The organism is Photobacterium proteolyticum (assembly GCF_001939735.1).
GTDB classification, from domain to species: domain Bacteria; phylum Pseudomonadota; class Gammaproteobacteria; order Enterobacterales; family Vibrionaceae; genus Photobacterium; species Photobacterium proteolyticum.
Window position 1 is genome coordinate 115,344 of record NZ_MJIL01000087.1, and the last position, 57,671, is coordinate 173,014.

At 51.3% G+C, this 57,671-nt stretch carries 49 protein-coding genes (2 of these 49 cut by a window edge); 13 read left to right on the forward strand and 36 right to left on the reverse strand.

The genetic code is table 11. The annotated features are described in order from the left end of the window. The 11 genes from uhpC to BIT28_RS18730 form a co-directional block, all read right to left on the reverse strand. Positions 1–1,295, reverse strand: the 5' portion of a protein-coding gene (uhpC, locus tag BIT28_RS18680; RefSeq protein WP_075766453.1) for an MFS transporter family glucose-6-phosphate receptor UhpC. The gene continues 52 nt to the left of window position 1, outside the view; the window shows 1,295 of its 1,347 coding nt (coding positions 1–1,295); it begins with the start codon at positions 1,293–1,295; the stop codon falls past the left edge of the window. Positions 1,296–1,344: 49 nt separating this feature from the next. Continuing rightward, positions 1,345–2,856, reverse strand: a complete 1,512-nt coding sequence (uhpB, locus tag BIT28_RS18685; RefSeq protein ID WP_075766454.1) for a signal transduction histidine-protein kinase/phosphatase UhpB — start codon at positions 2,854–2,856, stop codon at positions 1,345–1,347. Next, positions 2,856–3,464: a response regulator transcription factor UhpA gene (gene uhpA, locus BIT28_RS18690; RefSeq protein ID WP_075766455.1), complete on the reverse strand. Its 609-nt coding sequence runs from the start codon at positions 3,462–3,464 to the stop codon at positions 2,856–2,858. Before uhpA ends, uhpB begins: the two co-directional genes overlap by 1 nt. Before the next feature lie 189 nt (positions 3,465–3,653). Continuing rightward, positions 3,654–5,054, reverse strand: a complete 1,401-nt coding sequence (uhpT, locus tag BIT28_RS18695; protein ID WP_075766456.1) for a hexose-6-phosphate:phosphate antiporter — start codon at positions 5,052–5,054, stop codon at positions 3,654–3,656. Positions 5,055–5,479: 425 nt separating this feature from the next. Next, positions 5,480–6,133 (reverse strand): MBL fold metallo-hydrolase, encoded by a 654-nt coding sequence (locus tag BIT28_RS18700; protein WP_075766457.1) that lies wholly within the window; start codon positions 6,131–6,133, stop codon positions 5,480–5,482. A gap of 174 nt (positions 6,134–6,307) precedes the next feature. Next, positions 6,308–6,856, reverse strand: a complete 549-nt coding sequence (gene mepK / locus BIT28_RS18705; RefSeq protein WP_075766458.1) for a peptidoglycan L,D-endopeptidase MepK — start codon at positions 6,854–6,856, stop codon at positions 6,308–6,310. Between the two features lie 152 nt (positions 6,857–7,008). After that, on the reverse strand, positions 7,009–8,694 hold the full coding sequence (locus BIT28_RS18710) for a L,D-transpeptidase family protein (RefSeq protein WP_075766459.1): 1,686 nt from the start codon (positions 8,692–8,694) through the stop codon (positions 7,009–7,011). A gap of 243 nt (positions 8,695–8,937) precedes the next feature. Further along, positions 8,938–10,041 (reverse strand): DUF1513 domain-containing protein, encoded by a 1,104-nt coding sequence (locus BIT28_RS18715; RefSeq protein WP_075766460.1) that lies wholly within the window; start codon positions 10,039–10,041, stop codon positions 8,938–8,940. Next, on the reverse strand, positions 10,022–11,032 hold the full coding sequence (locus BIT28_RS18720) for an imelysin family protein (RefSeq protein WP_075766461.1): 1,011 nt from the start codon (positions 11,030–11,032) through the stop codon (positions 10,022–10,024). The genes BIT28_RS18715 and BIT28_RS18720 overlap by 20 nt, the downstream gene beginning before the upstream one ends. 12 nt (positions 11,033–11,044) lie before the next feature. After that, entirely contained in the window at positions 11,045–12,484 is a 1,440-nt protein-coding gene (locus BIT28_RS18725; RefSeq protein ID WP_083651952.1) for a di-heme oxidoreductase family protein, read from the reverse strand. Positions 12,485–12,571: 87 nt separating this feature from the next. After that, on the reverse strand, positions 12,572–13,828 hold the full coding sequence (locus BIT28_RS18730) for an imelysin family protein (RefSeq protein ID WP_075766462.1): 1,257 nt from the start codon (positions 13,826–13,828) through the stop codon (positions 12,572–12,574). A 404-nt stretch (positions 13,829–14,232) separates the two neighbouring features. Here BIT28_RS18730 and BIT28_RS18735 point away from each other — a divergent pair, with 404 nt between their 5' ends. Both BIT28_RS18735 and BIT28_RS18740 read left to right on the forward strand, forming a co-directional pair. Continuing rightward, positions 14,233–14,721 carry a MarR family winged helix-turn-helix transcriptional regulator gene (locus tag BIT28_RS18735; RefSeq protein WP_075766463.1) on the forward strand — a complete coding sequence of 163 codons (489 nt, stop codon included), beginning with the start codon at positions 14,233–14,235 and terminating at the stop codon, positions 14,719–14,721. 96 nt (positions 14,722–14,817) lie between these two features. Beyond that, positions 14,818–15,663 (forward strand): LysR family transcriptional regulator, encoded by an 846-nt coding sequence (locus BIT28_RS18740; protein WP_075766464.1) that lies wholly within the window; start codon positions 14,818–14,820, stop codon positions 15,661–15,663. Here BIT28_RS18740 and BIT28_RS18745 read toward each other — a convergent pair. After that, complete coding sequence (locus tag BIT28_RS18745) at positions 15,623–16,393, reverse strand: TSUP family transporter (RefSeq protein ID WP_075766465.1); 771 nt, start codon at positions 16,391–16,393, stop codon at positions 15,623–15,625. The genes BIT28_RS18740 and BIT28_RS18745 overlap by 41 nt on opposite strands. A 131-nt stretch (positions 16,394–16,524) precedes the next feature. Further along, complete coding sequence (locus tag BIT28_RS18750) at positions 16,525–17,409, reverse strand: LysR substrate-binding domain-containing protein (RefSeq protein WP_075766466.1); 885 nt, start codon at positions 17,407–17,409, stop codon at positions 16,525–16,527. A gap of 192 nt (positions 17,410–17,601) precedes the next feature. On the opposite strand from BIT28_RS18750, the gene cuyB reads away from it, so the two are divergent. Both cuyB and BIT28_RS30210 read left to right on the forward strand, forming a co-directional pair. Continuing rightward, the gene (cuyB, locus tag BIT28_RS18755; protein WP_075766467.1) at positions 17,602–18,312 is read left to right on the forward strand and encodes a cysteate racemase; all 711 of its coding nucleotides are present in this window, start codon (positions 17,602–17,604) and stop codon (positions 18,310–18,312) included. Positions 18,313–18,400: 88 nt separating this feature from the next. Next, a complete protein-coding gene (locus BIT28_RS30210; RefSeq protein WP_275690343.1) occupies positions 18,401–18,529 on the forward strand; it encodes a hypothetical protein in 129 nt (42 codons plus the stop codon). Between the two features lie 84 nt (positions 18,530–18,613). Here BIT28_RS30210 and BIT28_RS18760 read toward each other — a convergent pair whose 3' ends face one another. The 10 genes from BIT28_RS18760 to cmoM all read right to left on the reverse strand — a co-directional run bounded on the left by BIT28_RS18760 (position 18,614) and on the right by cmoM (position 33,176). Next, positions 18,614–19,051, reverse strand: a complete 438-nt coding sequence (locus tag BIT28_RS18760) for a group II truncated hemoglobin (RefSeq protein WP_075766468.1) — start codon at positions 19,049–19,051, stop codon at positions 18,614–18,616. A gap of 158 nt (positions 19,052–19,209) precedes the next feature. After that, complete coding sequence (gene torA / locus BIT28_RS18765) at positions 19,210–21,690, reverse strand: trimethylamine-N-oxide reductase TorA (RefSeq protein ID WP_075766469.1); 2,481 nt, start codon at positions 21,688–21,690, stop codon at positions 19,210–19,212. A 21-nt stretch (positions 21,691–21,711) separates the two neighbouring features. Beyond that, a complete protein-coding gene (torC, locus tag BIT28_RS18770) occupies positions 21,712–22,896 on the reverse strand; it encodes a pentaheme c-type cytochrome TorC (protein WP_075766470.1) in 1,185 nt (394 codons plus the stop codon). A 38-nt stretch (positions 22,897–22,934) separates the two neighbouring features. Next, complete coding sequence (locus BIT28_RS18775) at positions 22,935–23,108, reverse strand: periplasmic nitrate reductase, NapE protein (protein WP_075766471.1); 174 nt, start codon at positions 23,106–23,108, stop codon at positions 22,935–22,937. Between the two features lie 297 nt (positions 23,109–23,405). Continuing rightward, a complete protein-coding gene (locus tag BIT28_RS18780; protein ID WP_075766472.1) occupies positions 23,406–24,191 on the reverse strand; it encodes a tetratricopeptide repeat protein in 786 nt (261 codons plus the stop codon). Between the two features lie 325 nt (positions 24,192–24,516). Further along, on the reverse strand, positions 24,517–25,554 hold the full coding sequence (locus tag BIT28_RS18785; protein ID WP_075766473.1) for a hypothetical protein: 1,038 nt from the start codon (positions 25,552–25,554) through the stop codon (positions 24,517–24,519). Between the two features lie 294 nt (positions 25,555–25,848). Next, the gene (mukB, locus tag BIT28_RS18790; protein ID WP_075766474.1) at positions 25,849–30,309 is read right to left on the reverse strand and encodes a chromosome partition protein MukB; all 4,461 of its coding nucleotides are present in this window, start codon (positions 30,307–30,309) and stop codon (positions 25,849–25,851) included. Next, positions 30,309–31,040, reverse strand: coding sequence for a chromosome partition protein MukE (mukE, locus tag BIT28_RS18795; protein WP_075766475.1), 732 nt, complete (start codon positions 31,038–31,040; stop codon positions 30,309–30,311). The genes mukB and mukE overlap by 1 nt, the downstream gene beginning before the upstream one ends. Next, the gene (gene mukF, locus BIT28_RS18800; RefSeq protein ID WP_075766476.1) at positions 31,021–32,343 is read right to left on the reverse strand and encodes a chromosome partition protein MukF; all 1,323 of its coding nucleotides are present in this window, start codon (positions 32,341–32,343) and stop codon (positions 31,021–31,023) included. The genes mukE and mukF overlap by 20 nt, the downstream gene beginning before the upstream one ends. After that, positions 32,340–33,176, reverse strand: coding sequence for a tRNA uridine 5-oxyacetic acid(34) methyltransferase CmoM (gene cmoM / locus BIT28_RS18805; RefSeq protein WP_075766477.1), 837 nt, complete (start codon positions 33,174–33,176; stop codon positions 32,340–32,342). The genes mukF and cmoM overlap by 4 nt, the downstream gene beginning before the upstream one ends. Before the next feature lie 120 nt (positions 33,177–33,296). Here cmoM and elyC point away from each other — a divergent pair, with 120 nt between their 5' ends. The 3 genes from elyC to BIT28_RS18825 all read left to right on the forward strand — a co-directional run bounded on the left by elyC (position 33,297) and on the right by BIT28_RS18825 (position 36,410). Further along, the gene (gene elyC / locus BIT28_RS18810) at positions 33,297–34,139 is read left to right on the forward strand and encodes an envelope biogenesis factor ElyC (protein WP_075766478.1); all 843 of its coding nucleotides are present in this window, start codon (positions 33,297–33,299) and stop codon (positions 34,137–34,139) included. Positions 34,140–34,460: 321 nt separating this feature from the next. Next, the gene (locus BIT28_RS18820) at positions 34,461–35,849 is read left to right on the forward strand and encodes an L-cystine transporter (protein WP_075766480.1); all 1,389 of its coding nucleotides are present in this window, start codon (positions 34,461–34,463) and stop codon (positions 35,847–35,849) included. 201 nt (positions 35,850–36,050) lie between these two features. After that, entirely contained in the window at positions 36,051–36,410 is a 360-nt protein-coding gene (locus tag BIT28_RS18825; protein ID WP_175577565.1) for a YgiW/YdeI family stress tolerance OB fold protein, read from the forward strand. A gap of 111 nt (positions 36,411–36,521) precedes the next feature. Here the strand turns inward: BIT28_RS18825 and kdsB are convergent, their stop codons facing one another. The 5 genes from kdsB to BIT28_RS18850 form a co-directional block, all read right to left on the reverse strand. Beyond that, positions 36,522–37,271, reverse strand: coding sequence for a 3-deoxy-manno-octulosonate cytidylyltransferase (kdsB, locus tag BIT28_RS18830; RefSeq protein ID WP_075766481.1), 750 nt, complete (start codon positions 37,269–37,271; stop codon positions 36,522–36,524). Beyond that, positions 37,271–37,450 (reverse strand): Trm112 family protein, encoded by a 180-nt coding sequence (locus BIT28_RS18835; protein ID WP_075766482.1) that lies wholly within the window; start codon positions 37,448–37,450, stop codon positions 37,271–37,273. The genes kdsB and BIT28_RS18835 overlap by 1 nt, the downstream gene beginning before the upstream one ends. Next, entirely contained in the window at positions 37,431–38,447 is a 1,017-nt protein-coding gene (lpxK, locus tag BIT28_RS18840) for a tetraacyldisaccharide 4'-kinase (RefSeq protein WP_075766483.1), read from the reverse strand. Before lpxK ends, BIT28_RS18835 begins: the two co-directional genes overlap by 20 nt. Further along, positions 38,447–40,204 carry a lipid A ABC transporter ATP-binding protein/permease MsbA gene (msbA, locus tag BIT28_RS18845; protein WP_075766484.1) on the reverse strand — a complete coding sequence of 586 codons (1,758 nt, stop codon included), beginning with the start codon at positions 40,202–40,204 and terminating at the stop codon, positions 38,447–38,449. The genes lpxK and msbA overlap by 1 nt, the downstream gene beginning before the upstream one ends. Before the next feature lie 119 nt (positions 40,205–40,323). Then, a complete protein-coding gene (locus BIT28_RS18850) occupies positions 40,324–42,657 on the reverse strand; it encodes a DNA internalization-related competence protein ComEC/Rec2 (RefSeq protein ID WP_075766485.1) in 2,334 nt (777 codons plus the stop codon). Between the two features lie 32 nt (positions 42,658–42,689). Here BIT28_RS18850 and BIT28_RS18855 point away from each other — a divergent pair, with 32 nt between their 5' ends. Beyond that, a complete protein-coding gene (locus BIT28_RS18855) occupies positions 42,690–43,199 on the forward strand; it encodes a DUF2062 domain-containing protein (protein WP_075766486.1) in 510 nt (169 codons plus the stop codon). Between the two features lie 242 nt (positions 43,200–43,441). Here the strand turns inward: BIT28_RS18855 and lolE are convergent, their stop codons facing one another. Genes lolE through lolC form a run of 3 tightly spaced genes read right to left on the reverse strand, consistent with a single transcriptional unit; the run spans position 43,442 to position 46,576 of the window. After that, positions 43,442–44,686: a lipoprotein-releasing ABC transporter permease subunit LolE gene (lolE, locus tag BIT28_RS18860; RefSeq protein WP_075766487.1), complete on the reverse strand. Its 1,245-nt coding sequence runs from the start codon at positions 44,684–44,686 to the stop codon at positions 43,442–43,444. Then, positions 44,686–45,375 carry a lipoprotein-releasing ABC transporter ATP-binding protein LolD gene (gene lolD / locus BIT28_RS18865; RefSeq protein WP_075766488.1) on the reverse strand — a complete coding sequence of 230 codons (690 nt, stop codon included), beginning with the start codon at positions 45,373–45,375 and terminating at the stop codon, positions 44,686–44,688. The genes lolE and lolD overlap by 1 nt, the downstream gene beginning before the upstream one ends. Further along, complete coding sequence (gene lolC / locus BIT28_RS18870) at positions 45,368–46,576, reverse strand: lipoprotein-releasing ABC transporter permease subunit LolC (protein ID WP_075766489.1); 1,209 nt, start codon at positions 46,574–46,576, stop codon at positions 45,368–45,370. The genes lolD and lolC overlap by 8 nt, the downstream gene beginning before the upstream one ends. A 189-nt stretch (positions 46,577–46,765) precedes the next feature. Between lolC and BIT28_RS18875 the strand changes: the two genes are divergently transcribed. The 5 genes from BIT28_RS18875 (at position 46,766) to bamJ (ending at position 53,016) form a co-directional block, all read left to right on the forward strand. Beyond that, positions 46,766–47,338: a PilZ domain-containing protein gene (locus BIT28_RS18875; RefSeq protein ID WP_075766490.1), complete on the forward strand. Its 573-nt coding sequence runs from the start codon at positions 46,766–46,768 to the stop codon at positions 47,336–47,338. 5 nt (positions 47,339–47,343) lie between these two features. Further along, on the forward strand, positions 47,344–50,799 hold the full coding sequence (mfd, locus tag BIT28_RS18880) for a transcription-repair coupling factor (protein ID WP_075766491.1): 3,456 nt from the start codon (positions 47,344–47,346) through the stop codon (positions 50,797–50,799). A 29-nt stretch (positions 50,800–50,828) separates the two neighbouring features. Continuing rightward, on the forward strand, positions 50,829–51,671 hold the full coding sequence (locus BIT28_RS18885) for a peptidoglycan binding protein CsiV (RefSeq protein ID WP_075766583.1): 843 nt from the start codon (positions 50,829–50,831) through the stop codon (positions 51,669–51,671). A gap of 178 nt (positions 51,672–51,849) precedes the next feature. Continuing rightward, positions 51,850–52,434 carry a GNAT family N-acetyltransferase gene (locus BIT28_RS18890; protein ID WP_075766492.1) on the forward strand — a complete coding sequence of 195 codons (585 nt, stop codon included), beginning with the start codon at positions 51,850–51,852 and terminating at the stop codon, positions 52,432–52,434. Positions 52,435–52,542: 108 nt separating this feature from the next. Continuing rightward, entirely contained in the window at positions 52,543–53,016 is a 474-nt protein-coding gene (gene bamJ, locus BIT28_RS18895; protein WP_075766493.1) for a BamJ family beta-barrel-assembly machinery protein, read from the forward strand. A gap of 105 nt (positions 53,017–53,121) precedes the next feature. On the opposite strand, the gene BIT28_RS18900 is transcribed toward bamJ, so the two are convergent. The 5 genes from BIT28_RS18900 to lpoB all read right to left on the reverse strand — a co-directional run. Then, complete coding sequence (locus tag BIT28_RS18900) at positions 53,122–54,411, reverse strand: NAD(P)/FAD-dependent oxidoreductase (RefSeq protein WP_075766494.1); 1,290 nt, start codon at positions 54,409–54,411, stop codon at positions 53,122–53,124. 206 nt (positions 54,412–54,617) lie between these two features. Continuing rightward, on the reverse strand, positions 54,618–55,160 hold the full coding sequence (ycfP, locus tag BIT28_RS18905) for an alpha/beta hydrolase YcfP (RefSeq protein WP_075766495.1): 543 nt from the start codon (positions 55,158–55,160) through the stop codon (positions 54,618–54,620). Positions 55,161–55,269: 109 nt separating this feature from the next. After that, positions 55,270–56,073 carry a DUF6279 family lipoprotein gene (locus BIT28_RS18910; protein ID WP_245823778.1) on the reverse strand — a complete coding sequence of 268 codons (804 nt, stop codon included), beginning with the start codon at positions 56,071–56,073 and terminating at the stop codon, positions 55,270–55,272. Positions 56,074–56,667: 594 nt separating this feature from the next. Further along, positions 56,668–57,510, reverse strand: a complete 843-nt coding sequence (locus BIT28_RS18915) for a phosphotransferase (protein ID WP_075766497.1) — start codon at positions 57,508–57,510, stop codon at positions 56,668–56,670. Positions 57,511–57,552: 42 nt separating this feature from the next. Further along, positions 57,553–57,671, reverse strand: partial view of a penicillin-binding protein activator LpoB gene (gene lpoB / locus BIT28_RS18920; RefSeq protein ID WP_075766584.1) — the 3' portion only. It continues 475 nt past the right edge of the window; the window shows 119 of its 594 coding nt (coding positions 476–594); its start codon lies beyond the right edge, outside the window; its stop codon occupies positions 57,553–57,555.

Below are 57,671 nucleotides of genomic sequence, written 5' to 3' on the forward strand. Positions count from 1 at the left end.
TTCAAAAATGGCAACAATAGCAAACCCACCACAGCCGCTGCCGCCGAGATAACAGTGAAAAAGCCCGACCAATGGTAATACTCCATCACCAGGGCCAGCGGATAACCTGCCAGCGCCGCTCCCATATAGGCAAACAGTCCGACAAAGCCTGTCGCAGCCCCGGCAGAGTTTTTATGGGAGCACTCTGCCGCCGCCATGCCGATTAGCATTTGCGGACCAAAAACAAAGAACCCGATGGTAAAAAAGCAGCCAGCCTGAAGCACAAAACCAGTGATCGGCATCAGCCACAGTGCCGCCACCGACAGAAAAATTCCGATAGAGAAGATCAAGTTCATCGGTCCCCGGTTGCCACCAAAGAGCCGGTCAGATCCCCAGCCCGCGACGAGAGAGCCGACAAACCCGCCCACTTCAAACAACGACAGCGTTGTGTTAGCGGTGATCAAGCTGTAACCGTGCTGCTCGGTAAGATATAAATTACCCCAATCATTAACAGCTGTGCGCACGATATACACCAGCACATAACTAAACGCCAGCAGCCAGATATACTTGTTGCTCAACACGTACTTACTCAGGATATCACTGTGGCTCAGTCCCCTGCCCTCGTTTTCCTGGGCCAGCTCCAAGCTGTCCTTGCGCCAGCGGCCAACCGTCGGCAGCCCGAGAGTCACGGGCTTATCCCTTAGCCGCCAGCAAAGTACCAGGCCAATCACAACAGCAATCAGGCCGGGAATGATGAATCCGTAGCGCCAGCTATAATGCAGGGTCAGGAAACCCACCAGAAGCGGGATCAATGCGCCGCCAACATTGTGGGCAGTACTCCACAGTGACCACCATAAGCCACGCTCTGAACGTGAATACCAGGTTGTCATCAACTTGGAGCACGGTGGCCATCCCCAGCCCTGGAACCAGGCATTCAGTACCCACAGGCTTGTCATTACCAGCAATGAGCTCGAAAAGCCAAACAGGATATTGATCACACCCGTTGCAATCAGGCCGATCCCCATGAAATAACGCGGGTTAGAACGGTCAGAAATGATCCCGGAAAGAAACTTCGAACAACCGTAGGTGATATAGAACAGCGTTCCGATCATACCAATATCGGCTTTATCAATACCAAGATCAGCGATCATTGCCGGCAAGGCATAGTTAAAGCTCTTGCGCGTGAAATAAAACACGGCATAGCCGATATACATGGTAAACATTATGTGGAACCGCCAATGACGGTACATCTCGTCGACCTGTTTGGTGTCGGTAACCGTTGGCGCAGATTGCGGTGATTTTAGATAACCCAGCATCATTCTTTACTTATTCATTCAACCCAAGGACGTTACAACAGAAGCAGAACTACAACACAGGCAGAGTCACTCTAAGCTCGGTGCCCTGTGCTTCTCCCGTTATCTGGCTGTTCAGTGTGAAGGTTCCTCCGAGAGCCTGAACCCGCTCGCGCATCCCGCGCAAGCCAAATCCATTGAGTGTCAGCTCCGGCTTAAAACCGATACCATTATCCCTGACAATCAGCTCAACCTCTTCCCTGATATCGATACGGATGCTTACTTCGGAGGCCCTGGCGTATTTCACGATATTATTGAGCGCTTCTTGGCAAATCCGGTACACAGTCACACTCATGGTGTCACTGAGTGCAGCCAAATCCTGACCGTTATGGTGCCAGTCTATAAGAGTATCGATGCCATGGCTTTCGCACTCGAGTTCTCGGACCAACTGGTGCACAGCATCTTCAAGGCCGAGATCATCCAGTGACTTCGGTCTCAGCTGTGTCAGCAGTCCCTTGGTGGTATCGTAAATATTCAGTGACAGCGACTCTATCGTGGTTGCACAAGTCTTCCCCATCGGCGTATTTTCAACACGCTGGATAATCGAGGCCTGGGTACGAATCGCCGTGATGTTTTGCCCTATTTCGTCATGAAGCTCACGGGCAACTTCGCGTCGGACCGATTCTTCTGCCTTTACCAGCTGACGGGACAGGCTGTGGTTACGAACCAGTTCATGGCGGAGCTGCTGGTTCAGCTCACGCTGGCGCTGGATCCCCATCCCCAGCAGAATTCCCGTCAGGCTCTGAGCCGATAACGACAACAAGAGATCGGTGATCTCAAGATTGCTGCCTCCGGTTCTGGCCGCAATCAATGCCACACTGTTTAGCAAGGTGCCTAGCAAAGCGCCCTGCCAACCATACCGAAACGCCAGAAGAATAATCGGGATTGCCAGGCAGAACGGCGCAAACCGGCGCATCTCATCAGGCAGGCCAAGCTGAATCGCAATACTAACCATAAACAACGAGGCATAAAGCACCACATGCCGGCTTCGCAGCTCAACAGGGCGAGACACCAGACCGACAGTCAGCGGGATCCACGCTTTCTGAAACAAATAGCTCCAAATCAAATAGCAACTGGGCACCAGCATCAACCCGCCGGTAATGCTGACCAGCAGTACCATCAGGCTATGATTGCTTTGTGAGGCGACTGCCAGCGTATTTATCAGCGCCGTCAGACCGATCACAGCCCCCATGACGCATAACCTGCGCCACTGGGTGCCGTAATAATATCGATGGGCCAGCCACAGGACCGGAAGACTGAGTAAACTCGCGGCAATAACCGACACCCACTGTGGCTGTTCGAGCATCACTGCCAAAGAGACAATCAGCCACCACTCCGCCCCGTATATAGCCGGCCAGTATTGTTTGGGGGCATGAAGAGATATCCCCAATCTCATCGCAAAGGGAAAGAATAAGACGGCCAGCTCGGGATCGAGCGTGAAGTAAAAGCCAATGATCCACAGACAGAACCAGCTGCAGGATATCAGCAGCCAGCTACACAGGGAGGTAATAGCAAAATTACGCATCAAAGCGCCTCAGAAGCGAAACACTTTGCCAGCTCGACATTATTCTTGACGTTCAGTTTGTCCATCGCATTGGCACGATGAACATGAACCGTCTTATGGCTAAGGCCCAACTTGGCTGCCACCGTCTTTACATCCAGCCCCAATGCCAGCATCTCGCCGATCTGACGCTCACGCTTGGTCAGTTGGGTCAGTTGCTTACCGCCACGATCGGGAGAAGCCAGCTTCAGTGCAATATCAGGTGTCAGATAACAGCCACCGGTTGCCGCCGTACGTACCGCCTGAATTAATTCATCCGGGCTACAACGCTTGCTCAAATAGCCCCTGGCCCCTGCTTCCAGTGCTTTTTCGACAATCGCTACCGAGTCGTGGACACTCAGCATGATGCAGGCTATTCCTTCCGGCAAATCGGCCAGCAGAGACAAACCGCTCTCATCCGGCATTGAGATATCCAGAATACAAACCGTTGCCTGGCTGCCCGGAATGCCCAGCCTTGCTTCCTGCGCAGAGCCAAATTCCCGGACAACCTCTATATCGGTTTCCAACGACAGCAATTGGGCAAACCCAGAACGCACAATAATGTGATCATCTACCAGTACGACTTTGATCATCTAGCACCACCCGGCCACAGCAAAAAGAGGCATAAGCTACATCCATCCGCCCTGACAGGCAAGAGCGAAAAATGAAATCCCAGCATTCATTACATCCCTTATCACAAGAAGCAGTCAGGCCCACTTCCCATATATTCGTTAAGGCATAAAAAAACCACCCCGAAGGGTGGTTTATTGAGTCAGCGCAACTTAGGCAAGTTCTACTTCAGTCTCTTGTAGCAAGCGCTTCTCGCGACGGATTTTCTTCTCTTCCGCGATAGCAACAAAGAGCAACAAACCGATACACACTGCGGCTGAGGTATCCAGAGCCGCAAAGGTACCCTGCCAGCCTGTCAAACCGAAGATAGGCGTACCATCAGCAATCATACCCAGACCAAGCTTGGCAAAACTGTCACCAATCAGGTAAGCAAACGTACCTTTGATACCGTCGGCAACACTGATCGCTTTCTTCGGAACAAAGCCAACGGCAGCAACACCGATAAGCAGCTGAGGACCGAAAACCAGGAAGCCAAGTACAAACAGAGAACCCAGGTACATGTATTCAGTTGTCGCGGTCTGATAGAACTCAAGAGCAAAGATGATTAGTGCCAGAGAAACACATGCGACAAGGGCACGACGACCATTGGCCAAATCAGACAGGTAACCCCACATCAAGGTACCGACCAGAGCACCAACCTCGAACATAGTAAAGCCCTGGATAGCCGTTTCCTTCGAGAAACCAAGCTCCTGATAGGCGTAAACTGTCGACCACTGGTCAATACCGATACGTACGATGTACAGGAAGATGTTGGCAAAACACAGCAACCAGATAATCTTGTTCTTCAGCACGTATTCCATGAAGATTTCGCGCTTGGTCATCTGGTTTTCTTCAGCGTTGACATCTTCTTCGCTGACTTCTTCACCGAACAGTTCCTCGGCCTTACCCAAGCCGTAAGCTTCCGGTGAATCACTGCCGTAACGCAGACCGATAAAGCCCACAACCAGAGCAATGATCGACGGGAAGACAAACATACCGATCACGTGACCATCAAACAGGTAGTTCGCACCGAACAGGGCAACACCTGCCGCACCGGCACCACCGACATTGTGTGACATGTTCCAGAAACCCAGGTAGGTACCCCGCTTCTTACGCGGTGTCCACTTGGTAATGGTAGAGTAACTAGACGGACCACCGGTACTCTGGAAGAAACCGCTCAGACCGTAGAAAGCAATCATCAGGAACAAGCTCACACCTGAACCGCCCATGCTCACACTAAAGCCCAGCATCGCAATACCAGACAAGATCAGCATAAACGGCAGAAACTGCTTGGTATTTTTACCATCGGCATAATAAGAAACGGCTGTTTTACCAATACCGTAGGTGATAGAGAAGCCCAAACCAATCATACCTAGCTCTGTCATCGACAGGCCGTAGGTTGAAATCATGTCGTTTTGAGCAACATTGAAGTTTTTGCGGATCAGATACATGGTCAGGTAGCCAATAAATACAACCAGGTACGATTGCATAAATGGCTTAAACCACATCTTGCGGCGCTCTTCTACAGGCAGATCCAGCGTCGGCTTTCTGACCTGCTCCAACAATTTAAACATGTGAAACCCTCAATTTTCTAATATAAAGCCTACTTACTGAATACCTGGCATGTCATGTTCACCACCGAATTATCAGACGGCATTCAGTAAGAAGACTCCTGGAGATCATCGGGAGCAAAAGAAATAGTTATGCCCATACCGAACCCTAGACAACCAGCCAAACAAGGCGTTTGAAGGCAAGGCATAAGGATGTTCAACCCGATTGACTGAAGATTTTAAAGACGGTCAGGTTTACTGGCTTGAGAAGCCGACCTAAAACAATTAGGAAAGATTCCTAGTTTTTACCGCTTGGCCGAAAAAGCGTGAAAGTAATCACATTAAAATTATGGAGATGAAAGGAGGGAACGATAAAGTATGCGAATCAATAAATAGAAAAGCGAGAGCTGAACACCCTCGCTTTGTCATGTCCCAGGAATTGAAGCCTGTTAGTACAGCGGCATTTCGTCTGCCACAAACGGATTTGACACCCGTTCTTTGCCAAATGTCGACATCGGGCCGTGGCCCGGGACAAAGGAAACATCATTGCCAAGGGGCCACAACTTGCCCTTGATAGAATTGATCAGGGTCTGAAAATCACCTTTCGGGAAATCGGTACGCCCAATCCCGCCATTGAACAGCACATCCCCCACGAAGGCGACACTGGCTTCGGCACTGTAGAGCACGACATGGCCCGGCGTATGCCCCGGGGTGTGGTACACACTTAATGACTGATTGCCGACTGTAACCACATCACCGTCTTCCAGCCACTGATCCGGATCGAAGGCTTCTGTCAGCGGGAAACCAAACATCTCGCTCTGACGAGGCAGCCCCTGCAGCCAGAATGCATCCTCTTTATGCGGACCTACCACAGGTACACCTAGCTCGGCGGCTAGCGGCTCGGTACCGCCGACATGATCAAGGTGGCCATGAGTCAGGATCAACTTGGTGACTGTCAGCCCCAATTGCTGAACCTTGTCTTTTAGCAAATGAATATCGCCACCGGGATCGACCAAGGCAGCTTCGTTGGTTTCATCACACCAAATAACCGAACAGTTTTGCTGAAACGGGGTAACTGGAACAATTTCAAACTGGAGACTCATAGCCCTTTCCTAACTCGCAATAATCTGGGGGCAGGATAACATGCCACAGGCAGTAACAACAAAATCCCAGAGACAACAAAGCCGGAATCTATCAAGAGAGGGAGATAGAAACCGGCTTTGGAATTATTCGACAATTATTACACTCAGTACGGCCGAATGTTCGATCTGTATGGCTTACCAACGACGAACCGGGCCTGTATCAATATGAACGAAACCACTTTTCGGGTAATAGCCTACCCCGCCTAGACGTAGTTCTAGGGCGGCGTTACGCACCTTGGACAATGGTACTCCTTCAAGATTGAAGTCAATGGCTTCGCCTTTCATATGGTAGCTCTTTTTCGCCACCCCGCCATTTTTCTGCAATGCTTTATTGGTCTCGGGCGAGCGATAACCGGAAATAATCCGAACCTGGCCCTTATGCCCCAAACCCGCCTGTATTTCGGCTATCGCATCAAACAGACGGCGATCCATGTTCGCCACTTCATTACGACGGAAATCACGGCAGATATGGTTAATACGCTTCAGCTCTTCCTTGATATAACTTTGACCATCAAAGTACTGGGTTTCCAGATCTTCTTTGGTATGAATATTACACAGCGAAATTTTTCTCGCACTTGTTGCTTTATACGGGCTAGCTAATGCCACTCCTGGCAATAAACATGCGCCAACCGCCAGTCCCCCAGCAACCAATAACTGACGGCGCTTGTAATCAATCTCAGACATCCTAAACTAAACCACTTTCTTGCTAATATCGGGCCAAAGCCGTGAATCGAAAAGCAAGATACCGTTCAGTTTTTGTTCAGTCAAACGTGTTAAACGCAATAAAACGCTCAGTTATTGTACCGAACTCGGCTAATTACTGACTTATAAGAAAATTATTCGTGGTAAATAATTGTAAATTTTTCTTCTTTTTGAGACATCTCACTCATACGATCATAGCTATAGACATCATCACGGAAATTCACCTGTCCCTGATTATCTACCCAGGCTGTCTGATAAATCAGATGCACTTTAACCCGGCTATTTAAGCCGATGGTTTTGGTTTTGGTTCTCGCCTTGAGCTCGTTGACACGCTGCTCAGTGACGCCAGAGTAGGTAAGCAGAATCATCGCCAAGTCATCTGCATGCTCGACCCTGATGCAGCCAGAGCTAAATGCCCGTTCATCTTTATTGAACAGACTTTTGGCCGGGGTGTCATGAAGGTAGATCGAATTATCATTCGGTATGTTGAACTTAAAGCGACCGAGGGCATTCTTCTTGCCCGGCTTTTGCCGTAATCGATAAGGAAAGGCTTTGGCATTTACTATTCGCCAATCAATGGTGTGGATAGGGATCTGCTCCGAACTTGTCCAGCTGCGGATCACCCTGAAGTCATTCCTATACAGGTAACCTCGGTCATACCTGGCCTTGGGCAAGATATCTTTGCGCATGATAGAAATCGGCACGTTCCAGTACGGGTTGAAGACAACCGATGCCACCGTCGAGGTCATCAAAGGAGTACGGCGACTGGGCCGGCCGACGATCACCTTGCTATCCAACACATGTTTGTTATCGAGCCACAGCGTCAGCTCATAATCGGGGATATTCACGACAAGCATTGAAGGATGAACGGCCGGCCACAAGTGCAGGCGCTGCGCATTGAGCGCCAGGAGCCGAATACGCTCTTTTGCCGGCATCGCAAGCCAATAACGGGTTTTAGGGCCTATGGTGCCATCAACTTTAAGTCCATGCCGCTGCTGGAAGCTTTTTATCGCATTGACCAGATCTATATTGTAAGTGCGAACCTTTGCCTCACGCAGTTGCTCCGCCTCGTAATCCTGCAAATCACCAAGATTTTCAAGAATCGTAATCAAGCCGTCAGGGTTCTTAAGCCGGGTTCCTAGACGAATAATCCCCTGCTGATAAAATCCGGGCCAGCGCTGGCTGGCGGCCTGCTCCAACTCTTTGATGGCCAACTGGATCTGCGTATAGCGGTCATCCGCCGGTTTTAGCCCGGCGACAAAAAACCGCAACCTGTCGACCTCAACAGCACTGAGCAGCCGTTCAAGCCCTACCGAAGAGGGCGCAGGCAGGCGCGGCTCGACCCCGGCCCCGAACAACCATCCGCGACCGAATTCAGGCAAGCTTTCGATATAGCTCATATAAGCCAGCAGCGAATCGGTAGCCAGCAAGTCATACTGGCGCCAGTCATTGGAATTTTTGAAGTGTTGCAACAGCGTATAACGGCGCGTGTAGTCAGCGCTAACGCCGGACTGGGCCAAAAGCCTAAGTTGTTCTTCAAACTCATTGGCAGTAAAGGTGTCTTGCCAAAGTGGCGTATAGCCGATGGCATGGTATAACTGGGCAAGCTTATCAATGTAGCGAATCGCAGAAACGTCATTTGCAATTTCGAGTACCCACTGTTTCGCCTTGTGTTGTTGCAAGACATCTTCAGCGGGTTGCTGTAGCGAAGCGCCTACAGCCAAGTGGGGTGATGATGACGGTAGGCTTTCCGCCGACACCGCCTGTGTACAAGTAACCATCAGTACAAGCCCGATACAGCTAAGCTTTGACATTGCCATGAGAGATCCCCGTCAACAACATTTTAAGTATGGCAAACTCGCAAAGTAACGGATTTAAATTTAGCTTCGGGGAACTCACGGCAATGTTTCAATTCTTAAACTCAATCCATTTCGTCAGAAAAGATACAAGCAGCAGAAAAGGCCGCCAGTACCCTATCCTTTTGAGTTAACTCAACAACACAGGTACTGGCAGACTCTATTGGAGATAGCCAAATTATTTTTACAAAAAACTGGAAAAAAGCATTAACTTGGCAAGACGTTCCAATGGTTATCCCACATAACTGGGCTTTGATAGGCACGAACTTGCTTGGGCGGAGTAATTGTCAGCACTTTTCCTGATCCCGAGCCGACCAACCATTCACCATCAATTACACCGACCCCGGAGGCATCAACCAAGGGTCTGATTTCAACCAGTTCCATGCTCGCCTCATGCCAGATACCATAGCAATTTCCTCGCGGAGAGGTCGCCAGCAAATAGCCATCGACACTGGCAATACTGGCAACGTAATGATTAAACCTCAACCATTGCTCATCATCGGCCTGCAGGTGTCTCAGCGGCTGTCCACGACGATGCAGCGCCACCAGAGGCGCAGCCTGCTCGGGCTCGCCGCGGTACTGCTGCCCGCAGGCAATCTCACCTGTATCAGTAACACTCAGGTGACGGATACTGAGCCGTTTATCCTCCAGTTCAACGCGTTCCAGCACGCCACCGGTTTGAACATCAAGATACACCAGCGCCGGCTGCATTGAGTCCAGGTTGAGTGGCTTCCGTCCCTGGGTGTGTACTCCACCAACACCAATAGCCAGAGTATGCTCATCGGCTAACACGACTTCATGGGGGCCGATACCAAATCCAGTAAACTCAGCAACCTTGGCCATCCCGGCCTTGATGTCATAGACCCCAATCACACCTTCGCTGCTGGTCTTGACGCCTTCGGTAGCATAGAGGTAATTGCCATCTGCCGAAAACACGCCATGACCATAATAATGGCGTTCTGGAGCGGCGGCCCTGATCGGCCATTCCTGCCCGCTCTGATAATCGAACACTTGCAAGTACTGCCCCGGACGACGGCTAAACGCCGCCGCTAAAGTACCGTTAGGCTGTATAGCAATACCGTGTCCACGACCCGGTAACGCGAATTGATATATCGGCTGGCCATCCTGGCTGGCAACAACCACACTGTAAGCACCAGCAGGAGTACGGCTGCATCCGATAAGCTTCGGTGGCTGCGTTGTCTTGCCCATCGAGCAGGCCGACAGCAAACCGGCAGCCGGAACGACTGTCATCGCCCCCAACGCCGTGCGTAGCAGTTTCCTGCGAGTAAAATCAGTCACCATCGGTTGCATTGAACCCCACAACAATACCCAACTCTGTTGCGACATCATCTTGCAGCGCAATCTGAATATATTCCAGCCCGTTGTAAATATTCAGGATCTCGCGGTAGCCTTCTTTGGTCTTCAACATCGGCACCATGGCGTTCGTTTCCGGCCAGCTTTCCAGCAAAGACGAAAAACGATTACTGATCTGATCGGCCGTTACGCCATACCCACGCTGGCGCAATAACGCATCAAGCCCCTTGCCATCTGCCAGATAAAGTAGCTGCATCGCTTCCACATTAGCCTTGAGGTTGCCAAGCGAGGTCTGCGAGCGCCAAGACTCGGCCTGATAGGTCTTGGGCGAGCCCGGCTTTCCTAGCGGACGGGTCAGTTTTTTCATACTGTAATCGAGCTGGTTGTTCAGTGCGCCCAGATACTCACCGAGGGCCATCTGCGGCGTTAGTTGCTGCCACGGATTTGCCTGCCAAGCTTTTGCCAATTGCTCGCCACTTTGCTGCAGACGATCCCCGACAGCTTCCGCCAGCTGACATCCCTTGCCGCTTTGCAGCAATGTCGGCTTTTCATACAAGAACCACTCAACAGCCCCCAGCCCCTGTACTGCTACACTCTGCTCAGCAATATCGGCTGCCGTCCATACTGTATCCTGCTTCAGTAGCTGGTTAAGCTTGCGGCCGGTTGTATTCTTCTTGTCAGGCCAGAACTGGATTTGCCAGCTTAACGCCAACGCCTCTTCACTGCCTTTCTCGCGCCCCTGCAGTGCCATCCACTTATGCATCACTTGCTGCCAGGATTGACGGGCTGCCTCTAGCTGATTTTCATCATAAGACTGACATAAGGCAGTGAGCTCACTATTGGCCTGACGAGAGGCATCTGCAAACAGCTCCGCCGCCTGCAGGTGCTGCTGATGAATCGTACCAGTCATGCTTTGCTGCTGGTCATTACACCCGGTAACCGTCATTGCGATTGCAACCGCTGTTAGCGATGTTACTGATAGTTTCATGTCTGCACCCTTTTACAATGACTGCAGAAATGCAGTCAGGGAATCTCGGTCGGTTTTCGACAATGTCAGTACCTTGTCACGACTTTGCTGGGCCTCGCCGCCATGCCACAGCACAGCCTCCATCAAGGTTCTCGCCCTACCGTCATGCAGGAAGTTAGTATGACCGTTAACTTCCTCGGTATAACCGATTCCCCACAACGGGGCAGTTCGCCACTCACGGCCGTTGGCCAAATACTCACCGCGGTTATCGGCCAGCCCCTCGCCCATATCGTGCAACAGCAAATCGGTGTAAGGGTTAATTAACTGTTCAGACAGAGCCGGCAGCCCGGCATTTTTGGCGGTAGTAATTTGGCTGCGGTGGCAGCTATCACACCCGACTTCTGCGAAAATGGCTTCGCCTTTCATCACCTGCGGATCAGTAACGTTACGGCGTGAAGGGACAGCCAGGTGCTGTGAGTAAAACTCGACAAAATCCAGCACATTATCACTGACTTCTGGTTTGCCGCCATCTGGCAGCTCGTTACATATCGACTGCTGAGAAGTACAGTTCTCGTTCGGGAACAAGTTACTTGTCAGGCCAACATCACCGTTGAATGCAGCAGCATTTTGCTGCATCAGCGTCGGTTGGCCGGCTTTCCAGCCAAAACGGCCGGTTACCAGTTGCTGTTTCTCAACATCCCAGACTTTATTTAGCTTGCCGGACACACCCTGAGCCGCATTTTCCTGCTCTCTCGCGATTGCCACCAAGGTCGACTCCGGGATCTGCTCGAGCAGGCCAAGTCCGATCATCGGCGGGGCAATACGGGCCGACATCAATACATCGTCATGAAGCGGGCCATAGTTGAGATCTGTAATAGCCAGTTCAGGTTTACGCAGGGTAACCACGTCGCCATCGGCAAAGGTCACCGGCACATCGCTATAGGTAAGTCTGATCTGCCCTTCCGGCTTGGCCCCAGAAATGGAGAAATCCTGAAGCTGACCGCCATAGATTGGTTCCGGAATTACACCATCGGTGATCACGGCTTTCTTTTGCTCAGCGGTCATTGCAGGGATACTGAGACGAACCAGCATAGAAACCGCATTGCTGTCGCCAGGCTCAGGCGGATGACCACGACCGTCCTTTATATGGCAGTTCTGACAACCATTGGTATTGAACAATGGCCCTAAGCCATCGCGGGCATCGGTCGTTGCCGGAGCCTGAACCCATGGATTACGGAAGAAACTGTTACCAACGCTGAAATCAAGGCGCTTTGACAAAGGCAGGTTACCTGCTGGCAACGAAAACGCATTGGGTCCCGATTTTTTGACTGTGGTATCCCCTCCCGACTTCAACGCTTTAATGACACTCGGATCCGGCTTTTCTGGCGAGGAACCAGTATTGGAGTCTTGGGCATTAGCAACAGTAGAAATTGCAGACAAAGAAAGAAACGCTGCAGCAAAGTACAACTTCATAGCTCACACACTCATTTTTATATGACGACAAAAGGGCTCAGCCGAGCCCCTTTTCACTTAATTGTGGTTATCAGGTGGTTCTGATAATTAGAACTGGTGGTCAGCTGTATCCGGGTTCAGGTTGCTAACACCGATAATAGAAGCTGCACGCTCAATTTCTGCCGTCTGCTTAACCAGCGCCATAATAGATTTTCCGACCAGGGCATTACCTGCCTTGTTGCCAGATGCAATCAGCTGATCAAAATATTGATTTTGCTTTTCTGCAGATTGAACCAGGGTATAAACCTGGCTACGGGCACGGTCAAACTCAGCCTGGATCTCTTTCGCAGCCTGCTTGTCTTTCTTCTCGACAAGATCATGAATGCTTGGACCAGAAACCAGCGTACCATTCACGCGCATGTAGGTACCGGTATATACGTTGTAGATACCTTGCTCGTTATAGTAATGGGAGTAGTGAGTGTTGTCAGAGAAACAATCGTGCTCGTCTTCGGTAGAGTTCGCCTCTAGCGCAACCTTCATACGCTCACCGGCCAGCTCGCCCAGAGAAAGAGAGCCCATACCGAATAGCATTTTACGTAAACCGTTGTCAGCCGAATCAGCTAGTAGTTCGGTACGGTAGTTAGACGCGACGTCAGCAGACCACTGCTGTTCCATCCAGCTTAAATCGGCCTGCAGCAGCTCAGAAGCCGCCTTCAGGTAATCACGACGACGTTCGCAGCCACCATTGGTACACGCTTCACCGTAAGCAAAGTCAGTGTACTGACGCTCACCGGCACCGTTGTCAGTACCATTGAGATCCTGTCCCCAAAGTAGGAACTCGATTGCGTGATAACCGGTCGCAACGTTCGCCTCAGAACCGCCCAGCTCATTCAGCTCGGCCAGTAGTTCAGGTGTGATTTTTTTCACATCAATCTTGGCATTGCCGATTTGCAGTGACTCGTTACCTATGATGTTAGCCTGCGCGCCTTCATTGCCCAGCTCATACTGATAATCATCAGCAACGTAATCGATCAACCCCTCATCAAGCGGCCAGGCATTAAGCTGTCCTTCCCAATCATCGACAATCGCATTACCGAAACGGAAGACTTCAGACTGTTGGTACGGTACACGTGCCGCTTTCCATGCTTCACGCGCTTTGGCAAGGTTTGCTTCCGATGGGTTGGCAATGAGTGCGTCAAGGGCTTTATCCAATGACTTCGCCGTGATCAGAGAGTCACTAAATACGCTGTGAGCCAGATCGGCGTAGTGCTCGACAACCTCTGCTTTAGTTGGTGCCGCCTGCGCGAAAACAGGAAGTGTCAGTAATGACGCCGCAATAAGATTGCGAGTGAATTTATTATTCATTGTGAGTTACGTCCTTTATATGAGCTGCTTTACCATAGTCACTAATACGTATGTTAGTGATAATCATTTTTATTCACGCATGATAACCATGATTTTTACATTTTGGAATAACTAATCACTCTGTGAATTAAAAAAACAACCATACCGCTCATTTAAATAACCAAAAGACGCCATCCTGTTTAAATTCCATGCACTTTGCTAACATAGTTACAATTTTGATTGTTCTTCAATTGACACAAAATACTATCAATCGTCGCTCCCCTAGGCGCCCTTTCATTGAGTTAATACTCTTTGGCGACGATAATGAGATTGAAGAACCACGGTTTTGTCGTGTTTACAGCAACTAAGTCTTTCATGTTTATCAATATTGATGTACCTTCGCGACACTAATTTGGGAGAGTTAAATGGACAAGCACGAAGAAGTCCTCATTGCCCTTCGACAAATCATTCGAGCTATCGATTTACACTCGAGAAAACTCAATAAAGTCGCAGGACTCACGGGGCCTCAATTAGTTTTGATGCGAGCGATTCGTGACTCAGGTGAAGTCACCATTCGCCAGCTATCAAACAACACAAACATGAGCCAGGCGACGGCAACAACGATTCTTGACCGTCTGGAAAAACGTGAGCTGGTCGTTCGTGAACGAAGCAAGCTAGATAAGCGAAAAGTACATGCTTACCTGACAGAAACCGGCAAAGAAGTGCTTGCCAAAGCACCGCTTCCGCTTCAGGAAAACTTTGTTTCCCGCTTTCAGGAGCTTGAAGAGTGGGAGCAGTCGCTGCTGTTATCGTCCGTACAGCGGATCTCTTCCATGATGAACGCAGAGCACCTTGATGTTGCCGCGGTACTGGAAGTCGGTAGTATCACCAAGCAAGAAGAAATCGCCCCCTAATGCCAAATAGCCGGCTTGCCGGCTATTTGCTCCAAACTGTATGCCCATCCTGTCGGCCCCCTTAGTCAATCACCATCTTAATCATGGAGTACTGCTATGTTACTCGAAGGCATAGAAACCCTGCTGGTACTGGCTAAAGAAGGGACCATGAGCAAGGCCGGCAGCTATCTGTATATCAGTCAGAGTGCGGTCAGCAAGCGTATCGCAAGGCTAGAGAAAAAGTTGGGAAAGAAGCTGATCGAACCTTCCGGGCGCCGGATAAAACTGACCGCTGACGCCATCGCTCTAATTGACAACATCGGCCCCAGCTATAAAGAAATCAAAGGGCTGATCTTTGATCAACAACGCTTCCAGGACCACACCATCATCACACTCGAGTGCTCGGAAACCCTGGTAGCCGGTTACCTTGGCGAGATGATGGGCAACTATATTAAGACCGACCCCTACATTTCCATAGCAACCCACCATACCCCGGTCATTGTCGAAAAAGTGCAGTCGGGAGAGGCGACCATCGGTTTTTGCGCCGGTCACCTGCCACCGCAGCACGGACTGGCTACCCGCCATCTCTTCGATGAACCCTTTGCGGTGATCAGCCACCAGTCCCTGTCGCAAACGCCGCAAGCCCTGCTGGTCAATGACTTTCAAAATCCGGCCAACGCCAATCAGGCCAGCCTGCTTCAAAAAGTCGGCATTGTTCCCTTGATGGAAATGGACTCCTACACGGCCGCTGCCCAGCTGGCACTGGGAGGGGTCGCCCCTGCGCTCGTGCCGGCCTCTATCGTTAAAACGCTCAAGATAGATCCGGCATTTTGTCATCATTTTGATTTTCTTGATGAGCTCACCCGTCCGGTACACCTTTGCTACCGGCAAAGCAGCTATCAGTCAGCGCGGATCCGTACGCTTATTGAAACCATTGCGGATGTTGTTCCAACAAAAGCTTAATCGCCATCACCATTGAAATAATCACCACCATCGGACGAATAAGCTTTCTACCTTTGGTCACCACAACCCTGGCACCAATACGGGCTCCCAAAAAGCCACCTACTGCCATCACCAGGCCAATTTCCCAAACCGGCAACCCGGCAAAAATAAAGAACAGCAGCGCAGCAAAATTTGAAGTGAAGTTAAACACTTTTGTTCTGGCCGTTGCTTCAACGAGCCCCAACTGGGCGATGACAACAAAGCCGACGGTGAACAAGGACCCGGCTCCCGGACCAAAAAAGCCATCATAAAACCCGACACCGGCGCCGATAGTCAGGGCAAACGCATTGTCCGATAGCTTAGGTGCGCCACCTCCTTTGCCAGCCTGAGGTGCCAGCAAAAAATAGAGCGAGATACACACCAGCAAGACAGGGATCAGGCTTGTCAGTACACCGGCTTCAATGCGCTGGACAAGTTCAGCCCCTATTGCCGAACCGACAAAGGTACAGCCAATCGCGTTTCGCATCTGGCTCAAGTTCACCAAGCCATTTCGCACAAAATACAATGAGGCTGAAAAGCTCCCGAATGCCCCCTGTAGCTTGTTTGTCGCCAGTGCCTGGGTCGGCGGCACACCTGCGGCCAGCAGTGCCGGAACGGTCAATAATCCACCGCCACCGGCAATTGCATCAATAAACCCGGCCAACCCTGCCACCAAAAACAACAAGGCAATAATATCGTACGAAAAATCCATTTAGCTATATCTCTTCAGCCATACATAATGAGCGAGAAAGTTATCATTGCGGCCTGACAAGGAATAGCGAAACATAGGACGACAACCTATTCCCGATAGGAATCAGTGCATACAAGGTGTAACTTGATGTGTTACTGGTTAATTAGGGTACGGAGTGTCTGCCAGACCTGTTCGCCTGCCGGGTGGAGACGTGCCTGATAACGGTAAGCATAATAAGTGATGGGCAGCCTTAAGTGCGGCTCCCCGACCACCGCCACTTTACCACTTGCCAGCTCTTCCTGGATAGAGTAATCCGGCAACCAGGCCACGCCCTGCCCCTGCAAGACCAGCACTTTCAGCAAATCAGTCATTGACGACAGAAACACTGCCTTCAGGTTCACCTGATCACGAATGGCTTCTACCTGACGTCCCATATAGGAACTCGGGCTGTAAGCCAGCCAGGGAAGCTCCTTGTTATTACTGATCTGATAGAGTGGCTGACCATCGCTGTCGCATGCACAGACCGGTAGTAATTCAGCCTGTCCAATCTGCAAGGACTGGTACGGCGGCAATCTTAGCAGCTCATCGTCAAAAGCCAGCAGTATGTCACAGCCCCCTTCCTGCAGCTCTTCAATCGCCTGATCAACATCAATGGCCTCAACACTCAATAACGGGCTATGCTTACCGGCCAGCAACTTGGGTTGAATAGAAGGCACCAGGTTGGTTGCCAGCGAATGCGCTGCGGCAACGCGGACGATATTGCCGCCCAGCTTGGATAAATCCGACAATTGGCCAACGCCGTCCATCATTTGATTAATCAGGGTTCGGGCCGTGATCCGGAACAGGCGGCCACTTGGGGTCAGGGCTACCGGTGTCTTACTTCTGTCAATCAGCTCAGCTCCGACAGTCTGCTCCAGGGCTTTGATTCGGCGACTAAAAGCGGGCTGGGTCACATTGCGGATCTGCGCGGCCTGCGAGAAGTTCCGAACATCAGCGAGAGCCAGAAAATCTTCCAGCCACTTACTTTCTATATTCATAACTATTTGCGTAGGGAAAAAATGCAGTATAGCGAAGCCGTATAATTAGACAGACACATTTCAACCACTAGCGATCACAGTTTTGACAATTACCCATACCGATCAGGCATGATAGTCCCAGCAACGGCATTTCTCATCAAAATAGCCTCGTCTTATAGTAAACACAGTTAAAAGTACTGCAGGAATGAGAGCATGAGCAGAAAATTAGGGATTCTTGGTGGCATGGGGCCATTGGCAACGGTTGAATTTATGCAAAAGATTATTTCTCGAACACCTGCTCACAATGATCAGCAGCATATTCCGATGCTTGTTAGTAATAACCCGCAGATCCCAGACCGCACCGCTTACCTGATCAGCAATGGTGAAGATCCCTTCCCGGTCCTGAAACAGGGAATGGAGCAGCTGCAGCAAGCTGGCGCCGAATGCATTGTTATGCCCTGCAATACGGCTCATTACTGGTATCCCCGCCTGACCCAACTGTGTAATGTCCACACTATCAGCATTATCGACAGTGTCGTGAATGAAGCTAAAGAACGCCAATACCGTCAAGTGGGTGTACTTGCCACAACCGCAACCATGATGACTCGGATGTACCAGTCCAAACTGGCCCAGCAGCAGATCAATGCGCTCGAAACATCTGAGTCTGAGCAGCAGGCTGTGATGGATGGCATTTATGCCGTCAAAGCCGGCGACGTCGAACTCGGCAAGCAACTAATGCTGCCCGTATTTGAGGCAATGCTGGAACGCGGTGCGGAAGCCGTCATCTTTGGCTGTACTGAAATTCCTGTTGCTCTGGCTGAGCAGACTCAGTCCCGCCCTGAATGCTGTCTGGATTCACTCGATATCTTGGCCGAGCAATGTATTCAATGGGCACAGGAAGACGCTCCAGAGCTCGTCGCCTAGGCACGCTGTTTCGCTTTAGTACACGACGGAACTGTTATACTTATTAATGCCACAACATAAAACCCGGCATTAGCTGAAGGCAGAGAATATGGCCAGTTTTGCCCGACATACGCTTAACGAGGCGAGAAGAATTCAGCCCTATGACTGGGATGAATTTGTCGAAAAGGCCATTGAAGCGATAGACGAGTTCTTTCGCCAACACTGGGACAATACGTAACTAAAGCAATCAAAGCTGAAGCAATCAAACAGGTGGAGTAGCAATACCCCGCCTGTTTGCCATTTTATAGATGCTGATTCCAGTTCATCGATTCCGGCACATCTCAGCCGGAAATGATAACTGAACCATCACATAGCGCTTGAACACTTCCTCGTACCCCTGATCATCCAGAGCCTTTTGCATACAAAGCAACCAGGCTTCTTTTTCAGCCACACCTATCGCCAGATGGCGGTGAGCGCCGGGGATATTCATGCTGCCGTATTTTTCAGAATAGCGAGATGGACCTCCCATCCAGCCGACCAGAAATGTCGTCAGCTTTTCTCTTGATTCGGTCAAATCCTCGGCATGCATTGCCCGGATTATTTCGGCTTCTGGCAGAGTATCCATATACTCGTAAAATGCTTCGACCAGCTTTTTCACGCCCGCTTCGCCACCGGCGGCTTGCAGGGTACTGTCTCCAACACCGTATACAGGTGCCGTGGGTTTACTTACTGCGGAAATATCTTCTTGTTGAGGCTTCATGTTACTTCTTACTACTTATTATTAATGTACCGATTCATTGTATAGTAAGGCCTGCCACCGTCATTAATAGCATGATCACAGAACGGTGCCCTCACCAGAATCAATAGAGCAACCACCGATAAAGAGCTACTACACAGCAGCCCTTTCCGGCTCAATCATTAACTCTCGTAAATCGGACCACCAAACGAGGTGACAGGCGGCACTTCACCTTCGAACTTCTCCATTTCCACCACAACCGTGTTGGCAGAAGTCGCCTGCGCCAATTCCGACGAGCCGACATCCATTGTCAAGGTATTCGGGTCGCCATAGGTATCAATCGCACCAAGCTTTTCGTTCAACGGTCCGTACCAGGCCCCTTCATGAATACGCACCACACCGGGTGGATAATCATCAGATACCCGGGCACCGGCCAATAACTGGCCACGCTCGTTATAAACCCGGACCAAATCGCCATCACTTATTCCGCGCTGCTTGGCATCTTCAGGGCTGATATAAATGGGTTCCCTACCCTGGACGGTATAGGTTGCCCGGTATTCTTCTGACTCACACATCTGAGAGTGCAAACGCTGATCAGGATGGCAAGACTGAAGCCAGAGCGGGAACTTGTCCGATTTCGGGCCGCCGTGCGAGCGCTCCGCCTTTTCGAACCACATAGGGTGTCCCTGACAGTGCTCGTAACCAAAGCGGTCTATTTTACGGCTGAAGATCTCGATAAAGCCCGACGGTGTTCCTAACGAGTTAATTTCGGGATCCTGACGGAAGTCGGCATGACGGACAAAGTTCTTGCCTTCCCCGAAATCGACCACACCATCAGCCCAGAACTTATCAAACTCAGGCATCTCAAAGTTTGCCTTGTTGGCCTCGCGACATTCATCATAGAGCTGTCTTACCCACTCCATTTCATCCATGCCGCGGGTATATTCCTTGTGGCGGCCAAAACGACGACAAAGCTCGGTAAAAATTTCAAAATCCGTTTTTGACTGATACAAAGGATCCACCAGCTTGTGCATCGCCAAAATACCGGACGCCGAATAAGCGCCATACAGATCAATGTCGTTACGTTCAAACTGGGTGCACGCCGGCAACACAATGTCTGAGAAACGGCAGGTTGCCGTCCAGGCAAACTCAATGGTCACTACGGTCTGCAGCTTTTGAAAAGCCGTTTTCATCCGATTCCTGTCCTGGTGGTGATGCCAGGGATTACAGCCACTGACTACCAGCATTTTGGTCTCGGGCAGCTTAACCTTGCTGCCGTTGTAGTTGATCTCCTTGCCAGGCTCTAGAATCGCATCAATCCAACGCGCTACGGGAATGGTACTGCTGTAGCCCTTAAAGTCACCGTTATCCCACTTGGGCTTTTTACCCTCATCAACATTTCGCGGAAAGCCCCCCGGCCCCGACGCGCCTGTCGGAGGAATTCCGACTCCGCTGTAATGGTGAGAGTACGATACACCACCGCCAGGCAAGCCGATTTGTCCCAGCATCGCCGCTATAACCGCACCCATCCAGTACGGCTGCTCACCATGCTGCTGACGCTGGATTGACCAACCGAAAATCAGCTGAGTCCGATCTTTGGCCATTAGTCGTGCCAGCTCCCGTATTTGATCAGCCTTTACACCACAAATCGGCTCGGCCCATTCCGGTGTTTTTTCCATTTTGTCCTTGGTTTCACCCAGCACATAGGGCATAAATTCATCAAAGCCCAGTGCATAGGTCTCGATAAACTTCTTATCGTAGAGCGCTTCTTTATATAAGGTGTGTGCAATGGCCAGCATCAGCGGCAGATCTGTCTGCGGATTGACATAAAGCTGATCACAGCCCAAATAGTTCTGGGTCTTCGAGCGCACGGGATCGATGGAGATCACTTTGATCTCCCCTTTCTTCACCTTGCCTTTAAGCTGCTCATAATAGCCGTAGGAATCATGGGTCTCGCACTGCCAGCCTACCTGAGTGTTCTTCACCGGATCATTGGCCCACAGGATAATCGTTTTGCTGTTGGCCAATATGTCCGGCCATGAAGTGCCCTGGGCATAGACTTCGGTTGACCCGAGTACATAAGGCAGTATTGTCTGTCCGGCCCCGGTGGAATAGTCCCCGACCTTGGTCATAAAGCGGCCGTGCATTCCCACGGCCCGCTGCATATGGTTACCACAGCTATGAAACTGACCGGTTTGCCGCCACCCGGTCATCCCCGCATGCAGCGCCCACGGACCGTAGTCTTTCTGAATCCGCTCCAGTTCCTGATAGAACAGATCCAGCGCCTCATCCCAGGTTACCCGGACAAAACGATTATTACCGCGCGTATCACCGCTGTATTTGTGCTTCTTCAGCCAGTTGAGGCGTACCATCGGATAGCGCACCCGCGACGGGCTATAGATAATACCTTTAATCCCATTGATCATATCCGTCGGATACTTGTCTCTCTCGAGCGGTTTTATCTCAGTAACCTTGCCGTTATAGATATGGGCCCGGAACGCTCCCCAATGGGAACCCGAGACTTTCCAGACTCCGTCGGCCGTATATGGTGATGCCTCTTCTGTTGCAGCTCTTGCTGCCTGAGCAAGCAGGCTGGGGCCAATAACAGACACAGCCGAGGTTGTCGCTAGGCCTTTTAAGAACTTACGTCGACTTAATGACATGGTTTCTCCCTCACTTGCCTCTTAATGACCGCCATCAGAAAAATCTGATGAATGCTTCTGCAGATACTTAAGTACCAGCGCCTCACTATCGTTATCCAGATTCACAAATGCCAGCATCCCGTTGAACATACCCGGCCAGGTATTGGCATCGAAGTGATTCTCGGCAGGCTGGGTATGACAGACACTACAGTTGTCTTTGTAAGCCGGGCCCGCAACCGCCCAAATTTCTTCGACATCCTCCATCAGGGATTCTTTCGGCATCCACAGCTTGACACTGATCCGCTGCCAACCGAGGCCGGTGAGATCGTCTTCTTTCTCTTCAAACTTTTCGACCAATGCATCATTGAGTGCAACATCCTTGCTCAACGCCGCCGTTGGAATATTGAGGCCAAAGTCTTCGTTAACTACTCGGCCAAAACCCTTGGTTTTCCGCCAGCCCGCAATCTCAACCTGAATCGCATTATCCTTGACCTGCACCACTTTCACCTCAGAAGCCGGATTCAGCTGACCGCCATCGACGGTCAGCGCCTCGTCTTCATACATAGGTAAATAACGAACGCTGAAATAACTCTCACCTTCCGAGTAACTGGTATTGTTGGCTTTCTGAACCAGTTCGGAGACCATACCGCCGGAAGCCTCCATATTACCCGGCAGCTCATGGGCAATTCCCTTATGACAATCGATGCAGCTCTGATCCCGCTCGGCCGCCTGCTTCATCTGAACATTGGCAAGCTCAGACATCTCTTCCCAATTCATACTGTCGTAGTTATGGCAATTCTTGCACTCCAACGAACCATTGGCCGCAAAGCGTTTCCACTCGTGATTGGCCAGCTCCAGCCGTTTTTCCAGAAACTTCTCGCGAGTATTAATGGTACCGAAAATGGCCCCGAACACTTCCTTGCTGGCCTGCATCTTGCGGGCGATTTTATCTGTCCAGTTGTGGGGAACATGACAATCAGGGCATGTTGCCCTCACACCTGAATGATTAGACCAATGCACTGTCGCCTGCAGCTCTTCATAGACGTTGTCGCGCATTTCATGACAACCGATACAAAACTTCTCAGTATTGGTAAACTCAAGCGCAGTATTGAAGCCCCCCCAGAATATAATCCCGGCAATGAAGCCACCCAGGCTCAACACACCTAAACTAATATGCACTGCCGGACGCCAGAACGTCGCCCACAGTTTATTTATCAAGCTAATCATAAGACCACCTTTTCGTTAACTTAACTGCTGAGGGCGTATTAACCGTGGCCCGGGGGACCGATGAAAAATGCCTGCATTGCCCAGACAATAAAACCGTAGCCACCGACAAGGACAACGGACAGGATAGGAAAAAGAAAAATGACAATAAACAGGAAGGATTGCCACTCATATTTTGCTCTGTCTTGAGTATCAACAGGTTCTGAGTTATTCATTGCTAACATCCCATCGTTTTTATGATTATCCCCTTTGTCTGCAGCCAAAGAGGTAGTGCACCACAAAGTATAGTTAAGGATATCAATTGCACTTCAATAGAATGATCCGCCCTGACTATTTACCCGAACAGCAATCGACGGCAAAAAAACCGTAGATAACAAAGAATGAACGTTAACAAGAACGGCTGCGAAATTAAGTAGCAGGCAGATTGAAATACGGTTAATCAGAAAGCAAAAAGCCCGCTTCAGAGAAGCAGGCTTTGATGGTTTCAGTATTCGATTATTGCCAATATCTGATTATAGCGACGCCATGTAGATAGTCTGGTGCTGCTGATATAGCTTCAGGCGATTTTCAAATTTGACATAACGCTGGGTGTTGGTTTCTTCCAGCTTTTCGATAGCCACTTCCTGGGCCTCGATAGCCTGGCGGAACTCACCGCATGCAGCATAGGCAGCAGCGAGATTGTCATAGTCACCCGCATCACCTGTTCCTGTACGCTTCAGCACTTGCTTGGCCAGTTTCAGGGCACGTTCGCCATCACGCATACGCTCGTCTGAACACGTCGCATACAGCCATACCAGATTACGCTTAGACTCTAGCGAACCACCGTTGGACGCTTCGTTAAACCACTTAATCGCATTGCCGCAGTCTACTTTGCCGGTAGCGCCTGAGGCATAGTAGGCACCAAGCTCAACCATCGCCGGTACGTCACCGTCTTTGGCCGCTTCCATGTACCACTGAACGGCACGGAGGTTATCTCTTGGCAGCACTTGACCCGCTTTAAACAGGTCGCCAATCATGGTCTTTACTTCCGGCATATCGACAGCCGCTTTTTCCAACCAGTACATGCCTTTCATCGGATCAGCTTTCAGGCCGTTTGAGCCTTCAAGATAAGCTCGCCCCAGAAAAAGCTGCATATTCTTATCGCCCTGTTCGGCTTCTAGCTCGACATAGTTCAAGGTTGATAACAGGTGATTCTCAGGAGATGTCGTTACAGAGGCCTGGGCTGTTCCGTAGCCGACTACAGCAAGGCCGAGCACGGCACTGAAAACAACTTTTTTAAGGGTCATTACTGCAGGCATATTAGGTTCTCTTTCATCTAGCTTCGTGGTGTTGATTGAAATCTATAGAAGTGATGATTAAAAAACAACCTGCAAAAGGTAGGCAACAATGACTGGAATGCGCGACAATTTCGATTATTCGATGTCAGCTCATAGAGTTATATTTAAAAATAGTTAGTAGCGTATTGTTGATTATGAGAGATAGATCGTGTTCTTCCACCATATAAACTACCGATATATGCTTAACCGAAGCTGAATCTACAAAGATTATTCTGCTGGTACAATGGTGGCAAAGCCGTCAGACCTCGCTGACGGCTTCACTGCGCCACTGTTCGATGGCTCACAATTACAACGGTAGGTATTTGTCTTCACCACTGGCAAGTTGTTGATTGATATACTTCGGCGAGTCACCGTCAAGGTCGATATCCAGGTCAATCTGATCCGGCAAATCAAGCAGACCATCACACACTAACACCACATCATAATTTCCCGCAGGAACGTATGGCATTGAGTAGTTATTTTCTTCTGAGACCTTGGCCGTCATGGTCGGCGTGTATTCATTAGACCCGAGATCGCCGTACTTCTCCTGCTCATCATTGGATTCATAAAGATAGACATAGGCATCATCGGTTGTAGGACATGACGAAAGGTCAATGTCACCGAAAATACTACCTGATAGGTTTTCATTCAGAAGCTGAAATGCTTCTTGCTTGAACTTATAGGCATTCTCAACCAGCTTGAACATACTCCTGAAATCAAACGTCATCACGAACTTTTCAGGGGCATTGATATTGATATTCAAACCATCGAACGTCAGATCATCATCAATAACCTTGTTATCAACCCAGCTACCGACATAGGAGTAAGGCACTCCCATAAATTCATCAATAGGTACATTAACAGGTAAATCATCAAGGAATTCGTATTCCCCCCTTGCCAGTGACAATGCCATACTGACATATTCACCGACAGGAACCAGCTGCTCCGAAATCAGGTCAACCAGATCAACACCGGTGATATCATGCAGATCGATCACAATAAACTTCGGTGTTCCGTCATCGTAAACCGGGATCTCCGAGCCTTCAGGAATACATTGCTCGGAGCTTTTCACTTCTCCGTTCATGCTTCTTGTGGTCCATTCGACAATCTCGCCGGCCAGATTCGTTAGCTTGACACTATGAATTGCCACACAAGCCTGCAGCTGATCGCCGTCATCCGGCACTTCAGGTACTTCTGTTGGCGGTTTTGACACCCCGACTGAAACCGGTACTTCCCCTCCGCTTCCCGAATCCGGAGTTGCATTTGCCGAACCTGAATCCCCAGACGAGCCTCCGCACCCAGCCACCACTAACGTGGCGAGCATCGTTAATATTATATTTCTCATCTCTACACCCCTACGACAATGTATAAATTGGCCGTGACCAAACGCATTCGCGGGCCGCCGCTCAGTTTGGCTTGTTATTCTGAATGGCCGATTCCAACAGTTAAAATTTTAGAGGTTTATAGCACCGCAAATAATTTATCGGTAACGTAATTAAGTAATGAGATGAGGTTCTTAGTAACAAGACATAAGGTCAAAAATGAACCTGCCCCGACAGGGGAATCAATAAAAATATGCCATAAAAAAAGACCGGATATATCCGGTCTTCTCATAAGTTACATGGCTTGGCTACGTCGGTTACGCTAGGTCAAGCTCGAGCATTTCCTGAATATTGCCCTGGGACTTCGGCTCCTGGCCAAAACCGCGCAAGCCAACAACATGAACATGCTCACGATCTTTGAAGATCTTACGAACCAGTTTGTAGGTGGTGCCTTTTTCAGGGCTAATATTCTCCGGAGCCGCAATCAACAGCTGCATATCCAGACGCTCACACAGCTCAAACAGCGTAGCGATAGATTTTGCATCCAGTCGGGCAGCCTCATCGAGGAACAACAGACGACACGGAATAATCTCTTTTCCGCGCAGACGGCGAGATTCTTCTTCCCAGCTCTGGACAACCATTAGCAGAATCGCCTGGCCCGTACCGATTGCCTCACCGGTCGATAGCGCACCAGATTCGGCCTGTAGCCAGCCATCAGTACCACGGTTTACCTCAATGCTGAGCTCAAGGTAGTTACGGTAATCAAGCAGCTCTTCACCCATGATCTGCGGCGAACGCTGCCCCATCTCAATATGCGGGTTCAGACGCTGGAACAGTTTGGCTATCGCTTCGGAGAACGTCAGGCGATGGTTGCCAAACAGATCCTGATGCTGATCCTGCTGCTCCGCCAAACCGCTCAGCAGTGCCTCATGGGTATCACGCACTTTGACATTCAGGCGAACACCTTTCACCTGACCAAAGCCAATATTCTGCAGCCCCTGGTTCAGCATACGGATACGGTTTTGCTCTCGCTGGATTGTCTTGCGGATAATATTCGCCACCGAGTCAGAACTGATCGCCAGACGCTGTTCACGGGCCGTCAGCTCTTCGCTCAGGCGAGCCAGCTCGACCTCCATCTCTTCGATCGCCTCGACCGGATCGTCGGTGCGAATAATATCGTGACGGATACGCTCGCGAAGATGCTGGTAGACGGCAATATAGAACAGAACCTTACGCTCAGGACGCGAAACATCTTCCGACGCACGCAGCGCATCGCGCAATTCCTCGTTATCGGCGACAGCCAGACGCAATGCACCCAGCGACTTATCCGATAGCGAGCGCAGTTCATCGGCAGACATGTAAGCCATCTCGCGACGGTGCAGGCGACGTTCGACATCGCTTTCGCGCGCCAGACGCAATACCGCGCACCAACCGGCCTTGGCAGTTACCACCAGCTTGCGGATTTCCTGGTATTCCTTGCCGACTTTACGCAGGCGCTTAACCAGCGCTTTCATCTCCAGCTCAATCGAGGTGATTGCTTTTTCCAGCTGGCTGCGACGAGTACGGGAGCTGTGCAGACGTTCGTTCAGCTCGTCACGGCGCAGGCGGGCACGCTCTTCTGCTTCAAGATCAGCGCGAACGCCCAGCTCCTGCAGCTCACGTTCAAACTCCTGAACCGTTTCCAGCTTCGCCTGATGCGAGCTCTTGAGCGATGCCATCAACTGGTTGTACTGGTTGGCCTGGGCACGTGACTGCTTCAGCGCATCACGGCTGCGGGTACGCTCGCGCTCTGCCGCAACCAATTTCGCCTTCAACTGTTCATTAAGCTCCGAGCTCTTGTTAAGTAGCTCAACTGAATCGGCATAGCTAAAGTGGTGGCGACGCTCAACCAAGTCCGCAATCGCAAAGATCTTGGTTTTCAGCGACTGCAAGGTGTTGTCAGCCTGCTCGTATTGAGCCTGCAGGGCATCAAACTGCTCCGGATCGGCATCCAGTGCAGATACCAGCCCTTCCAGTTCCACCACAGCCTTGCCATGTCGGTCAAGGTAGTTACGCGCCTCATCAAGCTGAGACAGTTGCTGTTCAACTTCTTCAAAGCGCGCTGTCAGGGTGTCGTCTTCCAGCAAGTTAACAACCGGTGTCAGCTTGCCCAGCAACGCCAGTCCCTCACGCGCAGCCGTCAGCTGACTGCGTTGCTGCTGCTCAGTGGCATCGGAGTCAGACAGGCTACGAGTGATCTGGTTACGCTTGTCACGCGCCGCTTTCAGCTCAACTTCCGGATCGGCATTAAAGGCAACGGCCATATGGGTGGCGACAAAACTATTAAAGCTCTGATACAGACGCTGCAGCTTTTGCGAGTCAAACGCGGCCTTGGCGTGATCTTCGACAACTTGCTCACGTTCCTCACGCAGTTGCTCGAGACGCTGCTCGCGGGCAGCTCGGCCAAATAGCGGAACTTTAGGGAAACGAGAGTATCGCAGCTGACGGTCGTTCAGGTGAACACAAACAGCCTCTTCCAGTTCATCGACGTCAAAGCCACTGTCATCAAACGAATCGGCATCACCCTCAATGATATACAGGTCATCCGGACAGTCATCCAGCGCCACCAGCTTGTCTTTGATGCCCTTCAGATCCGGCACCACAATGGCGTGACGCGCCGGGCCGTACATCGCACTGAAGTACGGGGCATCAGCCAGAGTAATGTCGTCATAAATTTCTGACAGCAGGCTACCGCCAAGCGTATCTGCCAATGCGCGCAGGCGAGAATCATCGCTACCGCCCGGCTGTGCCAGGCGCTCGATATCCAGCTCCAACTGCGTCTTGCGTGCCGCCAACTGGTCGCGTGTTGCCGAGGTCTCACGCTCCTTATCCAGTGTCAGCTGCATCGCATCCATCACCGCCTGGCTGTCAAACAGCTCGCGCTCAGACTGCTCAGACAATTTTTCCAGTGCATCTGATGCCGCAATCCAGGCCGGTGCCGATGCCTCCAGCGACGAAATTTGCGCAGACAACTGCAGCTCCTGACGACGAAACTCGCCACGCTGCTCGACTAACACCTCTTGCTGTTGCTCAAGGCTTTCCAGCGTCGCTTCATGACGGGCCTGCTCTTCAGCCAGTGCCAGCTCGCTGTCGACAGTGACGGCAAATCGCTTGGCATAGGTTTCGGCCAGCTCGGTCGCCTGACGCTGGTTGCGAACACTGCGCTCCAAATCACGGTATTGTGCCTTGAGCTGTTCACCACGGTCTGCAACGGTGCGAAGCTGGCGGGTATGTGCAATTAGTTCGCGCGCCTTGTCACCTGCCTGGGCACGATCAACCGCACCGGCAATGGTCGTGACAATTTGCAGGCCTTTCTCAAACTGCTGGGCCGCAGCCGAAGACATATCCAGTTTATGTTTCAGCGCCAGCAGTGCTGTGGTCTGTACTTCCTGCTCTTGTTTGAGCTGGGACAGGTAAGGCACCGCCTGATCTGCAAGTAGCTGATGATCGCCAGACAGATCGCGGGCTTTCTCCAGCGCCTGTACCGCCTGCTGATACTGCAGGGCGCGGGTCTGCTGCATATCCAGCGCCTGCTGGTAGTCTGCCAGCTGAGTTTTCAGGCTGTCGACTTCCTCTTCGCTCAACAGTGCCTGCTCTTCAGCCATCGATAGCTGTTCGGCCGCTTCTTCAACCACCATCACCTGCTCTTCCAGGCGCTCGGTCAGCTCTTCAAGATCCTCGCGGTAGCGCTCAATCTTCTCTTGCTGACGGACTGCGGTCTGAACTAGCTGCAGGTGATCCGACGCAGCCTGATGATCCTGCTCCAGTGCGCCTTCACGCTCTGTCAGTTCGTCCAGCTCGCCAGTCATGTTGATCATCGATGTTTGCTGATCATCCAGCACCTTGCGCGAACCCAGCAGTTCGCCTCGCAGGCTCAGGGTCTTTTCCAGCTTCTGGCGACGCTCGTTGGCATGGCGCATATAGTCCGCGGCAACATAATTGGTTGCCTCGGTGATCAAATGCTTGAACAGGTCACGGTCGTTCTGGGTCAGCTTGATCGCTTCCAGCGTCATCCGGTTTTCACGCAGTGCCGCTTCCATGTCCTGGAAGGCTTTCTTAACACCGGTATTTTGCGGCAGCAGGTAGTCACGCAGCGATCGGGTGATTGCACTCGATATACCACCGTACAGCGAGGCTTCAATCAGACGATAGAATTTGGAACGATCGCTGCTGTTGCGTAATTTCTTCGGCAGAACACCAAACTCAAACATCTGGGCATGGTAATCCGTCACCGAGTTAAAGGCTTTGAAGTGGGTCCCTTCGTACTCGGCAGCAATCTCTTTGACTTCGTTGATCTGACGAACTCGCGCTTGATTGTCAGACAAGGTTTCGACCAAGACTTCGGTTGGTTTAATGTCCGATGGCAGGCCCTGGATAATAAATGGCTTGATATCCACTTTCTTGTCACGGCCAGCCACTTGCTGCAGCTTGACCGCGAAGATGATGCGCTGCTTCTTGGAGTTAACCACATCCAGCGCCGCATAACATGCACCCGGCTTCAGCTTACCGTGCAAACCCTTGTCGCGCGAGGCGTTCGAGCTGCCTGCTTCAGTCGTATTCCGAAAGTGCAGCAGGCTCTGATCCGGGATCAGAGAAGTAATGAATGCCGCCATCGTTGTCGACTTACCGGCACCGTTACCACCCGACAGAGTGGTAACCAAATTATCAATGTCAAAGGTACGGGCAAAGAAGCCGTTCCAGTTGACCATTGTCAGCGATTGATACTTACCGCGTTCCATCAGGCTTCGCCCTCCTGTCCGTCATGCTCGGCTTGTTCTTTTTCTTGCTCGCCCGTTGCATCCAGCAGGCTAGACTGGCTTGGCTCCTGCTGGTGAACCACCACCGCTTCACCGTCACGGATCAGACGTAGCTGGGCTTCACGTACATCATCGCCAGTACGGACATCGGCACCAAAGCGGAATACCGCCTCGCTGATGCGGAATTTGCCGTTCTCGCCTACCGGAATGATCATCCCAATACGGCGCAGGCGACGCAGCGACGTTTTGACTTTGTCGAACAGTTTTTCCCGGTCGAGATCAGAGCCGGTTGCCCGGTTGGTGACCAGCTTCATCAGCTTGGCCTCGTCGGCCAGTGCCAGTAGCTCGTCGAACAGTTCCTGGTTGGTAAAAATCCCTTCGTGCGCCAAGCGCTCCGGGCTCAAATAAAGGAAACACAGTACCTTGCCCACCAGCATGTCGATTTCTGACAGTACCGAGCGGCCGATCAGTGACGTCGAGCGAGGACGCAGGTAGAAGAAACCTTCCGGGGCGCGAACCAACTCGGCATTATAACGTTTATAAAACATAACCAGCGGCTGCTCGAACTCAATCAGCAGAGCATGATTATCCAAATCTTCGCTGGCGATGTGGCGGCCAGAACGCAGCGCATTATCCAGTGCCGGGAAAAGCGGGTTGGCTATTGCCTTGGCCAGCTTTTCAGGCATAAATTCTTCAATATTTATCGATGACATTAGCTTGTACCTTGGCTCCGTATTCATTGATTGCTTCCCAGTCAGGCTGTATTGCATTAAAGTCCGACTCCGAGTAACCGAGCCTTACCGCCTGATCAATCACAATGCGCGCCAAATCAAAGTGCTGCGCATGTGGTTGCTGAGCCAAATAATCTTTAAGAAGCAAACTTAGGTTGATTGCAGCACCCGTTTCTTTGTGGGTCTGCAGCATTGCAGCAACTTGGTCGGCCAGCTGGTCGTTCACCAGGCTGAGCTCTTCAAATTCCATCTCTTCCGGCACAATACCGGTAACTTCGTCGTCCCGCAGTACCAACGCCTCGTCACGCATGTCCAGCAAACGCTCGGCATCGGCGTAGGTCAGCAGCCACGGCTCGTCGAAGTAATCAGTGACCGACTGACGTAAGCGCTGGCTGAAGGCACGATTCTTATCCATATCAATCGCGGTACGGATGAACTTATGGACATGGCGGTCATAGCCAATCCACAGATCAATGGCCTGCTGTCCCCAGTTGATGATTCGGTCAAGCTTGGCCTGCAGGATAAAGATCATCCCGTCGACGAAATCCAAATCCGGGTTACCCTGAATTTCCTCCTGGATAGCCAACAGCTGGGTTTGGAGCTGGTCACCTGCCGCCTGCAGAGTATCCTGCAGCTCACGCAGCGTACTGGAGGTTTCGTTCAGCAAGCTTTCGCAGTTGGTGATTGCCGCCCGCCAATCCTGATTCAGCAGCTCGGCAATATCTTGCTTAACCTGTTGCTGCTGCTCGTCCATGGTGCGTTGGTTAAGATCAATCCGGTCAAAGATTTCCGCCACGGAGTATTTCAGTACGGCGTAGACCTGCTGGCGCCAGTGTTTTTCATCACCACCTTCCTGCGCTGCTTCCGCAGCCTTGTTGATTTCGTCGGCAACCATTGCCAGCTGAATCGACAGTTTCAGTGAAGAATACTCGCGATGACGGGCGTAGTAGTCGGTTATGCTCAGCGCAAGCGGGCTGAGACGGTAAATACTGGCCCCATCCGTCACCTCACTGGTAAAGCGGGTGATCAGGCGCTGGCGAACCAGTTCATTAATGGCGTTATTGGCACGAAAGGCCAGGGTTTCCTGAGACTGATCGAACATATCGCTTACAATGCGAAACGCATCAATTAGCTCCCCTTCCCCTAATTCTTCATCAAAGCGATCGCCGCTTAATACAGCAATCGCCAACAAGAACGCCAGCCGCTCAGTTGGCAGGTTAAGCGAAAACTCATGCTGCTTAACCCAACTCACCAACTCAGGAACGGTCTGGGATACATCACTCATCCGTTGTCCTTATTGCTGTTATCGTTGCTTGTCCCGTTATCAGCAGGTGTCACCTGGTCTGATGGTTTCTGGGCGTATACATGGATATAGCGGCCCAGGGACAAATAAGGCTCCTGACGACAAAGCTTCTGCTCCATCTCAAGAACTTGTTCAAAACTGTAGTCACCCACCATGGTTGTCTGCATATAGTCATGGAAGGTACGCACGCCGGTTTTTCCGAGAATGGTAAATCCGGCGTCGGTTAACCAGCTATAGACATCTTCCGGCTTGATAGCCTGCTGTGGCTGTAGCTTAAAGCGCTTGCGATGCGGCATTCCCTCTTCGATATGAGTCAGGTTGCCACAAATTAAATTCTTGAACAGCAGTCCGTTGTAGTTGTAGAACATCACCGAGATAACCCCACCGGGCCTGGTTTGCTCCAATAACCGCTCAAGCGCCTCTTTCGGATCGGACAGCCACTCCATCACAGCATGGAATAACACCAAATCCGCTGGCTCAGTCAAATGCTCGCCAATTTCCTGGACCGAGCAGTGAACCAGACGATATTGCTCAAGAAGACCGTTGTTGGCAATTTCCTGCTCAGCCAGCTTCAGCATTTCACCAGAAAGATCACATAAAGTGACACGATGCCCCAGCTCAGCAATTTTTTGCGATAGCTGGCCGATCCCCCCGCCTGCATCAAGAATATGCAACGGTGTTTGTGATTCCAGCAAGGCTAAAATCTGCTCAAGATCTTGCCAGACAACAGTCTGCCTTATTTGGCCTTTTGCTGTCCCGTAGATATTTTTAGCAAATTTTTGCGCTAGGTCGTCAAAATTTCGATCTTTGATCACGTCAGCTTTACGTTATGATAGCGGTTGAAAAAATGTGGCTTATTTTCTCACAAGCGTTATAGGAATAAAGGCTTGTGGTGCTTTTTCGAGCTCAACTGCTGAATTTTCGGACTACATTGCATGTTTGAACTAAAAAAAATTGTTTCTGCATTACTCATGCCCCTGCCCGCACTGCTGATAATCGGGTTTCTGGGCTTGTTGATACTCTGGTTTACCCGACGCAAGGGACTCGCATCCTTTTTCATCGGATTCGCCTTTATCGGCATTTTCCTCGTATCCTTCCAGCCGATAGCAACCAGCTTGCTTCGGCCATTGGAACGCGAGAATAACCCCTTCGTCCCGACATCCACGACGGTGGACTATGTAATGGTGCTGGGAAGCGGGCATGTTATCGACCATGCGATGCCGATCACCTCCGAGCTGTCACGTACATCGCTGATGCGGCTGGCGGAAGGCATGCGTATCCACCGCATGTTCCCCGGCTCCAAACTGATCTTGTCGGGCTATGGTGGAGGTACCAGTATCAGTCAGGCCCGAATGATGGCAAAAGTGGCACTGGCACTGGGAACCAACAAAAGTGATATCCTGCTACTCGAAACGGCCAAGGATACCTGGGAAGAAGCATTCCAGGCGGCCTCAGTTGTCGGTGATAAAAAACTGGTTCTGGTCACCTCTGCCAGTCATATGACCCGGGCGATGAATGAGTTTGAGCAAGCCGGCCTGGCCCCGACCCCTGCGCCAACCAACTTTCTTGCCAGCAACAAGATCAAACAGCCTTGGGAGCGCTATAAGCCGCAAGCCAAATACCTGGAACAAACGGAGCGCTATTGGCACGAAACCCTGGGCCAGTGGTGGCAGCATCTAAGAAACCTGCTTGGTGAACCCAAACAAGCTCCCCAGCAACCAGAGTCAACGTCTAATGTGTCAATGGAGCTGGCATTGAATACCGCCTCTCCCGCTTAATCTCCCTTTGCAATCAGGCCGGTGAGCCGGCCTGATACAACGCCACGCATAGCATACAAAGCAAATTGCATTTCTGCAGCATATACACAGCAACAAAGCAATCATCCCAAGCCATTGTTTTGGTTAACAAACAATCGATAAGTGTGATTGTTGACCCTATATTCCAAACGGTTTTAATATGTTCGATTTTCTTATAGATTTGGTAATAAAAAACCGTTTCTGATAAGTGTCTAGCATCATACAATTGCGCTCCTAGCTAATAGATAAGTCTGAAATAGTGCTTTCAGGCGAACAAAATACTACTTGGAACGGCTCAGCATAATGTATCTAGTGATTAACCTGGCGCTCTTTGCCCTGCTTATTGGCTTCTTGTTCAAACAACAAAAAGCCGAGTACACACTCTCAAGACAGGTCTTTACCGGTCTTGGCTTCGGCGTCATCTTCGGCGGCGCGCTTCAGCTCGTTTACGGTGACGGTAGCCCGGTCATTACAGATACCCTCGACTATATCAATATCGTCGGGGCCGGTTATGTCAGCCTGCTGAAAATGATCATTATGCCGCTAATCATGGTTTCCATCATCGGCGCTATTATCAAAGTCAAAGACTCCGGTTCGCTGGGCAAGATATCAGGCCTTAGCATCGGGATCCTGCTGGCAACCACGGCGGCTTCTGCGCTTATCGGGATCCTAGTCAGCAACCTCTTTGGCCTGTCTGCTGAAGGCATTGTTCAGGGAGCGCGCGAGATTGCCCGTGGTGAAGTGCTTGAGACCCGCCTTAGCAGCGTCGAGTCACTCTCCTTTGCCGACATGATCATTTCATTCTTCCCAGGTAACCCATTTGCCGATTTAGCCGGCAGCCGTCCGACATCAACCATTGCCGTGGTGATCTTCTCAGCCTTCATCGGTGTCGCAGGCCTGAGCGTTATCCGTAACCAGCCAGAGCTCGGTGCAAGCTTCGAGAAATTTATCAATATTGCCCAGGAAGTGGTCCGTACCCTGGTTCGCATGGTGCTTAGCCTGACACCTTATGGTGTACTGGCCCTGATGAGTAAAGTCGTGGCTGGCTCTAACTATGATGACATCCTAAGCCTGATCAATTTCGTGACCGCCTCCTATGTCGGCCTGGCACTTATCCTGGTGATGCATTTAGTGCTGGTCTCATTCGTAGGCGTAAATCCAGTACGTTACCTGAAGAAAATCCTGCCGGTGCTGACATTCGCCTTCACTTCCCGTTCAAGTGCAGGAACTATCCCGCTGAATGTCGATACTCAGGTTAAAAAGCTGGGTAACGGTGAAGGTGTCGCAAACTTCTCGGCTTCTTTTGGTGCCACTATGGGTCAAAATGGCTGTGCTGGTCTGTATCCCGCCATGCTGGCAGTCATGATTGCACCGACAATCGGTATCAACCCGCTTGACCCAGGCTTCATGCTGACACTGATCGCCATCGTTACTATCAGCTCGTTCGGTATTGCCGGTGTCGGTGGTGGCGCAACCTTCGCGGCCCTGATTGTACTCTCGGCCTTGGACATGCCAGTTGCCCTTGCTGGCCTGCTTATCTCTATCGAACCGCTGATTGATATGGGACGTACAGCGGTGAATGTAAGCGGCGCGATGACGGCCGGAACAATCACCTCTCGCGTTTTGGGCCAGGCCGACAGCAGCCTGTTCGACGCTGACGATGATAGTGACAACAAACCAGTTAACGCTTAAAAACCATCCCAACAAATAGATTCAAGACCACCCGCGGGTGGTCTTTTTGTTTTTGCCATCATCACTTTTTCGGCAACACCGTTTCATGAACGGAATATGAATTGCCTACTCACATCAAGTTCAGTCGCGCTGGTGTTTAATAGCCTCATCAACCAAGACATCAATCACCATACGAATCACGATTAAATAGGTAGGATGACCATGATTAAGACAACTGTTTACGCAATTACCGCCGCATTGATCATCATGCCGACTGTCGCACTGGCTAACCCTAACGGCATGTCGTACAGCGGCCCAATTCAAACAACCACCGTCAGTGAAGTACTCGAGCAGACAAACCTGTTCTCGGAGCAAAATGTCATTCTGGAAGGCAAGCTGATCAAACAAATTAATGCTGATACCTATGTCTTCAGCGACGGTAAAAATGAAATCAATGTTGAAGTCGATGACGATATCCACCTTGGGCAAGCCATTGCACCCAACACCCGTCTGCGTGTCTACGGCGAAGTGGAAGGCAGTGCCATCCCAGAGGTTGAAATCGACAAGATTCAAGTCTTGTAAGCTTTGCGTAATTCTCCCCCCGCCCCAATTCCAAGACAGAGACAAAAAACAAAAAAGGCTGGTCATCATGACCAGCCTATTCAAATATTGTCGCTGTAGTTCAACCTGCTGTCAGCCGATCAGCTCGCGGACTTTTTCCAGATCTTCCGGCGTATCCACCCCGGCAGGCGGCGCATCAATGGCAACCTCAACGTGGATCTTCTCGCCGTACCACAGCACACGAAGCTGTTCCAGCGCCTCAATTTTTTCCAGCGCGCTCGGCTCCCAGTTAATATAAGTATTAATAAAGCCAGCACGGTAGGCATAAATACCGATATGACGCATCAGGTTCTGGTGGATCTCCTGTGGGCGCTTGGCAAAATTATCGCGATCCCACGGAATCGAAGCCCGACTGAAATACATCGCATAGCCATTCTTGTCCGTCACAACTTTTACTGCGTTAGGATTGAAGACCTCGTCAGCATGGTCAATCTCAACAGCCAGCGTGGCCATCGGCGCGTCGTCATTGTGGGCAAGGTTATCGGCAACCTGGCGAATGATGGTTTCAGGAATTAACGGCTCGTCACCCTGTACATTCACCACGATCTGATCGTCTGCCAACTGGTACTTCTCGACCACTTCTGCCAGGCGCTCAGTGCCAGACTCGTGATCATCACGGGTCAGGCAGACTTCACCGCCAAACCCTTCAACCGCATCGACAATACGCTGATCATCCGTAGCAACAATCACCTGCTCGGCACCGGCTTTGCTCGCCTGCTCGTATACCCACTGGATCATTGGCTTGCCGCCAATATCTGCCAGCGGCTTCCCCGGTAGGCGTGATGACTGGTAGCGTGCCGGTATGATTACCGTAAACGACATTATTTCACCTCGTCTGGGCTTAACGTGCGAGCTTCAGGCTCAAGCAGAACCGGAATGCCATCCTTGATGGGATAGGCAAGACGGTCAAACTTGCAAACCAGCTCACTTTTGTCTTTATCGAAGTTCAGCTTGCCCTTACAGACAGGGCAAGCCACGATTTCAAGCAGACGATGATCCATATTCTTCCTTTACCTCAATAATCCGGTTAATAATAGCCTCAGCTTCAGGCGCTGGCAGCACGGCATCAACAGGCAGATACCACCAGTTCGGCTGAGCGAAAGTTTGGCATTTCACCGCATCTTTCTCTGTCATTACCAAATGCCGGCCTTGCTCGGCCAGCTGTTTTAATTCCTGCTCGGAGAACGCCTGGTGATCAGCAAACGGCTGACACACCACGGGCGTCACTCCCAACAAGCTTAGTGTATTAAAGAACCGAGGGGGATGACCAATACCTGCCATCGCAACCACATCGGTCAGTTCTGCAGCCTGTCGACGCTCACCAGTTTGAAGATTAATCAGCGCAGATGGCTGCAGTTGCATAGGAGCTTCACCCTGTTGAGGCTGACCGCCGTTGCAAATCAGAAAATCCACCTCGGTCAGTCGCTCGCAAGACTCACGTAACGGCCCCATCGGGATCAGTTGCTCATTGCCAAAGCGACGCTGGCCGTCGATAACAACGATTTCGATATCACGCTCTAGCGCGTAATGCTGCAGGCCGTCATCGGTAATGATGACGTCGACATCCTGTTCCAGCAGGTGCCGTACGGCTTCAGCACGCTTTGGCGACACAACCACCGGGGCACCAGTACGGCGATGAATCAGTACAGGTTCATCACCTGCTTCTGTCGTCGAGGTTTCGGCACTCACCGTAAAAGGGTAATACGGAGCTTTGCCACCATAGCCACGCGACACGACGCCGGGTTTCAGCCCCTTGGCCTGAAGTTGCTCGACCAGCCAAACGACCACCGGTGTTTTACCATTGCCACCAGCGGTAATATTACCGACAACAACAACCGGAGCCGGCGCCCGGTAAGCAGCTTTCTCACCACACTGGTATTGCTGGCGACGACGGCGACTTATGATGCCGAACAACTTGCTGAGCGGCCACAGCAAAGGTTTGAGCAGTAATCCTGCCGGATGCTGCTCAAACCAGATTTTTTCGATAAGGGTCGACATTATTCACCAAACTGGATGCGATGCAGCTGAGCGTAAGCGCCATTTAGCGCCAGCAACTCGGCATGGACACCACGTTCGATAATTGCCCCTTCATCAACAACCAGGATCTGATCGGCATTCTCAATCGTTGACAAACGGTGCGCAATAACCAGCACCGTACGGTCTTTCTGAAGCTCATCCAGTGCCGACTGAATAGCACGCTCAGATTCTGTATCCAACGCTGAGGTTGCCTCATCAAGGATCAGTACCGGCGCATTTCTCAGCAAGGCACGAGCGATAGCAATACGCTGACGCTGGCCGCCCGACAGGCTCACGCCATTCTCACCGATCATAGTATCAAGACCTTTATCCATGCCCTTGATAAAGTCCATGGCATAGGCCAGCTCAGCGGCCTCTTCAATTTCAGTACGGCTAAACTTATCACCACTGGCATAGGCGATATTGTTGGCGATGGTATCATTGAAAAGATGCACGTTTTGCGAGACCACAGCCACCTGCTCACGCAGATTGGCAAGCTTATAGTCGCGGATCTCGTGCTCATCAATGCAAATTTGGCCCGAATCGATATCATAGAAGCGAGTGAGCAAGTTCGCGATGGTACTCTTGCCCGAGCCCGAACGGCCAACAAGGGCTAAAGTCTTACCAGCCGGGAGTGTGAAGCTAACATTGCGCAATGCCGGGGTATCTTTGGTTGGGTAGGTGAAGGTTACATCTTTAACTTCTATGTCACCTTTGACGCGCTCGGCCACGACAGTTCCGTGATCTTTTTCCGTTTCCAGCTCCATTAGCCCAAACAAAGTCTGACAGGCAGCCATACCACGCTGGAACTGAGAGGTGACATTCGTCAAGGCTTTAAGCGGGCGCATCAAACCGAACATGGCACCGAAAACCAGTGCAAACGTACCCGGCGTCAGCTCGGCACGCAATGCTTCGGTATTGGCCAGGATCAGCACCATCACCAAGGCTAAAGAAGCAATCACCTGGATCACCGGGTTCGCTATCGCCTGTGCCGATACCAGTTTCATCGTCTGCTGGCGCATACGGTTACTGACATCATCAAAGCGCTCTTTTTCAACCTGCTGGCCGCCATAGCTCAGTACCACCTTGTGGCCTTTCAGCATCTGCTCGGCAGAAGAGGTAACAGAGCCCATGGCGTCCTGCATATTTTTCGAAATACGACGGAAACGCTTGGAAACGACACGGATACTAATCGCGACAACCGGCGCAATAACTAGCAGGATTGCTGAAAGCTGCCAGCTATTCCAGAACATAATCCCCATAAGGGCAATAATGCTTGCCCCTTCTCGAACCAGGCTAACCAAAGAACCACTGGTAGCAGCGGCTACTTGCTCCGAGTCATAGGTAATACGGGACAATAACTTGCCGGATGATTCCTGATCAAAAAAGCCCACTGGCATTTTCATGAAATGATTAAACATCTGGCGACGCAACGACATGACGACATTACCGGACACCCAGGACAGACAATAGGCAGACACAAAACCGCTGAGCCCGCGCAGGATCATCAGCCCCAGCAGGTACAGAGGCATCATTGCCAAGAAGTTCGATTCAACGCTATCCAAGCCGCCGAAGCTTTCATCCATAAGTGGTTTGATCATCGAGAGCATCAGCGCGTCACTCGCCGAACTGATAATTAACGCAACAACTGCGACGCCAAGGCCTGCCTTATATAAGCTAATTGAAGGCCAAAGTCGTTTAAACGTATCCCAAGTGGATTGATCTGTTGGTTGTGTCATGAAAACCGGTTTTTCTTGAAGACAATTCTAGCTATTCTACTCCTTTCGTGCCGATGCACCAAACAAGTTCCGTCATCTCATTCTCGCGCTGCTTAATTATTAGGCACTTTATCAGCGAGTTACTCGTTAAACAGCGCCCGGTACCAGCTATTTTTTACCTCTTGCCGATAACGCAGAATATCAATATCGCCGTTATAGATACTGACGGACACCTGTCCGCTACGTGCTGTTGACAGCCAAACCGCCCCTTTGTCCACATAGCGTTGCCTGACTGCGGCTGAGGGCAGCGGCCACGGGCTATAGCGAGCCACAGAAACCAGTGCATAAGCCGGTGTCATCTTGGCAAGCCAGGTAGCCGTCGAGGAGGAATTGCTGCCGTGGTGGGGAACCAAAAGCACCTCTGGATTGAGGCCAGGTTCTAGATTGGCGAGCAGCAGCTCTGAAATAGCATCAATATCACCGGTCAGCAGAACTGATGTCGGATTGTCAGGGCTCAATGTCCTGTCGCTGATTTCGATGACACAAGAATGCGGATTAGCAGCCCGCTCCACCAGTCTGGGGGGCCAGAGCACACGAAAATCCAATTGCAGCCATTGCCACTGTTCGCCGCGAAGGCAAGGCATAAAACCAGCCCGCCTGTCACTGCTACGTTTCCACCCGGGCTTTAGCCTTGTTATAACATCTACCAGCCCGCCAGCATGATCGCTGTCCGCATGGCTGAGGATAAGCCCATCAAGCCGGTTCCTCCCTGTTGCGAGCATGACCGGCTCGATGACCGCGGTTACAACACTCCCCTGCTCCCAGCGGTTACCGGTATCGTAGAGGACGGTAAACTCACCACGCCGGATCAGTACCGCCAGACCATGACCAACATCCAGCATCTCAACCTGCCAGCCAGGCTTAGATTCAACATCATGATCAAGCAGTCCTAAAGCCCCGTGCCAGTTAACAATCACCAGTGCAGCCCCAGCGTACAGCGCCTTAAAGGTACGGACAGGCAGAAACCACAACAATATAGCCAGAACCAGAACGCCAAATAAATACGGCAGCCAATACACCGAGATACGCCACCAGGAACCACTGGCAAGCTCAGCCAGCCTTAGGACAGGAAACAACGACAGATCAGCCAACCACCATAGCCAAGCCGACAATGACGGCAGCCACAAAGAGGCAATAGCCGCCAGCACCAAAGGAACGGTCAGAAAGCTTACCCAGGGAACGGCGAACAGATTGACAACGACAGCTGCCACAGATACACCCCCGAACCACAGCCACTGTACCGGCAGCATCATGCCCATCAGGACCAGCTGCACCATCACCAACAGCTTCAGTTTGTTCGACCAGTTACGCAGCCAGGTAGCCTCGCCCCCGGTGTCAGCCCGTACCCCGCTGACACTGGCGATATACAATACGAAAACAGCGGAAAACGACAACCAAAGACCAGCCGAATATGAGCCTAGCGGATTAAGTATCAGGCACACCATAAGGGCTAACAACAGGATCTGCCAGCCGGGCCAGTGCACACGGCATCGAATCAGCACCATGACCATGGTGCTCATCAACAGTGCCCGTTGTGTCGGCAGGCTAAATCCTGCTAGCCAAGCGTAGCCCAGAGCAAACAACAGGCCCAGCCATAGCGGTAGCCAAAGCAGGCAATCCCATTCGGGGCCAATACCGCGTATCTGGCTGCCGAGCCACCATCCGCACACCACAGCCAGGCCAATATGGAGGCCGGAAATCGCCATCAAATGCGACAAGCCGCTGTCTCGTAGCAGAAGCCAGTCTTTATCAGACAGTCCGTCGCGAAAGCCAAAGCCAAGTGCCAGCAAATAGGACCGATTAGTCAGATTTTCAGTCAATGCCACCACTCGATCCAGCAGCCGTTGACGCGAAGTTATTTCGGAGAGTACTGGGCCGGAGCGGATAGGTGACGGCAGCTTCCGACCGGAGAGTACCGTCCCTTTACCATGCAGTTGATTACCTAGGAAATAACGCTCGGCATCAAACCCTGCATGGTTGACCCTGCCATAGGGTCGACGAAGCCTAACTTCCAGCTCCCAGCGCTCGCCCTGCTTCATTTCGACAGTTCGCGGCCACTCCAACCTCACTCGCAACGGATTATATACAGGTAGTTCGTGCTGCCCTATCGAAGAAAGCGTAAAATCAAATCTGGAGGCGGGGATATTTTGATTTATTAGGCTGCTAACTTCACCAACTATGGTAATATTCTCGCGCTCATTAGGTATTAATCGGACAGCATCTGCATAAAATGTTGCTCCAATTTTCGCCACAAAGGCGCCAATAACGACCCAGATCAACAATCTGAGCCGTGAAAGGTATAAAACTACACCACCTATCATTAAGGCTGTAATAAACCATATGTAATCTGGTATTAACGGCCAGAAATGAAGCGATAAAATTCCTAACGCAATACCGGCTACGGCTTGGTTCATAACCGTGTTGCCACAATTACAAACGAATAAAAATGCCAAGACAAGTAATTAGACGTTTCTTGCCAAGCCATGACGTAATCAAGCGCCAGAAAGCGCTCAAGATTTTCGGTAATGTGCTTTACAACCCCAATTTGTGGTGTCTCAACCGCCGGTCGGCCTCCGGGGCCTTTGCCGTGGGCCTCTTTATGGCATTTGTTCCGCTCCCCAGCCAGATGATCATGGCTGCAGGCCTTGCCATCTTGTTCAGTGTTAACTTGCCCCTGTCTGTTTGCCTTGTCTGGGTAAGCAACCCGGTTACCATGCCAGTGCTTTTCTATGGTGCCTATAAGATCGGGGCCTGGCTGATGAATACTCCCCACCAACCTTTTCACTTCGAACTTTCGTGGGAGTTTTTGCTGCACCAAATGAATCAAATCGGGCCTCCCTTCCTGCTCGGCTGTGCCGTCTGCGGGGTATTTTTTGGTCTTGTGGGCTATCTGGGCATTCGTGGACTGTGGCGCTATTCGGTTGTACGAAGCTGGAACAAACGACGTTTTCGCTAACATGTTGCTCGTAGGTTCACCACTGCAGAACACAAAAAAACCTCGCCTAAGCGAGGTTTTTTTATACGTTTAGCCAATGACATACAATGACTAAATACCCGTGTGAGAACCAGCTATCAAACAATCGACGGTGCAAGCTACATTTGCTGCGGAAGCCGCGAGGCCATTCTCACAATTTAACGGCTCTGCCAGCATGTGTCTGCCTACTGATCTTGGGTATTGGTTTTAGATATTGATATTGGCTACTTGGCACTCAGCACCTGAGCTGGCTGCAAGGCACTAGCCCGTCTTGCCGGGTACCAGGTTGCCAGCAGGCTAAGTACAATCGCGGTAAACGAAACTATCGCGACATCCTGCCAGGCCAGCTCGGTAGGGAGAAAATCAACAAAGTAGATATCTCCGGAAAGGAACTGGTGGCCAATTATACTCTCTAGCCCCTTTATCAGCGATGTCAGGTTAACTGCAACCAATGAACCCAGCATAGCCCCCAGCAGGCTGCCAACAACCCCCGACAAAATACCGTGCCAGATAAAAATAGCCTTCACCAGCCCGTCGCTGGCCCCCATGGTGCGTAATATAGCAATATCTGCCGAGCGATCTTTTACCGCCATCATCAGGGTCGAAATAATATTGAAGCATGCCACGCCAATCACCAGCACCATCACCAGGTACATAATGGTACGTACCATCTGGATATCCCGGTATAGATAGCCGTATTTCTGGGTCCAGCTCTTCAGGTAGACATAAACCGGCAGGGTAAACCCGACCTCACGCACTATGGTTTGCGCATCCAGTACATTCTCGACATTCAACGAGATCCCGGACACTCCGTCCCCCATCGACAGATATTGCTGGGCATCTGCCAGTGGTACCAGGGCAAAGTTATGGTCTATCTGACCTCCCAGCGCCAGCAGGCCTGACACTTGTAGCCGAATACGGTGCGGAGCCTTAAGCTTCAGCGCCGGATCGGGATTAGGGATCATTGCCGTGATCCAGTCGCCCTCGGTAATACCCAGCTTATCAGCGACACCCTGCCCCAAAATCACCTGTTTTTTACCCGCCGAGAACGACTGCCAGGCATTGTCCTTCACATAGTCCGGAATCGCACTGACCTTACGCTCCTCCTCGGGATTGACCCCACGTACCTCCACCGCCTTCAGGCTGCTGCCTTTTTCAAGCAGCGCAGTAAAACGAATATAGGGTGCGGCGGCAGTCACCTGAGGATGCTCCTGCACGGTATCCAGCACTGAGGTCCACTCGGTAAACGGTGGCTTAACCGCTTCAAGTTCGCCGTGCGGGATCACCGACAACACCCGGTTTTGCAGCTCACGCTCAAACCCGTTCATTGCCGACAGGCCGATGATGATCACCGCCACGCCGACAGCGATACCCAGCGTCGATGAAATCGAGATGAATGACACCATCCGGTTACGTTGTTTTGCCCGGCTAAAACGGCTACCGATAAACAGAGAAAGCGGTCTGAACATTACGCCACCTCTACCTTCTCCAGCTCGCCATCTTGCATGTGCATACAGCGATCCAGCTTACCGGCCAACTCGTTATCATGGGTAACCACCAGAAAAGCGGTGCCCGACTCTTTGTTCAGCTTGCGCATCAGCTCATAAATTTCAATGGCCGTCTTGTGATCCAAATTACCGGTCGGCTCGTCGGCCAATACCAAGGCCGGATTGTTAACAATCGCCCGGGCAATTGCCACACGCTGACGCTCGCCCCCGCTAAGTTCAGAGGGACGGTGCTCCAGCCGGTGCTGCAAGCCAACCTGTTCCAGCATACTTTCTGCCTGGGATCTTGCCTTATCAGACGGAACACCGCCGATAAGCAGCGGCATCGCCACATTCTCAACCGCACTGAAATCAGCCAGCAAATGGTGGAACTGATAAACAAAGCCAATTTCCTGATTACGGATTTTTGCCTGCTTGTTGGCGCTCATGGCATTGAGCTTCTGACCTTTGAAAAACACATCCCCTGCCGTCGGCTGATCCAATGCACCCAACAGGTGCAGCAAAGTACTTTTCCCCGAGCCGGAAGCCCCTACAATCCCGACCAGTTCACCGGCATTGATACCGAAGCCAACATCTTTCAATACCTCTGTTTCAAGCTGAGCTTCGCGATAAACCTTACGCAACCCATGACAAACCAATAACGAATTACTCATAACGCAATGCCTCAGCAGGACGAACAGATGCTGCACGATAAGAAGGAAAAACAGTTGCCAGCAGGCTCAATACAATTGCGCCGACAATAACCAAGAAAATTTGTACAGGCTCAACCACCACAGGCAGTGAACCACCGACCATAAGTAGCTTGACGCCCAGCACAGACAATACGGAATTCAGGTTGAACGCCAAAAACGTACCCAACAGGCCACCGGAGAGCGCACCAATAACGCCGCTGCTGGCACCCTGAACAATAAACACCAGCAGGATTTGACGGCTTGTCATCCCCTGGGTTTTGAGAATAGCAACCTCGGCCTGCTTCTCCATCACCACCATGATCAGCGCCGAGATAATATTAAACGCCGCCACCCCGATGATAAGGCCAAGCATTAGGCCCATCATATTCTTTTCCATCTTGACGGCCTGAAATAACTCACCACGCTGTTCACGCCAGTCAGACCACAACCAGCCATTTTCCAGCGGTAACTGGGCAAGCTCGGTCACAACAAACGGATCATCGACAAACAAGCGCCAGCCGCTAATTTCGCCGGGCTTATAGCGCAGCAACTTACCGGCATCGACAATATTGGTGAGGATCAGTTGCTTATCGACATCCGAGCCGGTGTTGAACATGCCTTCAACCACAAAATTTCGCTGGCTGGGAATACGTCCGAGCGGCGTATACTGGCTGGCACTGGTAACCATCAGGCGCACCTTGTCACCAACATCAACGCCAAGCTGCCCGGCCAGAGACTGACCAAGAATAATGCGGTAGCTACCCGGGGTAAGGCTCTCCACATCCCCCTGAGTGACATAGTAACCGACCGGCTCGAAGGCATCCGGGTCAACGCCCAGCAGCGTGCCGGCCGATAATGACGAGGCACTTTGCAGAACAGTTTCACTGCGGGTTAGCGGCGTGACCATGCCCACATGGGGCAAACCGGTGAGCGAAACCGGCGGCTCACTCTCCCAGGCAACCTTACCACCGGGCTGTGATACCAGTGCCTGGGGCATCACGCCAAGGATCCGTTCCTTGAGCTGCTGTTCAAAACCGTTCATCACCGAAAGCACCGTTACCAGAGCCAGCACACCTATGGTGATCCCCGCCGTAGACATATAGGAAACAAAGCGGCTGAATCGGTCCCCGGAACGACCTCGCAAGTAGCGCAGGCCAATAAAGAAAGAGACTGGATGAAACATAAACGAAGTCGAAACCATCCTGTTATTAACTGCCCGCAAGAATACCCGTTGCAGCAAGTGATTACCATCCGGAGGCGCAAAACTAATGTAAAAACAGAGGGTAAAATAGGCACTGTGACAGTGCCGCGCTTGCTCGAAAGCGAAGGGTAAGTGATAATCGAAGGATAGTTAATTAATCACGAGTATGACATGAATCAGGACGAGTATTTTTCGGTCAGTGCCGGGCTAACCATCAACGTCGAGCTGCTTCCCCCCAACGAACAGCTTCCTGATGAGATAGCATTCAGCCATGAAATTCCGCCGCTGTTTCGTGTCGCCAGCGAATGTACCGGCCTCGAGGACGGCATTGAGCAGTCACTGCAAAAGCTAACCAAGGAAGACAGCAAGCCGCTGCTCGATTACCTGACGGCCCAGAACAGCAAGATTAACCTCCTGCTGTCTTACGTGTTGTCACAACAAGACAATCCGGCCCACCGCCATCTCACAGAAACGTTTGGTGCCAGTCAGCTCACATTTTACTCTAACAGTGCTTTTCCTGTCGGCAGCAACGCCCGGGTTAAGCTATTTTTAGACAAGCCATCTGCAGCCGTCTACTGCTATGCCAAAGTCACTGGCAGTGCAGCAAAAGGTAATAAGTTTGAAATTACACTCAAATACAACCGCCTGCAGGAAGATGATCGGGACTTGCTGATACGCGCAGCTCTCTATTTTCAACAAAAACTATTGCGCCAGCGCGCCCAACAGCGAACAGATACCCAGTAAAGCACATGAAATCGAATCAACTACTCTCCCTTCCTTTACCGACCAAGCAAGGGGACAACCGGTTTATCGGTAACGTATCAGGCGCAGCTCTGGCCTTATCTGTTGCAGAACTGGCTCAATTACACCAGGGGCCGGTACTGGCCGTTGTGCCTGATACCCAGACAGCCCTTCGCCTACAGCCCGAAATAACCCAGTTTACCGGCGTAGAAGTTAGCGTCTTTCCGGATTGGGAAACCCTGCCCTACGACAATTTTTCGCCACATCAGGACATCATTTCTGATCGTTTGTCACGCCTGTATAAGCTGCCGACGCAAAGTGACGGGATCATCCTGGTTCCTATCAGTACGCTGTTGCAGCGTCTGACACCGCGTGAATTTATCCACCAGCATGCATTGATGGTTAGCAATGGTGATCGGCTGTCACTGGACAAGCTTCGCCTCCAGCTTGAGGCCTCTGGCTACCGGCATGTTGATCAGGTCATGGAGCATGGCGAGTATGCCAGCCGAGGTTCCCTACTGGATCTTTTCCCGATGGGAAGCAACCAGCCGTACCGTATTGACTTTTTTGATGATGAAGTCGACTCGATTCGCCAGTTTGACCCGGAAAACCAACGCTCGACAGGCGAAATGGACAGTATTCACCTCTTGCCTGCCCACGAATTCCCGACCAATGAGATTGCGGTAGAAAACTTCCGCATGCGCTGGCGCGAACGATTCGAAGCCCGCCGAGAGCCGGAATCTATCTATCAGCAGGTGAGCAAGCGGACCTGGCCGGCCGGCATCGAATACTGGCAGCCGTTGTTTTTCGAGCAAACCGAAACCCTGTTCGACTACCTGCCCGACTCAAGCCTGCTGATCACTATTGGCGAGCTGGAACCGGCAGCAGACCAATTCCTCGGGGACGCCGAATACCGCTTCGAACAGCGCCGCGTTGATCCCCTTCGTCCACTCCTCAGCCCGAAGGAACTCTGGCTAGGCAAAGACGAAATGTTCAGCGGCTTTAAAACCCTGCCGCAAGTTCGTATTCGCCCGGATGCCGAACCGGAAAAGGCCGGTCGCTACAACCCGCAACTGCAACCTGTCCCGACGCTGACTATCAATCACCAGCTCAAGGAGCCTCTTGCCGAGCTTCGTCGTTTCTCGGAGCAGTATGACGGTAAGATTATTTTCTCCGTGGCCTCCGAAGGCCGCCGAGAAGCCCTGCTCGATTTGCTGGCCCGTATCAAGCTTCGCCCTATGGTGTGCAGCACTCTCCACGAGGCCGCCAATGCACCGGGTAAATTTTCGCTGGTTATCGGCGCTGCAGAACAAGGCTTTATCCTGAGCGAGCCCGCTATTGCCTTTATCTGCGAAAGCGACTTGCTGGGCGAGCGTGTGGTGCAACGTCGCCGACGCGAGGATAAGAAAACCGTCAACGCCGATACGATTATTCGCAACCTTGCCGAGCTCCAGATCGGCCAGCCCGTCGTTCATCTCGATCATGGTATCGGTCGCTACCAGGGTCTGCAGACACTGGAAGCCGGCGGGATCACCACCGAATACGTCACACTTGAATACCAGGGCGGCGCCAAGCTGTATGTCCCAGTTGCTTCGCTGCACCTGATCAGCCGCTACTCCGGCGGGGCAGAAGAAACGGCGCCGATTCACAAGCTGGGCGGAGAAACCTGGGCCAAGGCGCGCAAGAAGGCAGCCGAAAAAGTCCGCGATGTGGCAGCCGAGCTGCTTGACGTCTACGCCAAGCGCGAAATGAAGCCCGGTTTTAAATTCACACTCGACCGTGAAGCCTATGCCGATTTCTGCACAGGGTTCCCGTTCGAGGAAACCCATGACCAGGCACTGGCCATCAACGCCGTGCTGTCAGATATGTGCCAGGCCAAAGCCATGGACCGTCTGGTCTGCGGTGACGTCGGCTTTGGTAAAACCGAAGTGGCGATGCGAGCAGCCTTTGTTGCCGTTGATAACAGCAAGCAGGTTACAGTACTGGTACCAACCACCCTGCTGGCACAGCAGCATTTTGAGAACTTCCGCGACCGTTTTGCCAATACCCCGGTACGGGTCGAAGTATTATCCCGCTTCAAGACGGCCAAAGAGCAGAAGCAGATCTTGGCCGATGTTGCAGAGGGCAAAATCGACATCTTGATCGGTACCCACAAACTGCTCAATACCTCGGTCAGCTACCAGGATCTGGGATTACTGATTGTCGATGAAGAACACCGTTTCGGTGTCCGCCAGAAAGAGAAAATCAAGGCAATTCGTTCGGATGTCGATATCCTGACGCTAACAGCCACCCCGATCCCCCGAACCCTGAACATGGCGATGAGCGGAATGCGCGATCTGTCGATTATCGCCACTCCGCCGGCACGCCGTCTGGCTATCAAGACCTTCGTTCGCGAGCGCGAGGATATCCTGGTTCGTGAAGCCGTTCTTCGTGAAATCATGCGTGGCGGGCAGGTCTACTTCCTTCACAATGATGTCGACTCCATCGAAAAAACGGCCGAAGATCTGGCCAAGCTGATCCCGGAGGCACGTATCACCTTTGCCCACGGGCAGATGCGCGAGCGCGAGCTTGAGAGAATCATGAGTGATTTCTATCACCAGCGTTTCAACCTGCTTGTCTGTACCACGATTATCGAAACCGGTATCGATGTCCCGACCGCCAACACCATAGTGATTAACCGTGCCGACCATCTTGGTCTGGCCCAGTTGCACCAGTTACGCGGCCGTGTCGGACGTTCCCACCACCAGGCCTATGCCTACCTGCTGACACCACACCCGAAACGGATGACCAAAGATGCGGTCAAACGCCTGGAGGCGATCTCGTCACTCGAAGATCTCGGTGCCGGCTTTACCCTGGCAACCCATGATCTCGAAATTCGCGGTGCCGGGGAGCTCCTGGGCGACGAGCAGAGCGGTCAAATCCAGTCTGTCGGCTTCACCCTGTTTATGGAAATGCTGGAACAGGCTGTCGAGGCTCTGAAAGAAGGCAAGGAGCCGTCGCTGGATGATCTTCTAAAACAGCAGACTGAAATTGAACTAAGACTGCCGGCATTACTGCCCGACGAATATATCCCGGATATCAATACCCGTCTGTCGCTCTACAAACGTATTGCCAGTGCCGACAGCGAAAACGCCCTGAACGAGCTGAAAGTCGAGCTAATAGACCGCTTTGGCCTATTGCCGGATGCAACCACCAACCTGCTGACAGTCAACAAACTTAAACTGAAAGCAGCCGGTTTGGGCGTACGCCGTATCGAGGCTGGCGAGAAAGGCGGGTATGTGGAATTTGCCCAAAACGCGTCTATCAACCCGGGCTTCCTGGTCAATCTGTTACAGTCACAGCCGCAGCATTACCGGATGGATGGCCCGACTAAACTGAAAGTGATGGCACCAATGAGCGATCGCAAAGACCGAATTAAGTATGTTGACGGGCTTTTAACAAAGCTTTCGGAAAACACCCTATAATTGATGGCACTATAGTGCGGAGTATTATCTTGAAAAAACTGATTTATTTGCTGCTTATTGCCATTAGCTGGCCAAGTCTGGCAGCGCGACAATTTGATATTGAGGTTATTCTGTTCAAGCGCAATATCGACCCGGCGCAAGTCAGTGAGGCCTGGCCGGATCAGCAGAAACCCGTCAACATGAAAGGCACTGTGTCTTTCGACGATGAAAGTCTGCTGGCCAACAAGGACATCAGCCTGATGTTGCCAGAACAGTTTCAGTTGATCCCACAGTACGACAAGCTCAAAGGCCATGCCGGTTTCACCCCTCTGGCCCATTTTGGCTGGCGCCAGGGTGATTTGAGCAAAGCTGCGGCACCGAAATTTCATCTGACAGCCGGACGGGACTATTCGGCCCAATATCTTGCCGACGGTACTTCGAAAGCCGTCCTGAGCCGCGAGGCCACGACTAGCCCGCAACCGGAGCTACCTGCTGTTGCCGAAAGCGAAACGGTGATGACAACAGACGGTATGCCTACTACGACTGAAGTGCCAACAGTTGCCCCCGAGCCACCGCTTTATGAACTGGAAGGTAGTATTCGCGTGTACGTTCAGCACTATCTGTTTACCGAGACCAGCCTGGACTTGCGCGAGCCGGGTCGTCGTGAGGTGATTGTCGGTGCCGAGCCTATTGACCTCGAAACGGATCTCCTGGCCGAAGACAGCAATGTTCAGGTAGGCCACTTACAGGAAGTGAAGAAAAAAGTGGAAGTTGAGGAATTCCTGAAATCCTACCGCTTTGAGCAACAGCGAAAAATGCGCAGCGGCGAAACCCACTACCTCGATCACCCATTGATGGGCATGGTCATTCAGATCCGCCGGATTGAAGAATAACCCGTCCAACGTGATGACATCGAGAAGGCTGCCCGTGGGCAGCCTTTTTATCGGCGCAAAAAGTAAATAGATTTCACAGATATAGTCACCACCCGTTGCCGACATGCCGCTACCTTCCTATGCTTACCTTGGACACAAGATCTCCCTCAGGGACGTAAGCTAAGGAAAGTTTCCCCCCATGAATACCGATTTTGACATCTCCACGCCGCGACTTTTGCTTCGCCCCTACAAGATTGTCGATCTTAACGAACTTATTGATGCAGTCAGGTCATCTGTATCCGAGCTGAGCCCATGGCTAAGCTGGTGTACGCCAGACTACGACCAGCATGATGCCTACGAGTGGATCAATGCCAGTAGAAATAACTGGCGGAACAATATCAGTTATGAAGTGGGGATTTTTGACCATTACTCCGGACAGCTTGCCGGTAGCGTATCGCTCAATAACGTGTCAATAGCCTTGAACTCGGCGGAGCTCGGCTACTGGATCCGGAGTTCCTTCCATCGTCAAGGGTTTGCGACCGAAGCCTGTCAGGCTATCAGTGAATTTGCGTTCAGTACCTTGGGGCTGACCCGGTTGGAGATTGTTACCCATACAGGCAATCTGGCCAGCCAAAGAACGGCACTGGCGATTAACGCGAAATTCGAATGTACTGCCAGAAACCGGATCTTTGCTGCGGGCAAACCCTGCGACGGGTTGGTATTTTCACTGATCCCGCAAGACTTGCGCCCTGCCAGGCCAACACCATTTTTTCCGACAGCATAATCTTTTCACAGTGAGCGGGATCACTGCCTGCAGACGGACAAAGTTGGTATGAATTATACGGTTAAGGTACTATGAGCCAGACCTCAAGCTAAGGAGCGGGTAACTATCGTGTTTAAAATTATCATCACTATTGCGATCATCGGCCTTGTCATTTTCTTCATGCAACGCTCTCAAAGCAATAAGCAATCAGCAGCAGAAAACATCAAGATTGGTCAGGAGTTTCTGGCTGAAAACGGACAGCAGGAAGGCGTGAAAGCCACAGAGTCCGGCCTACAGTATCTAGTTCTTCAGGAAGGTACCGGCACGGTACACCCGAAACCGTCTGACAAAGTCACCGTTCACTACCACGGTACGCTGATTGACGGCACCGTATTTGACAGTTCGGTCGAACGTGGCAAAACTATCGAGTTTGGCCTTGGCCAGGTCATCAAAGGCTGGACTGAAGGATTACAGCTGATGGTTGAAGGGGAAAAGACCCGGTTGTTTATTCCCGCAGAGCTTGCCTACGGCAACCGCTCAGTCGGCTCGATCCCGGCCGGTTCGGTACTGATCTTTGATGTCGAGCTCATCAAGATCAATTAAGGCATTTACCTGACCATATAAAAAGTCTTGAAGTAAAGCATTACGATATAAAAACGCCGCTAACAAACAGCGGCGTTTTTATAGGTAACCAATAACGACTAACTATTAGTGTAACTTCAGGTTCGGTCGCAACACACGGTTAATCCGACCGACAAGCATCATCAGGCCGGTCTTGAACACACCGTGAAGCGCGACCAGGTGCATTCGGTACAGCGAGATATACACCACGCGGGCAATACGCCCCTCGACCATCATCGAGCCCTTGGTCAGGTTGCCCATCAGGCTACCTACCGTCGAGAAGCGGCTGAGCGAAACCAGTGAGCCATGGTCGCTATAGATATAAGGCTTCTGCGCGCGAGCTGTCATCTTGGCAACGATGTTTGAGAAACAGCGGCTCGCCATCTGGTGCGCGGCCTGGGCACGCGGCGGAACGAAACTACCGTCCTCCTGCTCGCAGCAAGCCAAGTCACCAATCACGTAAATATCGTCATCACGAGTTGTCTGCAGTGTCGGCTTGACCACCAACTGGTTAATGCGGTTCGTTTCAAGACCCGCAATCTCTTTCATGAAATCAGGCGCCTTGATACCGGCAGCCCACACCATGATTTGAGCCGGGATATGATCGCCATCTTTGGTTGTCAGGCCGGTTTCGTCAGCCTTGGTCACCATGGTCGCCGTACGCACATTCACCCCAAGCTTGGTCAGTTCGCTATGTGCCGCGCTGGAGATACGTGGTGGCAGTGCCGGAAGAATACGCTCGCCCGCCTCAACCAGGTTGACATTCAGGCGCGAACTGTCCAGATCGCCGAACCCATAGGTACGCAGCTCCTTCACCGCGTTGTGCAGCTCTGCCGACAGCTCGACCCCGGTTGCACCGGCACCGACAATCGCAATATCAACGGTTTTTTGGTCTTTATTCGCGTGCAGCTTCAGGAACTGGTTGTTCATTTCAGTACGGAAACGGTGCGCCTGCTCCGGGCTATCCAGGAAAATACAGTTGTCGCGCACACCCGGCGTATTGAAGTCATTGGATGTCGAGCCAATCGCCAATACCAGAATATCGTATTCCAGCTCGCGCTCCGGCATTAATAGCTCGTCGTGCTCATCATAGAGTGCGGCCAGCTTGATTGACTTGTTCTCGCGATCAATCGACTGCAGGCTGCCCATCTGAAAATCAAACGAATGGTTTTTTGCGTGGGCACGGTAGCTCAGGGCATCAACCCCGGCATCCATTGAGCCGGTTGCCACTTCATGCAGCAGCGGCTTCCACAGGTGGCTAGCTTTGCGATCGACAAGTGTTACTGTTGCACGGCGTTTGCGCCCCAGAGTACGACCCAATTTGGTCGCAAGCTCCAGACCGCCCGCACCGCCACCAACTACGATAATACGAGTCACGATAACTTCCTCTTATTTTGTATAAATTTTATTGCTCAGAGCCGAATGGTCCGTTATTCATCCCTAAACGACAGATGACAACGCTCTGGCTAACTGACTAATACCAAACTGAACAATGCTCTGATCACGCAGGCAAGCCAAAGTCCACTGTGCAATTTGGTATTGAAGCAGACGGACCGGGCCCGTCTGCGGAGGGTAGGAGGTAATTAACGTGTTTCTTTAAAGGATTTTATAGTTTGTAGATGCTGCGAGATCTTTTTAAATTTATGCGTTTGGTTCTCATCCCAGATGATTTCGTAGTAATCACCCAAGGCATCTTTTGTATCGCGATTATCTAATACTTCATCATTAGTTGAAAGTATGCAAAGGCAATTCCCGGCATTTTTTTTACGAAAGTCTGTAACACATTTTGTCGAGATGTCGGCATATTCTTCAGGTCGGTCGATTCTTCCTTCCATGTTCAGTTCAGGGTGCAAATTTGGGTTAAATATGACCTGTTTGATCCCACACAAAAAGCCAATACGCTCAGACCAAAAGCCACCGAGCCCTACCCCACAAATCAGCGGATTAGGGTCACTGGATTCTTCGATTAACTTGTGCACTTCCTTGAGCAAATGCTGCATATCGTGCTTAGGGTGGAGTGTACTGTAATTCACAAAGCGAACATCAGGGTCAATAAATTGAAGCTGTAGTACCTTTTCATGATTACCCGGGCTTGTAGAATCAAAGCCATGCAGATAGATGATCATTTGTTATCCCCGTCATTCTTATTCTTAACTCTGAATTTAATCTAACACGTTTCGTAAGGTTTAAAAGGCAAAAAACACTATTTTCTTAACAACCAAGTGCCATTTTTCGCTATTGATTTATCAAAACCGCTACATCTTTGCGAATTGCACTTAACCGATTATCAAAAAACCGAAGCTGGTTCTGTGACAGGCTGTGGTTAAATCGTCTTAACAGCTCAAAACGGCGATTAAGGTAATAATTCAGTTCAGCCTGAATGGCATCATTTTCCAGGGCAACCAGACGCTGGAGCTCACGACTCAGCTCGGCTTCAAACTCCGGCCGCTCTCGATTTGTCATCAGCACACGCCAATTTTGCAGAAACTGATACCAAACAGTGAAAAATTCCGGTTCCATTTCAACCTGATACCCGGCCAGCTCTTTCAGCAAGGCATTCTGCCTGCTGCTCAGCGAGCCAACCCAGTCCGCGGCCGTCTCCTGAAGGGCACTCGCCCTTTTATCGATCTTCTGCCTGGTCGTCAGGATCTCGCGCTCTTGCTTAACCTCATCAATGGCAGATTGAATATTACCGTTCAGCTGCGCCACTTGCTGATCATCCAGCAGTTTGAGGGTTGCCGCCAACGGTTTGGCCAGCAGAGCCACTGAATCCTGCCCCAGAGAGGTGAACGAAAAGTGATAGCCACGGACCTGACCAAACGACAACTGGTGCTGCAAATCAGATTGCAACGCAAAAATTTCACGATGGATCTTTGGCAGCTCCTGCCGGCGGTGAATAGCCAATGCTTTGTCCAGCTCGGCATCAAATACCTTTTCCTGGCTGGAGGTCAGCGTGACATAACCTGAAAGGTAATACGGGATCCAGTAGTTGAGAGTATTGTAGCCAAGGCGCATCACACACCCCAAAAGGGTAATCATGATAAAAGCACCCGTAGCAAAACGCATCAGCCTTTGGGGCATCTTAACTCCCTTTCAATTGCTTAAGCAGAACAATGAATCGGTGAATTAATAGTGTAGACCTGAGTTTCGGCAGTATACCCAAACTACCTCAAGATGCAGGATTCAGAGTGAGACCAGCGTGCTCAGTTCAAGGAAAATGACGGTAGGAATGGTAGTCCCTTTCAACGTTATTTGACACTGAAATGGACGCGCTGGCTCACTCCCTAAGGGCGAGTTTACTTGGCTTCTATGCGTTGTTACCGATTATCAATTTAGAGCCACTAGATTTTCTAATCGGTGCCTAGCCTACAAGCCAAGTAATTCTCGCTGAAACGAGCATCTTGAGGTAGCTTGGGTATATATTTCGCAGCAAAGAAACTGCAGGGAAGTTAGTGCCACAAGGTGCCAGCTTCTAAGTTAGCAACCTGTTCCGGCTTGACGCCGTTCAACAGNTTTCGCAGCAAAGAAACTGCAGGGAAGTTAGTGCCACAAGGTGCCAGCTTCTAAGTTAGCAACCTGTTCCGGCTTGACGCCGTTCAACAGTCAAGTCATGCCCCAGAGGCTAAATCATGATTAGAGTAGCTCTCGGAATAGCTCTTGGGCAAGCTTGTCGGCTTCAGTCTGGTAGCTGTTATCATGCCACACCGTTGCTCCAACGTAATACCAGAGCACTGCCAGATAACGGCACCAAGGCTGCCATGCCGTTACCGCAGCCAGCCAGCGCTCATGCTCCTGGGTGCCCAGTAGCTGGCAGTAAGCCGCAACAGCATGCTCCCGCTCCAAGCCATTGGCAATGATTGTCAGTGCCAGATCAAGGGAAGGATCTCCCGCGGCTGCGTATTCCCAGTCAATCACCCGATTATGGCCTTCGGGCTGGCAAATAATATTGTAGCGACCCAGGTCGTGGTGGCAGCAAGTATCATCAAACCAGTTCTGCAGGGGAAGGTTCTGAAAATAGTTAACTATCTGCTGCAGTGAGGGGGATTTGTACCTGTCATCGATCTGCTCCCAGTAATGGGCAGTCTTCTGCTTTACATCAAGACGCCAGCGAGGTACTGGCAAGGCATGAATACCAGCCTGGAGCTGAAGCAGCTCCTCATCAGACAGGTTATCAGCAGCCGTCGTCCCTTCAAGCCACTCAACGAGCAAGCCCTTATCTAGCAGCGCAATACTACGAGGGGCCAGGTTTGATGACTCAAGGCTGTTTAGTACCTGATGCTCACGTTCACGAGAGAGCCCGAATGCCAAGCTTGATTTGGCAATCGGTCGCCATACTGCCTTTGAGCATATGGCCGTACGTTCATCTCGGAGTTCAAGCAACCAGCAACGGTTACTCAGGCCGCCGGTCAGCGGCCTGGCAGAAAGTAACTCGATATCCGGCAAGGCATTCAGTAAAGCGGGATCAAACGTATTCACTCATCGCCTCACGTCTTGACAGAGATCGAGCATATAGTGCTATTACCAGCCCAGCAGGCTCTTGGCTTCCTGCTTGCGGATTTCAGTTTCGTCCGCCCATTCGACCAGACCGGTTTCCAGATCCATCAGGCGCATTGTCATCTTGTAGTACACGTCTTTAT

Coding starts and splice junctions, on each gene's coding strand:
- BIT28_RS18735 (WP_075766463.1), top strand. CDS start 14,233: ATGGACAAGCACGAAGAAGTCCTCATTGCCCTTCGACAAATCATTCGA.
- BIT28_RS18760 (WP_075766468.1), bottom strand. CDS start 19,051: ATGAAGCCTCAACAAGAAGATATTTCCGCAGTAAGTAAACCCACGGCA.
- cuyB (WP_075766467.1), top strand. CDS start 17,602: ATGAGCAGAAAATTAGGGATTCTTGGTGGCATGGGGCCATTGGCAACG.
- uhpB (WP_075766454.1), bottom strand. CDS start 2,856: ATGCGTAATTTTGCTATTACCTCCCTGTGTAGCTGGCTGCTGATATCC.
- lolD (WP_075766488.1), bottom strand. CDS start 45,375: ATGAGTAATTCGTTATTGGTTTGTCATGGGTTGCGTAAGGTTTATCGC.
- mepK (WP_075766458.1), bottom strand. CDS start 6,856: ATGTCTGAGATTGATTACAAGCGCCGTCAGTTATTGGTTGCTGGGGGA.
- BIT28_RS18745 (WP_075766465.1), bottom strand. CDS start 16,393: ATGGATTTTTCGTACGATATTATTGCCTTGTTGTTTTTGGTGGCAGGG.
- BIT28_RS18820 (WP_075766480.1), top strand. CDS start 34,461: ATGTATCTAGTGATTAACCTGGCGCTCTTTGCCCTGCTTATTGGCTTC.
- BIT28_RS18775 (WP_075766471.1), bottom strand. CDS start 23,108: ATGAATAACTCAGAACCTGTTGATACTCAAGACAGAGCAAAATATGAG.
- kdsB (WP_075766481.1), bottom strand. CDS start 37,271: ATGTCGTTTACGGTAATCATACCGGCACGCTACCAGTCATCACGCCTA.
- BIT28_RS18855 (WP_075766486.1), top strand. CDS start 42,690: ATGCCAAGACAAGTAATTAGACGTTTCTTGCCAAGCCATGACGTAATC.
- BIT28_RS18785 (WP_075766473.1), bottom strand. CDS start 25,554: ATGAGAAATATAATATTAACGATGCTCGCCACGTTAGTGGTGGCTGGG.
- BIT28_RS30210 (WP_275690343.1), top strand. CDS start 18,401: ATGGCCAGTTTTGCCCGACATACGCTTAACGAGGCGAGAAGAATTCAG.
- BIT28_RS18715 (WP_075766460.1), bottom strand. CDS start 10,041: ATGCAACCGATGGTGACTGATTTTACTCGCAGGAAACTGCTACGCACG.
- BIT28_RS18850 (WP_075766485.1), bottom strand. CDS start 42,657: ATGAACCAAGCCGTAGCCGGTATTGCGTTAGGAATTTTATCGCTTCAT.
- BIT28_RS18875 (WP_075766490.1), top strand. CDS start 46,766: ATGAATCAGGACGAGTATTTTTCGGTCAGTGCCGGGCTAACCATCAAC.
- BIT28_RS18910 (WP_245823778.1), bottom strand. CDS start 56,073: ATGATTACCCTTTTGGGGTGTGTGATGCGCCTTGGCTACAATACTCTC.
- BIT28_RS18720 (WP_075766461.1), bottom strand. CDS start 11,032: ATGAAACTATCAGTAACATCGCTAACAGCGGTTGCAATCGCAATGACG.
- elyC (WP_075766478.1), top strand. CDS start 33,297: ATGTTTGAACTAAAAAAAATTGTTTCTGCATTACTCATGCCCCTGCCC.
- BIT28_RS18740 (WP_075766464.1), top strand. CDS start 14,818: ATGTTACTCGAAGGCATAGAAACCCTGCTGGTACTGGCTAAAGAAGGG.
- BIT28_RS18835 (WP_075766482.1), bottom strand. CDS start 37,450: ATGGATCATCGTCTGCTTGAAATCGTGGCTTGCCCTGTCTGTAAGGGC.
- uhpA (WP_075766455.1), bottom strand. CDS start 3,464: ATGATCAAAGTCGTACTGGTAGATGATCACATTATTGTGCGTTCTGGG.
- uhpT (WP_075766456.1), bottom strand. CDS start 5,054: ATGTTTAAATTGTTGGAGCAGGTCAGAAAGCCGACGCTGGATCTGCCT.
- ycfP (WP_075766495.1), bottom strand. CDS start 55,160: ATGATCATCTATCTGCATGGCTTTGATTCTACAAGCCCGGGTAATCAT.
- BIT28_RS18780 (WP_075766472.1), bottom strand. CDS start 24,191: ATGCCTGCAGTAATGACCCTTAAAAAAGTTGTTTTCAGTGCCGTGCTC.
- BIT28_RS18750 (WP_075766466.1), bottom strand. CDS start 17,409: ATGAATATAGAAAGTAAGTGGCTGGAAGATTTTCTGGCTCTCGCTGAT.
- lolC (WP_075766489.1), bottom strand. CDS start 46,576: ATGTTTCATCCAGTCTCTTTCTTTATTGGCCTGCGCTACTTGCGAGGT.
- mukB (WP_075766474.1), bottom strand. CDS start 30,309: ATGGAACGCGGTAAGTATCAATCGCTGACAATGGTCAACTGGAACGGC.
- msbA (WP_075766484.1), bottom strand. CDS start 40,204: ATGACACAACCAACAGATCAATCCACTTGGGATACGTTTAAACGACTT.
- torA (WP_075766469.1), bottom strand. CDS start 21,690: ATGTCATTAAGTCGACGTAAGTTCTTAAAAGGCCTAGCGACAACCTCG.
- mukE (WP_075766475.1), bottom strand. CDS start 31,040: ATGTCATCGATAAATATTGAAGAATTTATGCCTGAAAAGCTGGCCAAG.
- mukF (WP_075766476.1), bottom strand. CDS start 32,343: ATGAGTGATGTATCCCAGACCGTTCCTGAGTTGGTGAGTTGGGTTAAG.
- BIT28_RS18890 (WP_075766492.1), top strand. CDS start 51,850: ATGAATACCGATTTTGACATCTCCACGCCGCGACTTTTGCTTCGCCCC.
- torC (WP_075766470.1), bottom strand. CDS start 22,896: ATGATTAGCTTGATAAATAAACTGTGGGCGACGTTCTGGCGTCCGGCA.
- BIT28_RS18730 (WP_075766462.1), bottom strand. CDS start 13,828: ATGAATAATAAATTCACTCGCAATCTTATTGCGGCGTCATTACTGACA.
- lolE (WP_075766487.1), bottom strand. CDS start 44,686: ATGTTCAGACCGCTTTCTCTGTTTATCGGTAGCCGTTTTAGCCGGGCA.
- BIT28_RS18710 (WP_075766459.1), bottom strand. CDS start 8,694: ATGGCAATGTCAAAGCTTAGCTGTATCGGGCTTGTACTGATGGTTACT.
- BIT28_RS18700 (WP_075766457.1), bottom strand. CDS start 6,133: ATGAGTCTCCAGTTTGAAATTGTTCCAGTTACCCCGTTTCAGCAAAAC.
- lpxK (WP_075766483.1), bottom strand. CDS start 38,447: ATGTCGACCCTTATCGAAAAAATCTGGTTTGAGCAGCATCCGGCAGGA.
- BIT28_RS18725 (WP_083651952.1), bottom strand. CDS start 12,484: ATGAAGTTGTACTTTGCTGCAGCGTTTCTTTCTTTGTCTGCAATTTCT.
- mfd (WP_075766491.1), top strand. CDS start 47,344: ATGAAATCGAATCAACTACTCTCCCTTCCTTTACCGACCAAGCAAGGG.
- BIT28_RS18825 (WP_175577565.1), top strand. CDS start 36,051: ATGATTAAGACAACTGTTTACGCAATTACCGCCGCATTGATCATCATG.